This window comes from Kitasatospora sp. NPDC029367 (assembly GCF_055569135.1).
In genome coordinates this window covers 1-57,671 of record NZ_JBVHYH010000043.1, presented here as the reverse complement: position 1 = coordinate 57,671, position 57,671 = coordinate 1, and the positions used below count along the sequence as shown (strand labels likewise).

The window sequence follows — 57,671 nt, the reverse complement described above, 5'->3', positions numbered from 1 at the left end:
GCACCCGTGCTCGGCGCACGGGCCCACGCGCAGCCGGAGCAGCTCGGCCCCCCGGACCAACGGCCTGACGGCGGTGGCGACCCCGCAGGGGCTCGCGGCGCCCGCGCGGAGGAGGCGTGAGGTGACGGCGCGGCTGACGGTGGCCGAGCTGCGCACGGCGACGAACCGGTCAGAGCTGGCGGCACAGGAGGCTTACGTGCCGGACCCGGGCGGTTCGGGGGCAGTGCAGAGCAGCGGCATCGCGCCACCGGCCGTGCTCCCGGTCGCAGGGTGCGTCACTGCTTGAAGGGAGGCCGACCTTCCTTCGCGGTCACGGTTCCACCTCCCACAGCCGGCGCAGCATCCAGGCCAGAAGGTCTCGGGGGGTCGGGTCTCCGGGGTCGCTCCGGGCGAGCGGGGATTCGGACGGTGCGAACCGCACCGGCCCGACCCGGACCGCCGGGCCGGACGGCCGACCCGGTCGGCTCCCGCCTCGCGGGAACGGGGCGGCGGCTGCTGTTGCGCTGCCGGCCGCCGGGACGACGCGCACTTCCACCCGCCTGCTCCCGGCCGCACGACCTGCACGGTTGCCGCCGTGCTCGGCGTCATAGGCGGCGCGCCGCTCGGGATCATGCAGGACCTGGTAGGCGGCGACCACCTCGCGCAGCCGCTCGGCCGATCCGGGCCGGTCGGCGCCGGCATCGGGGTGCAGCAGGCGTACCAGGCCGCGGTAGGCCGAGGTGACCTGCCGCGCGGACGCCGAGGGCTCGACGCCGAGGACCGCGTAGTGATCAAGCACCCCGTAGTGATCCCGCTGGGGTCGCCCGCTGGTCATCGCAACCGCCCTCCTCCCGTGTGCCGGTGAGTCCGCGCCCCACCTGGGAGTGCGGACCCGATCCGCGGGGCAAATCCCTCCTCATTGACCTGGATAAAATCTTGGCGGGCGCTTGTCAAGGCGCTGCCCGAGAGGGGCTTGTTCGCTGGTGGGCGATCGCCTCCGCAGCGGACGGGATTCGCCCGTTCGGCTGCGGATCGCGCGGTGTTCGTCGCAGATGGACGGATCGTGGAGGGGTACCCGCCCGACCACGAGGGATGAGCACCATGAAGCTTCGCAAGGTGACCGTCGGGGCCTCCGCAGCGCTCGTGCTGTCCCTGACGGCCGCCGGCTGCAGCTCCGGCGGCGGCACGAGCGGTAAGAAGATCACCGTCGGTATCAAGTTCGACCAGCCGGGCATCGGCCTGAAGACCCCGGACGGCAAGTACACGGGCTTCGACGTCGACGTGGCCACCTATGTCGCCAAGCAGCTCGGCCACCAACCCGGCGACATCGTGTGGAAGGAAGCCAAGAGCGCCGACCGCGAGGCGCTGCTCCAGCGCGGCGACGTCGACTTCATCGCGGCGTCGTACTCGATCACCCCGGCGCGCTCGGAGAAGGTCGACTTCGCCGGCCCCTACCTGCTGGCGCACCAGGACGTACTGATCCGGGCGGACGACGACTCCATCAGGAAGCCGGAGGACCTGAACAGCAAGAAGCTCTGCTCGGTCACCGGCTCCACCTCGGCGCAGAACGTCAAGACGAGGATCGCGCCGAACGCCCAGCTGCAGGAGTACGGCGGCTACTCGGAGTGCCTGACCGGTCTGGAGAACAAGGTCATCGACGCCCTCACCACCGATGACTCGATCCTCGCCGGCTACGCCGCGCAGGCCGACTTCAAGGGCAAGTTCAAGCTCGGCGGCTTCAAGATGAGCAACGAGAACTACGGCATCGGCGTCAAGAAGGGCAGCGATCTCAAGGCGAAGATCAACACCGCCCTGGAGAAGATGGTCCAGGACGGCTCCTGGGACGCGTTCGTCAAGAAGAACTTCGGTCCGGCCGACTACCACAACGAGCCCGCGCCGAAGATCGGCGTCATCGTCAGCTGAGGCCGCCACCCTCGGCGCGCCGCCCTCGAAGCGGCGCGCCTCGCCCTTCCCGCACCCAGCAGGCCGGGAGTCACAGAACGTGTTCGACTTTCTCAACCGCTATGACCTGTTGGGGGCCTTCTGGGTGACGGTGCAGCTCACCTTCTACTCCGCCATCGGGGCCCTGGTCTGGGGAACCGTGCTCGCGGCCATGCGGGTGAGCCCGGTCCCGCTGATGCGTGGCTTCGGCACTGCCTACGTCAACACGGTCCGGAACATCCCCCTCACCGTGATCATCGTCTTCACCTCACTCGGCCTGTTCCAGACGCTCGGCGTCACGCTCGGCGCCGGCAGCTTCAAGACGATCGACTTCCGGCTCGCCGTGCTCGGCCTGATCACCTACACCTCGGCGTTCGTCTGCGAGGCCCTGCGCTCGGGCATCAACACGGTGCCGATCGGTCAGACCGAGGCGGCGCGCGCCCTCGGCCTGACCTTCCCCCAGGTGCTGACGCTCATCGTCCTTCCGCAGGCCTTCCGTTCCGTGGTGGGCCCCCTGGCGAACGTCCTGATCGCCCTGACCAAGAACACGACGGTGGCCGCCGCCATCGGCGTCGCCGAGGCCGCGGCGCTGATGCGGGAGATGATCGAGAACGAGGCCCAACTCCTTCTCATCTCCGCCATCTTCGCGTTCGGGTTCATCTGCCTCACCCTCCCGACCGGGCTGATCCTCGGCTGGGTGAGCAAGAAGGTGTCGGTCCGGCGATGAGTCCGTCGTCCGTCCTGTACGACGCGCCGGGGCCGCGCGCCAGACGGCGCAACGCGGTGTCGACGGTGCTGTTCCTGGTCGCCCTGGCCGCGCTGGCCTGGTGGGTGGTCCAGAGCCTCGCTGACAAGAACCAGCTCGAGTGGGTCAAGTGGAGGCCCTTCTTCACGGACTCCCGCGCCTGGGGTACCTACCTTCTGCCGGGGCTCCAGAACACCGTCATCGCCGCATCGCTCGCCATGGTCATCGCGCTGCCGCTCGGAGCTCTGTTCGGTATCGCCCGGCTCTCCGACCACCGGTGGGTGCGGGGTGCGGCCGGGACCGTCGTGGAGTTCTTCCGCGCCATCCCGGTGCTGATCCTGATGCTCTTCGCGAACGCGGCGTACGCCCAGTACACCAACGTCGGCTCGGACAGCCGACCGCTGTACGCCGTGGTCACCGGTCTCGTCCTCTACAACGCCTCGGTGCTCGCGGAGATCGTCCGGGCCGGAATCCTGGCCCTCCCCCAGGGCCAGAGCGACGCGGCCATGGCGCTCGGCATGCGCAAGAACCAGGTCATGCGCCACGTGCTGCTGCCGCAGGCGGTCACGGCGATGCTGCCGGCGATCGTCAGTCAGCTGGTCGTCATCGTGAAGGACACCGCGCTGGGCGGCGCACTGCTCGGCTTCTCCGAGCTGCTGGCGTCGGTCCGCCCGCTGAGCGCGAACTACGGCGCGAACACCATCGCCGCCTTCACCGTCGTCGCGGTGGTCTTCGTCGTCGTGAACCTCACCCTCACGACCTTCGCCGCCTGGCTGGAGGGCAGGCTCCGACACGGCAAGAGGTCCACCGGCGCGGTGGTCGGCGCGCACGCGGTCGAGGATCTGGCGACACCGGGCGAGCACCTGGGCCCCGACGAACTCGGCGGAGCGGGCGGCGCCTCCGGCAGATGAGTACGCGCGGATCCGAAGCCGAAGCCGAGGCCGTAGGCGCCGGCACACCGGCGGTTTCGCCATCCACCCGTTCAGCGGTGGACCGGGGTGGTCGCGTGGTGTCGGTGGCGCACCCGGGGCCACCGGGGTGGTAATCCCTGGATCCCCTGACAATGCGGCGGAGGTACGAGCATGGCGGAGATCGTGACCGAGGCGGGCCGACTGGTGGTGCGCCTGACGGCGTGGGAGCGGATCGAGGCGATGCACAGCGACATCGCCGTGCCGCTGGCCGCCATCCGCTCGGTGTCGGTGGAGGATCAGCCGCTGACGGCGGCACACGGCCTGCGCGCGCCGGGAACCAGCGTTCCGGGCGTCGTCAAGGCCGGGACCTGGCGAAGTTCGACCGAGGGACGGCAGTTCGTCCTGGCGAGTCGGGGCCGACGGGCCGTACGCATCGAACTGGCGGAGGACGGGGGCGACTTCGACGTGCTCCTGGTGGCCGTCGCGGACCCGGAGGCCGTGGTCGCGCAGGTCCGGGCGGCTGCGGGCCTCTGAGGACGCGGCTGTCCGGCTGTCAACCGCTGGATCTCAATCCCAGGAGTGAACCCATGTACAGGAGTGAACCGGTGTCTCCGTCCGCGCCCTCGAACCGTCCGACCGTCCGACTGGCCTCGGCGATCGCTCTGCTCACCGCGCTGGGCCTGACCACTGCCTGCGGCTCCGGCACCAAGCCCGAGCCCACACCGGCCGGCGGCCGGGCCGCCGCCAGCGCCGCCGTCAGCGCCGCCGCCCAGGTCGAGGCGACCCCGGCGGCCGCCTCGGCCTCCCCGTCCGCACCCGGGTCGCCCACGGCCCCGGGCGACCAACAGGTGTCCTTCGTCGTCAACGGCACCACCACCTACGGCACCCTGCACATCCCGCCGAACGCGACCGGTGCGAAGATGCCGGCCGCGCTGTTGCTGCCCGGCAGTGGGCCCACGGACCGCAACGGCAACCAGCCCCCGCAGTTGATGCCCGACACCCTCGACGACATCGCCCAGCAGATGGGCGACGACGGCATCATGACCCTGCGATACGACAAGTACGGCACCGGCCAGACCGGCCTCGGCACCTACGCGGGCAACCCGGGCGGCCTCGACCTGAACTCCTTCGTCCAACAGGCCACCGCCGCCTACCAGTTCCTCGCCGGTCAGCCCGGCGCCGACCCACAGCGGCTGCTCATCGCCGGCCACAGCGAGGGCGCGATGATCGCCCTGGAGGTCCAGCAGGCCGCGAAACCGGCCGTGGCCGGGCTGGCACTGCTGGAGCCCCAGGACGAGCGACTGCTCGACCTCGTCACTCTCCAGGTGGATCAGCAGGTGGACGCCGCCGTCTCGGCCGGTCAGCTCGGCTCCGCCGAGGCCACCGCCGTCAAGACCGCCGTGACCAACGGGGTGTCGAGCATCCGGGCCGGCAACCCCGCCGACACCACGGGCATGCCCGGGCCGATCGCGACGGTGTTCCAGAGCCTCAACGCCAACCTCGCCTTCGCTCGCACCGACGACGCCGTGTACCCGCCGGACCTGGCGGCCAAGCTGCCCTCCAGCATCAAGGTGATGGTGACCTGCGGCACCGCCGACTCCCAGATTCCGTGCTCGACCACCGGCCCGCTGGTCAGCGCCCTCAAGGCGGCCGGCACCGGCGGGCCCGGCCTGGTCACCCTCCCCGACGTCACCCACCTCCTCCAGCCGGCCGGGTCGCCCCCCACCACCAACACCCTCGCCCCGGCGGCCCAGCAGGCCATCCACACCTTCGACCAGCTCTGGCAGTGAGACCGGACCGACACCTCTGGCGTGCCAGGGGCTTCAACCGTTTCGTCCTCCGCGTTCGTCCTCTCGTGCGCTCCCGCCTCCGCCCGGGTGCCCGCCGCCGGGCACCCGGGTCGGCCGAACGAGAAGCGTCAGCAGGACGCCGGTGGCGAGGGCCAGCCCGAGCAGCAGCCAGGAGCAACCGGAGAGCGCGGAAGTGAAGTCGCCCGGCGTGCGCCCGGCCGAGGAGTCCTGCGGGTCCGCGCCCAGCAGGAAGACGAACACCGCTCCGACCACGGCGACCCCGAGCGAGCTCGCCAGCTGGTTCACCGTCAGCACGATCCCGGAGCCGGCACCGGCCTGTCCGGGGCGGACGGTGGCCAGGACCGCGCCGAGCAGCGGAGCCGAGACGAGCCCCTGGCCGACGCCGCCGACCAGCAGGGACGGCGCCATCGCCAGCGCCTCGACGGGGCGGACCGGGTCGGACCGGGCAGCAGCGTCAGCACCAGCAGCAGGTACCCGGCCGCCATCACCCCGGCACCGACGGGCAGCACCACCGGCCCGTACCGGCGCACCATTCGGCGCCCGGACAACGAGGCGACGGCGAACCCGACCCCGAGCGGCAGGAAGGCGACCCCGGAGGCGAACGGGGACAGCCGCAGGCCCTCCTGAAAGACGTAGGCGAGCAGCAGGAACAGCCCGTAGTTCCCCGCGTAGAACGCCAGCGCCGCGCCCAGACCGGTCCGGAAGCCCGGGTCGCGGAACAGCGCGGGCGGCATCAGTGTCACCCGACCGGCCGACTCCCGGCGCCGTTCGACCTGCCACAGGGCGGCCAGCGACAGGGCCGAGCCGGCGAAGGCCGGCCACACCCACACCGGCCAGCCGTCGTCGGAGCCCTGGATGAGCGGGTAGACGAGCAGCGCCATCGCGGCGCCGGTGAGGAGCAGCCCGGGCAGGTCGAACCGCCGGCGAACCGGCCGGGTGGCCGGGACGAGGGCCGGGACACAGGCCGCGGCGAGCAGGCCGACCGGCACGTTGACCAGGAATACGGACCGCCAGCCGAGCGCGAACAGGTCCGCCCGGATGAGCGCACCGCCAACCAGCTGCCCGGCCACCGCCCCCAGCCCCAGCGTGGCCGCGTACAGCGCCAGCGCCCGTCCCCGCTCGCCGACCGGCACGATCACCTGGATCAGGGACAGCACCTGCGGCAGCATCAGCGAGGCCGCGAGCCCCTGGCCGATCCGCAGCCCGATCAGCACACCGACGCTCGGCGCCGCCGCGCAGCCGGCGGACAGTGCGGTGAACGCGAGCAGGCCGGCGAGGAGGAGCGGCTTCTGGCCGTACGAGTCGCCCAGCCGCCCGCCGGTGGCCAGGGTGGCGGCGTAGGCGAGGCCGTATCCGCTGATCACCAGTTGGATGTCGGCGAAGTCGGCGCCCAGATCCCGCTGGATGGACGGGGCGGCGACGTTCACGATCAGGACGTCCAGGATCCCCATGAAGGACGCCGAGAGCAGTACCGCGAGCGTCAGGTGCCGCCGACGACCGCTGCCGCTCGGTGCACCGGCCGCCGGGGCGTCGTAAACCTGGGGCATGGGCACCATCGTCGAGGGCACGCAGGTCGTCGGCCACTCGGCACCCGGCGGGCAGAGGACCGGATGTGCCAGCACCGGGAGGCCCGGAACGGGCACCCCGCCCAGGATGGGCCCATGGGCAGTGCGCGGGCGGCGAGGCGCCGGTGGGTGCTGACGGCCATGAGCGGAGCGCTCGCGATGACGGGCCGGCGCTGACCGCGTTGGTCTTGGGCGAGCCGTGGCGGCGGACGGCCGCTCATCGGGCGGCCGCCTCGGGTTGCCGGGCCGCCGCGCGCAGCCACCGCTGGTACACCGGGCTGCGCTCGGCCGCGACCCGGTGGGCCGCGCGGACGTGCTCGACCAGTGCCGTCTCCAGGGCGGCCAGCGGACCGGCCTGGTGCCAGGCGATCAGGTGCCGGTACCAGAGCGGGTCGCCCGTGATGGGCCGCACGGCGATGCCGGGCAGTTCCTCGTAGGTGGCCTGGCACAGGCTCACCGCGCTGCCGCTGCGGACCAACTCCATCAGCAGCCGCCCCTCCGCCTCGTGCACGGTGCGCATCCGGTGGCCGGTCGCGTGGAAGGTGGTGGACCAGTACTCGCGGACCCGGTCGTCGTCCGGCCGGGGCGACACCCAGTCCTCGTCGGCGAGTTCATCCAGTCCGACCTCCGGCCGGGCGGCGAGGCGGTGGCCCGCCGGCAGGGCGACGAAGACGGGCTCGGTGACCACCGGCCGCAGGACGACGCCGGGCCGCGCGGCCAGCTCGTAGCCGGGGCAGTCGCCGACCACGACGGCTTCGAGGCGACCGGCCGAGACGTCCTCGATCAGGGGGACGGACGAGCCCTGGGCGCGGGAGACGATCCGGGCCTCGGGGAGGTGGGCGCGCAGGGCGTCGATCAGCCCGCCGATCAGCGGGGCGTTGACCGAGCCGAGCCGCAGGCGCGGGACCGGGCTGCTGGAACGGGCGGCCAGGGCGGAGGCGCTCAGCAGTTCGTCGACGGTGGGCAGGACGGCGCGGGCGCGGGTGAGCACGGCCTCGCCGAAGGCGGTCGGCACGGCGCCGGTGCGCCCACGGTCGAACAACGGCCCGCCCAACATCGCCTCGATCCGGCGCAGTTGGGCGCTGAGCCCGGGCTGGCTGAGCCGTAGTGAGGCGGCGGCGCGGGTGAGGCTGCCGGTTTCGGCGATCGTGCAGATCATCCGGAGATGCCGTATCTCGAGCTCCATAACCGGATGTTATGAACAGCTGGGAGCTCCCGGAAGGGACCGCGGAGGCCCAATCTTGTCCCACATGTGAAATGTCATATCACACCAGAGGGGGACGAATGAGGCCACGAAGAGCCGCATGCGCCCTGGCGGCGGCCCTCGGGCTGCTGTCCGCGGCGGCCTGCACCGGATCGACCGGGGCCGGATCGACCGGGGCTCCCGGGAACGCCGTCCCCGTGAAGGGCGGCACCCTGCACGTCCTGTCCACCATCGATCTGGAACACCTGGACCCGGCCCGCGCGTACGTCACCTCCACCCAGGACGTAGGCCGACTGATCTACCGGACGCTCACCACCTTCGCCCCGGCGCCCGGCCAGGCCGGCGGAAAGATCGTGCCGGACCTCGCCACCGACACCGGCCGTCCCACCGACGGCGCCCGGACCTGGACCTTCACCCTCCGGGACGGCGCGCGCTTCGAGGACGGCCGGACCGTCACCAGCAAGGACGTCAAGTACGGCGTCGAGCGCACCTTCGCCGCCGAACTACCCGAGGGCCCGCCGTACGCCCGGCTCTGGCTGACGGGCGGCGACACGTACAAGGGCCCGTACCAGGACAAGGCCGGCCTCGCCTCGATCGAGACCCCGGACGAGCGGACCGTCGTCTTCCACCTCAACCGGCCGGTCGCCGACTTCGGCTCGGCCGTGTCGCTGCCGATGTTCGCGCCCGTGCCGCAGGACAAGGACACCGGCGTGGGCTACGACAACCGCCCGTTCTCGTCCGGCCCCTACCGGATCGACGTGTTCGAGCCCAAGAAGCAGCTCACCCTGGTGCGCAACCCCTCGTGGGACCCGGCCACCGACACCGTCCGCAAGGGCCTGCCCGACAAGGTCGTGATCGACCTCAACCTCGACCCGGCCGTGGTCGACCAGCGGCTGATCTCCGGCCAGGGCGAGGACGCGAACGCCGTGGCGATGGAGCCCATCGGCCCGGCCTCGGTCGGGCGGGCGCTGGGCGACCCCCGGCTGAGGCAACGCCTGGTCACCGGCGACTCCATCAACACCCGCTTCCTCGGCATCAACACCGGGCACAAGCCGCTGGACGACGTCCGGGTGCGCCAGGCGATCGCGTACGCACTCGACAAGGACGCGCTGCGCACCACCCGTGGCGGCCCGATCGCGGGCGACCTCGCCACCACCCTGCTGCCGCCCACCCTGCCCGGGGCGGCCCCCGAGGACCCGTACCCGAGCCAGGACGGCAAGGGCGACCCGGCCAAGGCCAAAGCCCTGCTCGCCGAGGCCGGACACGCGTCCGGCCTGGAACTCACCCTCGACACCCCGGCCACCGCCGGCGGCAAGGCGCAGGGCGAGGCCGTGCAGGCCTCACTCGCCCGGGCCGGCATCGCCGTGCGGATCAACGAGATCAGCTCCTCGGCGTTCTACAGCACCATCGGCAGCCCCGCCCGCGAGCACGACCTGCTGATCGACGGCTGGACACCGGACTGGCCGGGCGCCTCCACCTACCTGCCGATCCTGTTCGACGGCAGGCTGATCACCGCCGAGGGCAACAACAACCGCTCCCAGTACGACTCCCCCGAGGTCGACGCCCGGCTCGACGAGATCGCCGCCGCCGGCGACCCGACCACCGCGCAGGCGGCGTACGGCGAGCTCGCCAAGCGGATCATGCGGGACGCACCCGTCGTCCCGTTCCTCTGGGACCGGGCCGCCGTCCTGGTCGGGCCGAACGTGGCCGGCGCGTACGGGCACACCGCCTTCGTCGGCCGACTCGACCTCGTCTCGCTGGGACTGCGCAGGTGAGCGCCCGCGCCGCCGCGACCACGGACACGGGTTCCCGCACGGCCGGGACCGCGCAGGTGACCGTCCTGCGCAGGCTCCTGTCCCAGCGCGGGACAGCGCTCGCACTGGCCGCGGTCGCCCTGCTGGTCCTGGTCGCGCTGGCCGCCCCGCTGATCACCTGGCTGACCGGCGGTTCCCCGACCGCCTTCCACGGCGAAGCCGTCGACCCGGCGCTCGGCGGACTGCCCCGCGGTACGGCCGGCGGCGTCAGCGCCGAGCACTGGCTGGGCGTCGAGCCGGTCAACGGCCGGGACGTGCTCGCCCGGGTCGTGTACGGCGCGCGCGTCTCACTGCTGATCGCCGTACTGGCCACCGCCGTCTCCACGCTCCTCGGCACCGCGCTCGGCCTGCTCGCCGGATTCCTCGGCGGCTGGGCCGACACCCTGATCGGCCGGCTGATGGACCTGCTGATGTCCTTCCCCAGCCTGATCTTCATGATCGCCCTGATCTCGGCAGCGCCCGGGGCGGACCGTCGGCTCTTGCTGATCATGGTCCTCGGCCTCTTCGGCTGGCCGTACATCGGACGGATCGTCCGCGGGCAGGCGATGGTGCTCGCCCGCGGCGAGTTCGTGGCGGCGGCCCGGGTGCTCGGCGCGTCCCGACGGACACTGCTGCTGCGTGAGGTGCTGCCCAACCTGACCGGGCCGGTGCTGGTGGTGGCGACGATGTCGATCCCGGCCTGCATCGCCACCGAGGCCGGGCTGTCCTTCCTCGGCGTGGGCGTGCAACCGCCCACGCCCTCCTGGGGGCAGATGATCGCGTCCGCCGTGCCCTGGTACGCCTCCGACCCCGCCTACTTCCTCATCCCCGGCGTCCTCCTGTTCGTCACGGTGCTCGCCTTCAACGTGCTCGGCGACGCCGTGCGCGACGCGCTCGACCCCCGGAGCAAGCCTCGATGATCCTCTATCTGCTGCGAAGACTGGCCGTCACCGCGGCCATCCTGGTGGTGATCTGCGCCGCCACCTTCGCCATCTTCTACCTGATGCCCGCCGACCCGGCTCAGGGCGCCTGCGGCAAGGCCTGCAGTCCCGAACGGCTCGCCACGATCCGCGCCACCCTCGGGCTGGACCGCTCCCCGTTCGGACAGTTCGGGGACTACCTCGGCGGCATCCTCTCCGGACGCACCTACGGCAGCGGGGCGACGGCCGTCCAGTGCCCCTTCCCCTGCCTGGGTTTCAGCTTCCAGACGAACCAGCCGGTCTGGGAGATGCTCACCGGCAGGCTGCCCGTCAGCATCTCCATCGCCGTCGGTGCGGCGGCACTGTGGCTGTTCGTCGGCGTGACGGCGGGCGTGGTGTCGGCACTGCGGCGCGGCAGTCTGTGGGACCGCGCCGCCATGACGGCCGCCCTCGGCGGGGTCTCGCTGCCGATCTACTTCACCGCTCTGGTGCTCCAGTACCTCCTGGTGGTCCAGCTGAACGTGCTGCCCTACCCGACCGCCGTCCGCCTCACCGAGGACCCGGTCGGCTGGGCGCAGTCGATGGTCATGCCCTGGATCACCCTGGCCATGCTCTACGCCGGGGTGTACGCCCGGGTCACCCGCAGCGAGATGCTGGAGAGCCTCGGCCGCAACTACGTCCGCACGGCGCGCGCCAAGGGACTGTCCGAGGTCACCGTGGTCCGCAGACACGCGCTGCGACCCGCACTGATGCCGATCGTGACCATCTTCGGCATGGACCTCGGCGCGCTGCTGGGCGGCGCGCTGATCACCGAGTCGGTCTTCGGCCTGCCCGGCGTCGGCAAGCTGGCCGCCGACGCGATCGCGAGCGCGGACCAGCCGGTGATCCTCGGCGTGACGCTGTTCGCCGCCTCCTTCGTCGTGCTCGCCAACCTGGCGGTGGACCTCGGTTACGCCGCACTGGACCCGAGGGTGAGGGCCGTCGGATGACCTTGCTGACCGTACGGGACCTCACGGTCGACTTCGCGTCAGGCGTCCGGGCGGTGGCCGGGCTCGACCTCGACCTCGCGGCCGGACAGGTCCTGGGCGTGGTCGGGGAGTCCGGCAGCGGCAAGTCCGTCACCAGCCTCGCCGTCCTCGGGCTGCTGCCCCGCGATGCCCGCGTCGGCGGCGAAGTCCGCTTCGACGGACGCGAGTTGACCTGCCTCGACCAGCGCGCCCTGCGCCGCCTGCGCGGCAACCGGATCGCCATGGTCTTCCAGGACCCGCTCTCCTGCCTCAACCCGTACTACCCGGTGGCCTTCCAGATCGCCGAGGCCTACCGCGCTCACCACCGGGCCGGCCGGAAGGCGGCCCACCGGGTCGCCGTCCGGATGCTGGAACGGGTCGGCATCCCCGAGGCCGAACGACGCGCCCGCTCCTACCCGCACGAGTTCTCCGGCGGGATGCGGCAGCGCGTGATGATCGCCATGGCGCTGTGCCTGGAGCCGGACCTGCTCATCGCGGACGAGCCGACCACCGCACTCGACGTCACCGTCCAGGCCCAGATCCTCGACCTGCTGCGCGAGCTGCGGCGGGAGACCGGTACCGCGATCATGCTGATCACCCACGACATGGGCGTGGTGGCGGGGCTCGCCGACCAGGTCGTCGTGATGCGCGACGGCCGCGCGGTCGAGCGCGGCGCCGTCCACGACGTCTTCCACCGCCCGCGGCAGCCGTACACCCGCGGCCTGCTCGCCTGCGTCCCCCGCATCGACGGGCCGCTGCCGCGCCGGCTGCCGACCCTTGCGGAGCAGACATGACCGCGTTGTTGGAGACCAGGGACCTGGTCAAGCGATTCCCGGTCCGCCACGGCCTCACCCGGCGCCTCGCCGGCCACGTCACCGCCGTCGACGGCGTCTCGTTGCACGTGGCGGCGGGCGAGACCCTCGGCCTGGTCGGCGAATCCGGCTGCGGCAAGTCCACCCTGGCCCGCCTGCTCACCAGGCTGGAACCACCGAGCTCCGGCAGCATCCGGTTCGCCGGCCAGGACCTCGCCGAACTGGACGAACACGGCCTGCGCCCCGTCCGCCGCGAGCTCCAGATGGTCTTCCAGGATCCCTTCTCCTCACTCAACCCCCGCCAGACCGTGCGCCGGATCCTCACCTCGCCCTTCGCCTACCAGGGGTTGGAGCCCGACGAGCCGGTGGAGCGGCTCCTGGAGCGGGTCGGCCTCGGACCCGAGCACGCCGACCGCCACCCGCACGAGTTCTCCGGCGGCCAGGCCCAACGCATCGGCATCGCCCGGGCGTTGGCCCTGCGGCCGAAGCTGGTGGTGTGCGACGAGCCGGTCTCCGCCCTCGACGTCTCGGTGCAGGCCCAGATCCTCAACCTGCTCAAGGACCTCCAGGACGAACACGGCCTCGCCTACCTGTTCATCGCCCACGACCTCGGCGCCGTCCGGCAGATCAGCACCCGGATCGCCGTAATGTACCTCGGTGCCGTCGTCGAGACCGCCGACCGCGACACCCTCTTCGGCGCCCCCGCCCACCCGTACACCCGCGCCCTGCTCTCCGCCGTACCCCTGCCCGACCCCGACGCCGAGCGCGCCCGCGAGCGGATCGTGCTCCACGGGGACCCGCCAAGCCCCCTCGACCCGCCCAGCGGCTGCCGCTTCCGCACCCGCTGCCCCAGGGCGGCCGACCGATGCGCCGACGAGCGCCCCACCCTGCGGGTGATCGCGCCCGGCCACCAAGTCGCCTGCCATCACCCGGAGTTGCCACAGTGATCCTGACCACCCACCGCCTCCCCGGACTCGCGGTGACCGACCACGTCTTCACCGTCCCGCTCGACCACACCGAAGCCGGCGGCGCGACCATCGACATCTTCGCCCGGGAGGTCGCCGACCCGGCCCGCGGCGACGAACAACTGCCGTGGCTGCTCTACCTCCAGGGCGGCCCGGGCGGCAAGTCACCCCGCCCGCTGAACGCCGGCGGCTGGCTCGACCACGCCCTCAGGACCCACCGGGTCCTGCTGCTCGACCAGCGCGGCACCGGCCGTTCCACCCCCGTCACCGCCCGCTCCGCGGCCGGGTTCGGCTCACCCCGGCAGCTGGCCGATCACCTCGCGCTGCACGGGGCCGACTCGATCGTCGCCGACGCCGAGCTGATCCGTCGTCGCCTCTGCGGCGATGAGCCCTGGGAGACGCTCGGACAGAGCTACGGCGGATTCGTCACCCTCAGCTACCTGTCCTTCGCGCCCGAGGGCCTGCGTGCCTGCTACATCACCGGTGGCCTGCCCGGACTCGACGCCACCGCCGACGACGTGTACGCCGCCACCTACCCCCGAGTGCGCGACAAGGTGCTCGCCCACTACCTCCGCCACCCCGGTGACCGGCTCACGCTCCGACGGCTCGCCGACCACCTCCACCGCCGCGCGGTCCGCCTTCCCGACGGCGACCGGCTCACCGTACGGCGGCTTCGCACCCTCGGTCTGATGCTCGGCATGGGCGACGGCTCCGCCCGCCTGCACTGGCTGCTCGACGAGTCCCTCGACCCCGCCGGCGAGCCCACCACCGCCTTCCTCCAGCAGGTCATGCAGCTGACCGCCTTCACCGACAACCCGCTCTTCGCCGTCCTCCAGGAGTCCATCTACGGCCGCCCGGGCGCCTGCACGGGCTGGGCCGCCGAGCGCGCCCTGGCCGCCCACCCCGCCTTCGCCGAGGACGCCGACCCGCTGCTGCTCACCGGCGAGATGATCTACCCCTGGATGTTCCGGGAGATCAGCGGCCTGCGCCCGTTCGCCGACGCCGCCGACCTGCTCGCCGCACGGACCGACTGGGCCACGCGGTACGACCCGGCCCGACTCGCCGCCAACCGGGTACCGGTGGCCGCCGCCGTCTACCACGACGACATGTACGTGGACGCCGACCTCTCCCTGCGCACCGCGCGCTCGATCGGCGGACTGCGGGCCTGGGTCACCAACGAGTGGGAGCACGACGGCGTGACCGCCTCGAACGGACGCGTCCTCGCCCGCCTCATGGCCCTGGCCTCCGGCCGGGCGTAACCACCCACCCGAAGGAAAGAGTTGAGTTCTCGCCTGCTCGCCGGCGCCCTCGCGCTGGCCCTGCCGCTGATCGCCGCCACCCCGGCCGCCGCGTCCCCTTCCCCCGCCGCCGCGGCGTGCGCCCTGCCCGGCCGCACCGGATGGACGGACGAGGGCCACGACACCGACCGTACGCAGTTCCTCCGACCACTGGGCACCAAGCACGTGCTGATGCTGTTCGTCGACTTCCCCGACGCGCCCGCGGTCGGCGACCGCGACGACTACTACAACCGACTCGCCCCGGCCGCGGACTGGATGAGGCAGGACTCCTACGGCCGGACCCGCCTCGACATCACCCCGCTCGACCGCTGGGTCCACATGCCCCAGGCTTCCACCAGCTACGGCTTCCAGCGCGGCCTCTCGTTCGAGCAGCACGAGGCGTACGTCCGCCAGGCCGTCGAGGCCGCCGGGCCGGACGTGAACTTCTCCCGGTACGACCTGCTGTACATCGTCCCCACGAAGTCCGCCTCCGCCATCTCCTTCTCGCCCACCTACCTCTACGACCCCGCCGCCACCGGCATCGTGGCAGGCGGCACGCGGATCAAGTGGGCGGTCACCTTCGGCCAGGACATGTACCGCTGGGGCCCGAAGGTCGCCGACCACGAGACCTCGCACACCTTCGGCCTGCCCGACCTGTACGCCTTTCAAGGCGCCGACACCCACCGCTACGTCGGCGGCTGGGACCTGATGGGCCTCATCTCCGGCCCGTCGCCGCAGCATCTGGGCTGGGAGCGCTGGAAGTTCGGCTGGATCGACGACCGCCAGGTCGCCTGCCTCCCCGCCGCCGGCCGCCGCACAGTCCGCCTGCACGCGATCGAACGCCCCGGCGGCACCAAGATCGCGGTGATCCGCACCGGCGAGACCACCGCGTACGTCGCCGAGTCCCGCCGCGCGATCGGCGGCGACGAGTCCGCGTGCTCCACCGGCGTCCTGGTCTACCGGATCGACACCGCCACCCAGACCGGCCAGGGCCCGGTCCAGGTCGTCAACGGCAACCCCACCGCCGTACCACCGACCGGCTGCACCCCGCTCGACATGGCCGCCCACCGGCCCGGCCAGAGCTTCACCGACCCCGCAACCGGGGTCCGGATCGACGTCCTCCACGGCACGCCGACGACCGACACCATCACCGTCACCGTCACCAAGTCGAGCTGACGGTCCACCCACCCGCGCCGTGAACAACCCCGGCGGCCCGCCCCCGGGCCAACGGCGCGCCCCAGCCCGGCCAGGGATGCCCGGCCCTGGCCGGGCTTCCTCCCCCACCCCCACACAGGCCGGCGTGTACGGCGCGGCCCGCTCTCGCGCTATGTCAACGGAACGCTCACCGGCACCGTCGCTCACACCACCCCCTGGTCGGCGAACGGCCAGTTCGTTATCCGTGACGGTGGTCCGTCAGGTCGTCCAGGAGGAGGTCGGCGACCACCTCCTCGACCACGGCGATGCGCAATTCGGCCATGGAGTCGACGAGTGCCGAGTCCCACGGTGCAGGCGTGAGGCGCCCCAGGTCGGGGCCCGAGGGCACCCGGTGCGTGGCGGCCCGGTAGTCGTCGGCCGACATCCGCCAGGGGGTCGCTCCGGTCTTGGCGAGGACGTGGGCCGCGATGCGGATGCCCTCGCCGTCGAAATCGCCGTGGTAGTGCAGAGCGGCACCGTCGTCTGCGAGTCGGCGCAGCAGGTGGATCACGGCTGTGTTGGGCCAGCCGGCGGTGCAGACCAGGGGCGGACAGCGGGGGCCGAAGCGCCGTAGGGCCAGCGCGAGCATGCTGGGGTTCTCGGTGATGTGCACCGGCCCTGCGGGAGCGGTGAAGCGGCCGGGTGTGCGGAGTTGGGCGAGGGTGAGGCTGACGGGGTGGCCGGCGTCGGCGCAAGTGCGGGAGATCGCGGCGACCGGGCCTTCGCCTTCGGGGCGCAGGCCGACGGCGAGCACGCTGGTTGACAGGTCGTCGTCGGCCACGCCGGCTCGGCTCCAGAGTGCGCGTCGCCCTTCGGCGGCGTCGGGCATGGCGGTGCCGTAGAGCAGCGCCAGGGCGCGCAGAACCACGCCGGACAGCCGGGTTCCGTCGTCGAGGGCGTGGGAGTCGCCGTTGAGGAGGCGGGCGGCGAGGACCGGCAGTGGTTCGCCGTCGGCCGGAAGTGCGGCGAGGACGGTGAGCGCGGCGGTCAGCAGGCCCCGGGTCCGGTCCGGTGAGCGGTCGACGAGGCCGTTGGCGCGCAGGTGGCCGACCCATTCCAGGAGAGCGGGTTGGGCGGTGACGACCTCGTGGCCGGCCAGCCACTCCCACAGGGCTTCGCGCTGGCCGGCCTTCTGCTCGCGCTGGGCGGCGCGGTCCTGGATCGGGCCGAGGACGGCGGTCACCACGTCGCGGACGGGCCGGCCGCAGGCGTCCAGTACGGCACAGTCGAGGACGGTTAGCGGGATGGTCGGTTCGGCGGCGGGGAGCCGGTCGAGTCCGAGGAGGTCGGCCAGCGCCTCCCGGCCGGCGTCGTCGAGCGGTCCGGACCGTATCCGGCTGACGGAGCGGCCGGTCGAGAGGCGGTCGTGCACGGCAGCCCAGAGGGGGCGGAGTTCGGGCAGGTCCAGGGGGTGGCGGTCCGTCATGCCGGTTCCTCCGTGTCGGCTTCGTCCGGCAGCAGCGCGGTACCCGTCCAGGTGAAGCGGGCGCTGGTGACGGCGTCGTCACCGTCGCCGCCGGTGATCAGCTGGTGGACGGCGATGCCGGAGATCTCCCGGTAGGTGCACCACTCGTGGTCGGAGGTGAGCACCAGGTCGAGGTCGAGCGCTGCGAGGAGGCCGAAGACCTGCCCACGGTTGATGGTGTCGACGCCGACGAAGACCTCGTCGAGCAGGATCAGCCGCGGGGACTCCGGCACCGCCTCGTAGTGCGCCGCCACGGCGGCGAACAGCGGCAGGTGGAGGGCGATCGCCTTCTCACCGCCCGAGAGGGCACCGTGGAGCTTCTTGGTGAGCAACTGCCACCCGGCGCCGTTGGCGCGGTCCAGCTTGACGACGAACTGGTGCCAGGCCGTGTAGTCGAGGACCTCGGCGAGCTGGTCCTCCCACGTCGCCGCCGTGTTACGGGCCTTGGCCTCCTCGATGCGGTCCCGGAAGAAGGCGTGCAGGGCCTCGCGGTCGGCTTCGGTGATCCGGGCCGGGTCCTTGAGCAGCAGCTCCCGGGCCGTTCGGGTGCCCGCGGGCAGGTCGGGGTGGACCTGCCACACCAGGCGGACGGCCACCCGGGAGGCGGTCCTGACCCGTTCGAGGTGGCCGTTCATCCGCTCGACGAGCTCACCGGCCTGGCGGATCCGGGAGGCGAGGTGGCGGCGGGTGTCGCCGGTGAGGGTCCGGTCGAAGAGGCCGCGTTCGGCGGCAGTGATGTCGTCCCGGCTGCGGTCGCGGTCGCCGGTGAGGATCGTGAGGAGACCGGCCGCGCCGACCCGGATGCCGTCGACGGTGGCGGTGAGGACGTGGATGTCCTCCTCGGCTTCGAGTTCGAGGTCGGCCCGGCTGCCGAGGCTCTGGCGAGCCCGGTGCACGGCTTCGGACAGACGGTTCAGGGAGTCGCCGAGGTTCCTGGTGCCGTGCGACAGGCCTGGCCACGCGACGGCGGTCTCGCGCGCCGCTTCGAGTGTGGCGCGGGTCCCGTCCGCGGACGTCAGGACGAGGCCGAGGCCCGCGTCCTCGGGGAATCCGAGGACGCACAGGCGCCGGAAGCGGTGGGCCGCCTCGTTGCGGGCCGCCACGGCGCCGTCGTACAGGGCTGCGTCATTGGCAGTGGTGGCGCCGAGTGCGCCGATCCTGCCTTCGAGGGCGAGGAGCGCCTGGGTTCCGGTGTCAATCTCGCGGCGGGTCCGGTCCAGCACCTTCCTGAACTCGCCGATCCGGGAAGCCACTTGGCGGTAATCCTCGCCGACGGTGCTCTCGGCGGCCTGGAACGTGGCGCGGAGCGCCCGGGCGGCGGCCTCGGCGTCCTCGGCCTCGGCCCTGCTCTCGGCTGCCGCGTCACGGGAGGCCTCGGCATGACCGAGGGCGGTGTCCCAGGCCTGTTGGGCGGCCGTCCAGGCGAGGTGCGCGTCGAACCAGGCGTCGGCCTGTTCGCGCAGGGCGTCGACCGCTGCGGCGGCCGCGTCCAGGGCCGCGCGTTCGGTCGGCAGGGCGTGCTCGGCCGAGACGACAGCGAGGGCGCGCAGCGCTGCCGCGACGGCCTCCTCATGCCGCGCGAGTCGTTCGACGGCCTCGCGCACGGTGTCCTCGCGGGCGCCCACCTCGGACTCGGACCGTTCCCAGGCACGTTTGGCCTGCTCCACGTCCCGGTGGTGCGGCCGGGAGCGGAGGTCGGCACCGAGGCGCGTCCGGCGGTCGGCGAGGGCGCGCAGGCGCAGCTCGAAACCGGTGACGGTGGCGTCGGCCTCGGCCAGTGAGGCGGTGAGGCCCGCGATCCGCCGCTGCCGGGCGCGTTCGCGGGCCGCGGTACCGATGTGGCTGGACTCCTCCTTGGACCACGAGCCGACCGCCGTCGCCAGCCGCCAGCTTCCGTCCGCCGCGACGGCGGCTGGGTGACCGGCCGGGAGCGTGGGGCCGTAGGCGATGCCGGCCAGCAGCCGCTCCACCAGGCCGAGCGGCACCGGGCCGTCGGGTTCGGGAGCGAGGACCCCGAGCAGCGAGGCGCCCGGTGCGGGCACGGCCGATGCCGGATCGGTCAGGGTGTCGTGGCCTGCGACGGCGAGGCCGCCGTCGGGGGTCAGCCAGGCGTCGAGCAGACCGGACGCTTCCAGGGCCGCCTCGATGCCTGCCTGGTCCGCGGCCGGCACATCAGGGCGGAATGCCAGCAGGCGCCACAGTGGCGCCCCGGGCAGGGCCGAACGGTCGGCCGTGCGGGTGCGCGGTGGGATGGGCGGGAGGTCGGCCGCAGCTGCCGTGCGTTCCAGTTCCTCGACGATCCGCTCCCGCCGGGCGCGGGCGTCGTCCCGGCCGGCCTGGGCCGTCGTCTCGTCGGCGGTGATGGAGCTCTCGGCCGACCGGGCGGCGGCCTCGACCAGCGCGAGCACGTCGGTCTCGACGGCGGCGCGGGAGGCGAGTTCCTCGGCGTCGTCGATGGACAGCTCGGTGCAGTCGGCCGTCGCCCACCGGCGCAGCCGGTCGGCGTGGGCGTCGACGGCGTCCTCGTAGCCCTGGGCATTCCGCTCGCGCCGCGCGGTCGCGTCGGTCAGCCGTTCACGCGCCGTGTCGAGGTGTTGCTCCGCCGTCGTCCGGTCTGCGACGCGCCGCTCGTGACGCTCGACGGCGGCGCGGACGTCGGCGATCCGGCCGTGCCGCGAGACCGCCGCACCGCGCAGCAGGCGGCGTGCCGTGCGGCCGTGTTCCTCCCGGTCCCGGGACGACGTCGGTGCGCTGCCGAGCAGGGTCTGCACCTCGCTGAAGACGGACTCCATGGCGGCTCGCCGCGCCGCGCCCCGGGTCTCCTCCCGGGCGGCTCGGGTGTGTTCGGCACGCTGCTCGGCGCGCAGCCGCGCGGCGTCGGCACGCCCGGCGTCCTCGGTGGCCGCGTGGACCTTGCGGCCGGCGGTGGCGCGGATCCGCTCGGCGGTCCGGGTGGCCTGGTCGGCCCGGCTGCGAAGTTGGTCGAGTTCCTGCCCCTGCCGGTAGACCTCGGATCCGAGCAGTCCCTCGATGGCGCCGTCTATCTCCTGCCGCCGGTGTTCGAGCTCCTCCTGCGCTTCCCTGCGCTCCGCGCGCAGGTGCAGGGCCTCGGCGTGCTTCTCCTCACTGTCCTTGGCGATGCGGGCGACGTTGTCCATCTCGGTCGTCGCAGAGATGAGCGCCGCCGCCCCGGCACGCAGGACACGCTGGGCGTAGCCGCGTTGCTGGTTCGCCACGGCGGTGGCCGCGGCCACCTCGTCGTCCAGGGTCTTCAGGTGTTCGCGCTGGCGGTCGAGGCGTTCGAAACCCTCGGCGAGTTCGGTGATCTCGCCCTGGCCGAGCGGGGGCAGGGCCCGGGAGAGCAGGGAGGAGAGCAGCGACGGGTCCAGGCGCTCGGAGAGTTTGGGGGTGCGAAGCTGAAGCAGGGCGGTTATCAGGGCGTCGTAGCGCTGCTCGCTCAGGCCGGGGAAGAGCGTGCTGCGGACAGTGTTGCGGTAGTCGACCGGTGATCCGTGCAGCTCGCCCCGGCCATGCAGGGCGTCGGCGAGGGCGGCGCGGGTGAGCGGCTGGCCGGTGTCGTTGACCAGGGAGAGACCGCCGGGGCGGTCAATTCGCGCGCTGGTGGTGAAGTAGTCGACGGTGACGCCGGTGGTGTGCACGCTGGCCTGGAGCCTGGCGCCGCCGGTGAAGTGGACGGGGTCGTCGTCTCCGTCGCTGCGGACGAACTCCAGCCACACGTACCCGACCCGCGTCTTGCCCGAGGCGCCCTCGCCCATCAGGTTCCAATGCATCGTGCGCTCGGAGCCGCCGAAGGTGGACAGCCGGTTGGGGCGCAGGCTGGCGTCGAGCAGGAACGGCAGGAGCACCTCCAGCGCCTTGGACTTGCCGGTGCCGTTCTGCCCCCGCAGGAGCAGCCGGCCCTCGTGGAAGGTGAAGGTCTCGTCGTAGTAGCGCCAGACGTTGAGGATGCCGGCCCTGGACGGCTGCCATCGTGCCGTGGCGGCTGGTGCCGGGGACGGGGAGCGCTGCGGAAGCTGGGTCACGGTCATCGGAGGTGTCCCCTGGTCAGTCAGGTTGCAGGACCGTCGGTCGCGGCGGTCTCAGCGGTTGAGGCCGCCGCGGCGTTCCGGTACCGGAACGCTGCGGGCCGGGGTACGGTGCGGTCGCCGATCCGGCGGGCCAGGCCGAAGTCGCCGAGGACGCGGACGGCGTCGGCCGTGAGGCGCTGGGCGCCGTCTTCCGACTGGTAGCCCTTCGCCCACTGCGGGAAGCGCCGCAGGAGTTCGGCCGCCTCGCCGGTGAGCTGTTCCGGTGTCAGCCCGTCCGGAGCGGCCGTCAGCGGTTCCAGCAGGAGCAGGGCGGCGACGCGGGCCGTCGCGGAGTCGTCCGGGAAGCGACTGTCGGTGGCGATCCCGTCCGGGTCAACGAGCAGCAGGCCGTCGGCCCGTTCCTCCAACACGAAGCCGCCCTGCTCGGCGGCGCGCCGGATGATCTGGCGCCCGGTCGGCGAGGTGAGGTAGGCGAGTTCGTCGGCGCCGAGCTCGTCGTGGTGGAGGACGGGATCGTCGAGGAGCCGGCGTAGCACCGAGTGCCGCAGCCGGAGGTTGCGCTGCGCGTCAGAGGCTTCGGCACCGCCGTACCGGCTCTCGCGCACCGTGCCGCGCAGGAGTTCCTCGAAGCGCAGCGGTACGTCCTGCGCCGGCACGGCCAGCCGGGACGGCCCGACGGGCGCGGTGATCAGGCGCATCAGGACGGTGGCGTCCACCCGGAAGAGGACCTTGGCCTTCGCCGAGTCCACGAAGCTCTCGGTGACGCCGTCCACGGTGAGCAGTGCACCGCAGGCCTCCAGCAGTTTGAGGACGTCCACGAAGGCCATGCGCTCGGACTTGCTCGCCGTGTCGAAGGGCGGCAGCGCCTCGTCGGCGGCGCAGGCTTGGACGGCCCGGTCGGCGAGCAGGCCGACCGTCGTCATCGGCACCGAGAGCAACTCGGCCGCGACGACGCACAGCAGTGTGTAGCGGCGGCGGTCGAACGGGCCCTTGCCGACGCGCGGCCGACGGGCTGGGCGTGAGGCATCGGGGACCGTCCGGATCTTGAGCAGGCGCGCGTAGCCCAGGCGCGGTTCCACCACCAGCTGCCAGCCGCAGTGGTAGTCGAACCACTTCGTCAGCGGGTCCTGCCGGCGACGGATCAGCTCGAAGGCGGTCGGGTCGCCGCGCTCGGTGATCAGCGGCCGGCCGAGGAGGAGCCTGATGCCCCGGGCGACGTCCTGCCGCTCGGCCAGGACCAGCTGATTGGCGAGGGTGCTCATCCCGCCGCCTCCCCAAGCGTCGCGGAGTTGCGGATCTCCACCAGGTAGTCGGGCCCGTCCAGCGTGCCCCGCGGCGTTCGCAGCACGGCCCGCCCGCCGTCGGGCAGTGCCCGCAGCACGATCTCGACGCGGCCGTCGGAGGTGACCGCCCGGCGCGCCCCATCGACGTCCGGTCGTACGGCCAGTGCCCGGCCGAGGAGGTCGAGCAGTCGCTCGAAGACAGTGTGGTCCAGCATTCCGAAGCCGGAGAGCCGCACCGGCCCTCCGGTGCCCAGGACGTCCCATGCCGCTTCGAGTTCGGCGCGCTCCTTGCGGGCCCGCTCGGTCCGGGCTGCCTTGATGCCGCCGGTGTCGCGGACCTTCCCGGTGCGCGTGAACCGCTCGGTGCGGCCGCTGGCGCGCAGCAAGGCCGACACCTCCACCGGCGGGGCCTCGGCCCAGGTGGCCGACGAGGGCACCAACTCCGGGTCGGGGTGGGCGAGATGGGCGTGCCGGGCCGGCCCGAGACCGAAGGCGGCCGACCACAGCCGGTGCAGGTCGTCCTCGCCGGGCGCTGCGGCGAACCAGCGGGCCAGCTCCCGGAAGTCCTGGACAGCGCTGGACGAGCGGCGCCTCGATTCGGTGATCCGGTCGAGGACCTGGAGGAGCGTCACGATCGCCCTCCGCGCCACATCGTGCAGCTGCTCCACGCGCGGCCGCGCCTCGTCCACCGGCCGGAACCAGGCCCGCAGCCCCTCCCACCGCGCCCGCCGCCGCTCCAGCCACGCGGCCGCCGGATCGCCGTCGGCTCCCGGCGGAAGCTCGGCCCCCTGCAGCGCCCGTTCGTGCAGCAGCCCGACCCCGCGTTCCTCGACACGCTCTACGGCGGCGGTCACCGCCTGCCCCCGCTGGTCGAGGTTGACGAGGAACTCCTGGAGGTACGCTACCGTCGAGGCCTTCACCTCGCGAAAGGTCGCCAGGTCCGCACCCTCGGCGCGCAGCAGGCGCTGCAACTCCCCGTTGAACGCCTTGGTGTTGGCCAGCAGCGCTTCCAAATGGCCCTCCAGCTCCTGCAGCGTGGTAAAGACCCGACGGTCCGAGGAGGCGGTATCCTCCAGTAGGACGTAGAGCTCGTCGAGCCGGTCCGTGATCGCCTCCAGCACCGCCGTCTGCAACGCTCCCGTCGACACGAGCACGGACAGCGCGTGCTCGACCCCGGCGAACGCGGCCTCGCCACGCCTGGTCAGCGAGTACTGGAGGTTCCGACGCTCGTACTCCTCAGCGCTGCGGTAGTTCTCCGCGTGGTTCTGGACGACGTCCAGCAGTTGCCACTCCCTGAGCTTGAGCAGCGCGTCCTGCAGATCGTCGTCGTGGACGGCGTCGAGCCAGCCGACCGGCCGCAGCCGGGCCCGGACGTCATCCAGCCCGAGCGCCGTCTCCAACCGCTCGTTGGCCGCGCCGAAGGCCTGGAGGATCGCACCGTAGAGCCCGGCCTTCTCCCCCGTCGTGAACCGGAACATCTCCGGCGGCACCCTGCGCAACGGCTCCCCTCTCCTTCGTCGGGCACCACACTACGTGGACGCACCCGCAGCACCGACCGGGACCTCGATGACGAGCATCGGGAACCGGGCGCGCGGAGCCCGGAGCTAGGTGCAGTTCCGGGCTCCGATGCGCCCAGTTCCCGATGCGTCCGGTACAGGTCGCGGGTCACTTCACCGCTCGCGTTGAGTAACCCGCGACCTGGTCAACCGGTATGAGTGCGTTTCCAGGCATCCCGAAGAACAGCCTCGAGGTGGTGCTTGCCGTCGGCGGTGACATCGAAGACCTGGAGGGCCCGCAGCAGACGGAGTGCGTAGGCCGCGTCCATCGAGTCGCCGTCGGTGTCCGCCTCGATCGCCGTGTGCAGGTCGTCAAGGGTCATGCCGTCCGGCGTCATGAACTCCAGAACGGCCCGGTAGGCGGCCCACTGCGTGGTGTGCGGGATCAGGCCTGCCTCCGCCAGAAACTGGCGCGCCCCGTTTTCGTCTTCGAGACCCGCCGAGGCCTGACGCAGGGCCCTGTCCCCGTGCAGCCCCTCGTCCAACGCGGCGGACAGTTTGTGGACCAGTATCGGCCAACCGCCTGTGTGGCCCCGGAGCTGTTCCAGCTGTGTCTCAGAGGTGAACGCCTCCTTGTCCTGGGCCCACGACCGCAGGCCGTCCGAGGTGAACCGGCGCAGGGGAATCGACTCGACCTCAATGCCGTAGGCGCTGCTCTCGCCGAGGGCGATCTCCCAGAGCAGCGGCTGCTCGGGCCCGGCGATGATGACAGCTGAGCGCGTGACGCCGGCCGCGGTCGGGGTGCGCCTGACTGCGCTCTCCAATGTGCCCCGGCATGCGTCCTCGGACGGCGCCTTCACCGTGAGGTCCGACACCACCACCCGCTGCTGGCCCGCTCGGCCCACGACGAGTTCACGATCGAAGTCGGATCGTTTCGACACGTGCGGCATCTCCCAGCCGGTGGTCTCCGCCACGTCCCGCAGAGCGAGGCCGACCCGGTCGATACCGGTGGCGACAGTACCGATGATCAGGCGTGCCTGGTTTCCGTGCCCGGGGAGCACATCGGCGATCTGGTCCGCGGTGAGCGGGGAGTGGGACTGGCCGTCCCGTGACCGATGCCGTGCCTCGAACTGACTGAAGTGCTCAGCCACCTTTCGGCTTGAGGCCTCCTCCAACTCAGCCTCGACCCTGCCCAGGTTGCCGATCATGCTCAGTGCGTTGGCGCTGCGCAGGTGCCAGCCACGGTGGTCGGGATCTGGCGCGAGCACGCCGAGCCCCTCCATCTCGGAGAGGTAGGCGCGGAACTGGTCCGTGTCCAGGTTCTCAAACCCTTCCGGCCACCAGTACGTGCACTCCTCCCGCAGTCGGAGCTGACTCAGCTTGGCATCCACCCCGTAGTGATGTGCATGGTGGGCCACCACGTTCGCAATCACGTTGTAGCGGGAGTCGAGTCGCAGCGTGTCGTGGAACGCCTCGGTGATGCTCGCCCTGAGCTCCCGGTCCGACTGGACCTCCTCCACATCTGCTCGAGTGATGGTGTAGGGCGGACCTGAAGCCACACCGGTTCGCTTGGCGTGCATGGTCTGCACCAACCGATGGCCGAACATCTGGAGCAGGAACGGCTGGTACGAGCAGTGCCCCAGAATTCGGTGCACCAACGCGGGCTCCTCGAACTCGTACCCCAGCACGGCCAGCGGCTCGATGAGCAGCTTTGCCGCGTCCTGCGGCCCAAGCGGGCCGATCACGGTGGGTCGCTGCGCGAGGTGGCTGAACGGGCTGTTGACCGCGATCTTCGCGTATCGCTGCACCGAGTGGAGGCCCGCGAACACCACCTTGACCCTGTCCTCCGTCTCCGCACCGAGGTCACGCAGCCTGCGGGTCTCGGTGAACTGCGGGGAGTCGGACTCGAAGAAGCCGTCGGCCTCGTCGAGCATGATCAGCAGTCCTCGTTTGGTGTCCTCGCGAAGCCACGCCTTCATGCCGTCCAGCACGTGCTGGTAGGTCAGTGCCGCGTCGGCCTTGACCTTTCGCGGCAGGACGAGTGCGTCCCGCTCGATCAGCCGGCGGCCGATCCGGTCCCAGACCGTGGCGGAGGGAGCGTTGGTGCCGGTGAACGTCGAGTCCAATGAGAGCAGCAGGCTGAACCGCGAGTCCGGGACCTGGGCCTCGTACTTCCGCCCGGCCTGCTTCAGCAGCGCCGACTTACCCAAACCCCGCCCGCCGAAAACCACCTGGTCGCCCGTGGCCCGCTGAACGGAGGCCAGCTCTTTGTCACGACCGAAGAACATCTCCTCGGACACCGGAGCACGTTTACCCATGACGTACGGATTGACCGCGGAGAACGGCAACAGGACGCGCATCGCGGAGTCCAGGCGCTGGTTGCCGCAGGCCGCCAGATGAGCGAGTGCGGCATCGTCGAGAACAACTGTTGCCCGCCGCCCGCGAGCGCTCTGCGCCGCGAGGACGCTGCGATCGCGTACCGAGAGGGTGCCGAAGTAGGCAACGACAAGGCTGTCGTCGTTGGGGTCCTGCTGGATCCAGGACGTCAGCGTCTCGGCCGAGGGCCGGTCCCACACCAGCATCAGCCGGAGACTCCCGCGCAGACCCGACCCGAACGCGGGCACCAAGGCCGAACCGGTGTATTCCACCGACGGGATGTCAAGGAAGCGGTAGCTGCCGGAGCGCGGCTGGTCGACTCGCTGCGGACCCTTCTTGCTGCTGTAGCCGATCAGCCGCAGAGCGGGCATCAGCAGTTCGCTCTCACGGACGCCCTGTGTGCGCGCGCTGCCTTTCCGGCTCGCCAGGTCCGCCCAGCCGGTCAAGGCCTGCGCGCTCTGTTCCGCGATCTCCGGCGACAAGGCGGAGTAGTCGAGAGCCTCCAACCCAAGATAGCGCTCCTGACGGCGCACAGCGTCGATCAGCTCCCGGGAGATACCCGTCCCGGCCAGCTCGGTCGGTACCTGCGGCAGGAAGGTCGCCAGGCTCTGGTCCTTCGAGCGAGTGTCGGGGATGCTCTCCCCGTTCACCAGATTGGAGATGAGTTCATCGGCTGTGAGCAGATCACCGGTGTCGATCAGCTGTTCCACGCGCTCCTGATCGTCGGCCTGAAGTCCGTCAATCTCCAGGAGCCGCGTGCGCAGCGCAGCCGAATGACTCGCGTGCGCCCGGTTGAGCTCCCCCGAGAGGGTGTCGAGTTCACTCCGGACAGCGGCGAGGTCACCGTCCGGTTCGGGCACGGCGTCCTGAATGCGGCGCTCGAACGCGCGCTCCCGCTCCTCGGTGAGGGCACCGTCCACGCGGGCCCGCCGCAGGCTCTCCTCCAGACGCTGGCGGGTTTCGCGCAGTTCCTGCGCGACCTGCTTGCCTGCCTCCAGTACGTCTGTGCGCAACCGGTCCGACGGCGCGTCCTGCTCTCCGAGGCTGGGAAGCTGCCGCTTCGTCCAGAGGTCGAGGAGCTGATGTGACGTGGCAAAATGCTCGTGCGCCGCCTGAGACCGAACCGCTTCCTCCCAGGAGCGCTGTGCTGCCCGAGCCAGTTCCTCGGCCGGCACCTCGGGGTACCGCACGCTTCCCGTGGCCGCATCCACAACCGCTCCGGGAACCTTGAGAAGTTCAGCGTGCAGAGCGAGCTCCGCCGAGAGCTCGATGTCATCGAGCCGTGCCGCGCCCGACAGCAGGTCAAAGGTCCGGGCGAGCGACGTCACGGCCGCTTCCAGGGTGGCAGCGGCAACGACGTCCGCGGCGGCCATCTGCTGGCGTACCTCGCGAAGGACGTCTTCACGCAGACCGAGCACGACGGAGCGCATCTCCTGGACCTGGTCGGCGCTCCAGTCCGAGTCTCGCGCGGCAAGCTCCTGAGCGAGTCGGCACCATCTGTCGACCAGTGCGAGCCGGTCCGCCGTATGCCGCAGCAGGTCCTGGCGGGCCGGTCCCTCCAAGCGGGTCCGGGCACCCGGGGACATGAACTCGCGGTCCAACCTGTCCAGCCTGGACTGGATGGCCGCCGGGTCGCGGAGCTCGCGCACCATCCGCGAAAGGGCTTCGAGACCGGTTCTGTCGTCGTCGACTGCGTGCCGCAGAAGCGAGCCGACCAGACCCTTCTCGGAATCCCACCAGTGACGGACGATCTTGTTTCCCGTGGGAACCGGATGCTCGGCACCTGGTCGAGCCCCTGCCTGCAGTCCTCCCTGGCGTCTTCCAGCGCACGTTCGAGCTCGGCCGAGTCTCGGGCCAGAGCAAGCGGTGGAGAATGCACCAGCAGTGACTTGAGCGCCCGTTGGGCTACCTCATCCGCCACCTGGACAAGGCCGGGTGGAAGCCCTGTCGCGACTCTGCCGAGCGATGCACCGGCTTCGGAGTCACCGGTGACGAGCACCGCACGCAGAAGCGCGGCGGTGGCGAGAGCGGCCTCCGCCCGACTCGCGGTCAGATCAGCGAGGTCCGGGCCCGCAAGCAGCGTGCGAATACGTGAGAGGCTCTCACTGCCCGCCGACCGCACTGCCTCCGCGCAGGCTGCCACCTGCAGCACCGCGGTCCGCTGCGACGGTTCGCCAAGGCCGGCGGCCAGTGACGCGGCCAGGCCGTAGCGCTGCGCCGAGACGAGTCCGGCAAGGCACGTACGGGATTCCGGGGTCGGGTTCTCGGTGGACCTCAACTGGTTGCCGAGGGCACCGGCGGTGGCAACGACGTCGATGGGTTCCACCACGGGCTCGGGCTCTACCGAGGGAAGGATCGGCGCCTCTTCCGGCGCCGGCGGGAGCTCGTCGGTCATTTCGGGGAGCTGTCTCGCCGACTGCGGCTCGAGGACGACGGCGCTCACCGCTGCTGCACCAGTCGCCGTCGAATCACCGCCGCTGTGAACGCCTTGACCGGCCGACGTCAGGAAGCCATGTTCAGGCCGCGCTTGCGCCGTGGCGTTCTCCAGGATGGGCACGGGAGCTTCGAGTTCGAGCTCCGACGGCACAGGCTCCAGCTGCTGCGTGGCCTCGTCTTCGGCCTCGCTGTCGGGCTGGAGCAACAGTTCCGTGTACCGGCCGGCGGGATAGGCAAGCCACCGACTCTTCGCCGCGGCAGGAAGCAGGGCGAGGATCTCGGCGGGTTGATGGTCAGCCGCGTGCAGCTCCACCATGGTCAGCAGCGCGTTGATGGCCTCGGCGTCCTCCTGGTCAGCGACACTCCAGTCGGTGGTTTCGGCGATCGTGCGGGCCCTCGCCCGCGCGGTCTCCAGGTCCTGGGCGAGCGCCGTATCACCCGACCGACACCTCAGCCACACCACCTGACCGAGTCGTTCGCGGAGGGGCGCCGCGGCCAGACGACGCACCGCAACGTCGGTCTCCCGCGCATAGCTAGCCAGGTCCGCCGTGATCGGGCCCACGCCATGGGCGGCAAGGCCAAGAGCTGCAGCGTCAAAGGCTGTGGCCACTTCGAGCAAGGCCGCCAGGTCTGTGTCGACCGGGCGGGACTGCCGGGCGATGGCCTCGGCCGTACGACGGGCGGGCTCGACGGCTGCCTGCAGCATGTCCGTCACCCGGCACAGAGAGGTGTTCAGCTGCTCGACGTCGGGCAGGGCGGCATCGCCGAGTCCTGGATCGGCCTCTTCGGCGGAGCCGGCCTCATCCGTCGGCTCTGGAGGGGACGGGTTCAGCGGCTCCTTCTTGTCCGCGTCCCGAAGCGCCTGCCTCGCGTCCGGAGCCAGCTCCACCACCCGCTGAGCGGCTGCCACGGCGGCCTTGACCGGGATCCCCATGTCGGCGATCCAGGGCTGCAGCATCGCCCACGACCACAAATGGGCATCGCCGACGCTCACCTCAAGCCGGGTCCAGGCGGTCAACCGCAGCAGTGCGGGACTCCAGCGGTGTGTGATGGGCCGAGAACTGTCCTCCGGAACACCCTTGGTGAAACGGAAGCCGGCCAGCGCCAAATCGTGAACGACTGGATAGGTCAGGTGAAAGGCCGCCTGACGCGCTCGCGGCGTGTCGGGATTCCGCTGCAGGCGCGTCAGCACATCGTGGCACAGCGCCCGATTGACTCTGGCCCCGTCGACGGGAATCCGGAGTGCACTCAACAGATTGCGACGCCACTGCACCGGCGTGGAGTTGAGGGCGTGCTCGATGTCCGCCTCGGTGAGCCTCGAGAGAGCGACCGCCAAGGGCTTGGGCTCCCCCACCCATGCGTCCGTCAATGCGGTCGACAGTGCCTCAAGGGCTTCGAGCAGTTCCCCTGACACAGTCCCTGACTCCGGAGATCCGAGGTCTACGGGAAAGGGCGGATCGTCCTCCACGCCAGTGGCAGCGCGGAGTTGACGGGGCAAGGTCATGCAGGATCCTCCTGGGGCAGGTGGTGATGCGGAGGCACGGGACCGCGACGCTCCCTGGTCAGCGGCCTCGCTTGTGCGGGCGCACATAGGTGAATCCGGGCGGCAGTTCAGCCGGGCCGGTCAGCCGGAACCGTCGATGGTCCGCGTGGTAGAGCGCGCGCTGTTCGTCGGTGGCCTGGTGACCGAGATGCCCGATGCGGCGGAGGAAGCCAGCCACGTCGTGCTCATGGACCTGCTGATCTACTTCGACGGATGTGTCCTGGTCACGACCGTCGACTGATGCTCCGCCCCGAATCTTCAGGCACTGCGGTGTGTAGCAGACGAGTTGTTCGAGGGGCTGACCCGATCGAGGCGGGTGGTACGTCCTCCCGTCGCGACCGCGGCTGCCCCGCGTGACGGTCAGACGCTCGGCGGCGAGCAGACCGGCCAGGACAGCCTCAACGCGGTGGGCAGCCAGTCCGCTACCCCCCATGACCTCGTCCACGGCCTCGGGAACATCGACCCGGGCCAGCATGGCCCGCCCGAACTGGTCAAGCAGACCGAGCCGTCGGACTGCGGTCATCAGCAGACGCTCTGCGAACAGGCCATCCGGAGGTTGACCTGAGAGTGGCAGGCCATCGGCCCAGTCCCGGGTGAGGACCCTCGGGTCATAACGGTGCCTGACAGGGTCGCCGTCTACGGTCACCGGATCCAGCAGCAGAGTCGTTCGTGCGTGGACCACCCTGCTGCCTCGTTGCCAGGTGAAGGAGAGCCAGATCCCAGGAAAGAGCTCCGAAGGCCAGGCGAGGCCGTCAAGCCGAACGCCTCGCTCACCCTCCGTAATGCTCGTGTCGTGACAGGCCCGATCCGCTGAAAGCTCCAGTCCGGCGTGATGGATAAACACACGGACCAAGCCGGTAGCTGCTCCGGCCGCGCGGAACTCCTCCGCGATCTGCCGGGGAAGCGGCAGACACTCCTCCGACACATGACTCAGCCGAAGCGGTTGAGCCCATTCAACCCGACTGTCACCGACCGAGAGGAGAATCGAAGCGCCCAGATCGCTGTCGTCAGGCCACGGCCTTGGGATGGGACCATCGACCTCTGCCTGCGGCGGCGCGTCCACGCCCACCAAGTGGTGATCCCGTGGCGACGAGGGTTCCGGAACGTGTACTCGCGACGGGAACGACTCGGTCCAGCCTCGACCGACAGGGTCGTCCGCAGAACCTTCCGTCGACACCGCGTGCACGACGTCCTCCACGTAGGCCGCGCGCCAGACACCGCCTCCCTGCCAGCGGTCGTCCAGGCTCAGCCGCACTCCCGACGGCAACAGACCGGTCGTCTCGTCGCGCTCGCGCCGCGCGTAGTCGGACAGGACCGAGTTGGCATGGCAGACGACCAACGGGTAGTCGGTGCCCCGAATCCGGTCCTGCCACGACGCACGACTGCGCAGCGCGGGCCCCACCGCCGTATACACCGGCTTAGGCGGCCACCCCACACCGACACGGCGCGCTACTCGGGGGACGGCCTGGTTCGCGGCCGACTCAGCCAGCCGAAGGAGATCATCACGACCTGGTGGACGAGAGTCCAGGAGCCGCCCTGCCATCGATTCGCGGGTGAACGCGTACTCCCCCCACATGCGCGCTGTATCCAGCGATGCCAGACCCTGCCGCACGGTGGCCATCAGCCCCCTGACCGCTTCCAAAAGCTCGCCATCACCGCTGTCCGGCGCAATCAGCGAAGGGAGCGGTGACGGCGCCAGCGCGCTCGTGAGCTGATCCCGGCCGCAGGTGACGAGATAGTGCGCGTAGTACTCGGCATCGCCCAGGTCGGCGTCCACCAGCGCGTACCGGGACTCGACCACCAGATGCTCGAACTCATCCGTTTTCCCTTGGCGGCGCAGCCGCTGAAGCCGGTTCACGGTCGGCGCCAGGTCCTGGCCGAACGCTGTGGTGTCGAACACCAGCCGCTCAGTCAGGATCGGAGTTTCGTCAGGGGCAAGTACTCCGGGCCCTTGTGCCCCCGCCGGGGCTCCGGAGAGCCACGCAGGCGTCTCACCGTAGGGCCCGAGCTCGGGGTGCTCCCCTTCCTTGTAGACGACCTCCGCCGGCAACAGATCCCCACCGGTCCGGATGTTGATCATCGCACCAACAGGCAGCGCGTCCACCTGTTCACCGAGCGCGACCGAGGGGAAGTCGCCGATGTCCAACGGGCCGCCGACGTAGCCGCCCGCAGCCAAGTCGTACCCGAAGTACACCGCGTTGAAGGCGACGGCAGTGTGAACGGGCGCGGCACGATGCATGACGACCGCTTCGAGGTAGGCCAGAAGCCGGTTCCGTGCCACGGGATCACAGGAATCCAACCCGGAGATCATCTCCCGGGTGACCAGCGGCGCATCGTCATAGGGCCGCCACACTCGATGGACAATGCCGTTCGGCGCGGTCACCCAACACCGTCCCTCGCCGCCTCAACGGGCGGCGGGACCGGTGCGTCTACGCGGCCGCCGGGAAGCGGGGATGCTCGGCGGCCCGGGTGCACTGCTCCAGCGGCCTTGCGCGCGACTCTGGCGGCTCCGATGGCAACGGCCCGGGCACCATGGTTCAGGACCATTCGCTTGCAACGATCGCGAACTGCCGCCATCGAGTCCGCCGCGGCGGTTCTCCCAAACCACGCGACGATGAGTCGGAGGAGAGGCGCCACGCCGGTCGACAGAGCACCACTGTTCGACATGCCCATTACAGTCCGTTCTTGGTGGTACCTATACGCCTGATGCGCGCCAAACGCTCAAAACAGGCGGCTAGTTCGGAACTGACTCATTGTGCAACCGAAACCTCTGGCATGGCGGCGTTTTGCACAGAAAGGCATGCCTACTATCGAACTTCACTATGCGTCACTCTCCTCCAGCGCCTCCCCGGCCGTAGCAGCGACCTCCCCTCGGTCGGCGTGCCGTTCCGATCCAGGCCGCCGGTGAGGTAGCGCAACGTCCACTCCACCGGCTCCGGTGCGGGATGACAGAGCCAGGTCCCCTCAGGTCCAGAGCAGCGTTCGCAGTGTCTGGCGCGCAGCTGCTGCCGCGCGCCGCCCGAATGACCCCGCGGCCATCGCCAGGAGACCACCCAACCCACGACCGCTGAAGCAACTGACCTCAACGGTAAGTCCGGTGAGTGGCGATCAGGTCGCGGTACCAGGCGCACGAGGCCCTCGGGGTGCGCTTCTGCGTGGCGAAGTCGACGTGGACGAGGCCGAGAAGCGCTGATGGTAGCCCTCAACCCGTCGAACAGGCTGTCATTGTATCGGTCAGCCCCGAAGAGCTCCCCAGTCTCCAATCACGCTCTCAGATCTCCGCGCGGCGCACGGTCTTCCAGGTGACCACCGCGCTCGCGGCGACCGCAAGGGCCAGTGATCCGAGGGTCACCGCGCCCAGCGTGGAGAGGTCCAGATTCAGCCCGACGTCCGCCTTGGTGGCCTGGGAGAGCCCAGAGGCCATCCCGGCCAGCGGCGGCAGTGTCACCAGGACGCCGAGCACCGCACCGACGCCGACCACCAGAGAGGTCTCCCCGACGGCGAACGCCAGCAGCTGTGTGGTCGTGCCGCCGGCGGACTTCATGACCGCGAAGTCGCGGCGCCGACCGTGGGCGGCCATCGCCATGCTGTTGGCGACGGCGATCCCGCTGTAGCCGACCGCGATGACCATCAGCATCGCGGCCAGGCTGTTGGTCAGCCTGGCGTCGGTGTCGTAATCGTCCAGGGCGTACTGCGCGGCGTCGTGCACGGCGGTCCCGGGGATCGCGACCGGCTTCACCTGCTCGGGGACGAAGACGTCGTCGTTGAGTGCGGCCGGGTCGTGGTCGCGGACCAGACCGCGGGCCATCACGAAGTCACCGCGCGCGGGGTCGTCCGGCAGGACCTGGGCGATGCGCAGTCGCACGGTGGCGCCGTCGGCGAAGCGCACCGGGTACTGGTCCCCGGCTTTGACGCCCAGCCAGGCCGCGATGGACTCCCCGAGCACCGCTTCACCCGCTTTGTCCAAGTATGGGTCGCGCGAGCCCAGCCCGTCGATCACGACCGTGGAGCCGTCGGCCTTGTGCACGAAGGCACGAGTCGGCAGGGCCGCCTTGCCGACCGAGTTGGCGGCGACCACCTCGTCGGTGTTGCCCGGGGTGCCGTCGTTGGTGACGATCACCTGGCCCGTGAGCTTCAGGGCGTAGCCGGCCGGGTAGGCCACCCGCATCGTCTCGACCATGCCGCTGAGCAGGACGGCGAACCCGACGGCCGCGATCACCGGCGCCGCCATGGACGCGGCACGGCGCGAACTTGCCGTCAGCTCGGCACGGATGAGCATCGGTCCGGCCGAGCACGCCCCGTTGAACGGACTGGTCACCACCCGGCCCACCGGCCCGACTAAGACCGGGGCGAGCAACGTGGCCGCCACGATCAGCACCATGGTCGCGGCGATCGCCATGTTGACCCGGCTGTCCGCGGCCGCGGTGGCGGTCATCACCGCGAGCACCACCCCGAGGCCGAGCACCACCAGGCCGGAGAGCAACCGGGCACGACCCATCGACCGGCGGCCGGAACGGCTCTCCAGCAGCGCCTCCAACGGGGGCACCTCGGCCGCCAGTCGGCTCGCCGCCCACGCCCCGATCACGCTGACGCCGACACCGATCGCGGCGGCCGTGAGCAGCGGCCACGCCGCCACCCGTACCGCCATGTCCGGCGGAGCGACGTCCAAGCGAAGCAGGAGGCCGCGCAGCAACGGTGCGGCCGCGACGCCGCCCAGGCAACCAGCCGCCGATCCGAGCAGGCCCACGGCGGCCGCCTCGCCCAGGACCATCCGGCGCACCTGTCCGGGGCTCGCGCCGATCGTCCGCAGCAGGCCGATCTCGCGGCGCCGCAGACCGGTCACCAGGACCAGCATGGAGGCGACCACGAACGCGGTGGTGAACAGGCCCAAGGTGGCCATCGCGGCGATCAGCTGGCTGCCGAGGAAGCGCTTGTGGTCGAGGTACTGAGGCTGGATCGCGGAGCGCCCGTCGCCGGAGACCACGCTGCCCTGGTCCCCGACGGCGACGCGAGCCGCCGCGGTCAGCTCGCCGGTCGACACGCCGGGGGCGGCCAGTAGGGCGATCACTCCCACCCCGGGCTCGCGCCGGGCGGCGGCCTCGTCGCTGAAGTAGAAGCCGGGGCCGTCGACCGTACCGACGACCGTGAAGTCACTGCGCCCGGCGGTGAGGTTCACGGTCAGCTTCCGGCCGGCCGCGACGCCCAGCGCCTGGTCGACCACCACCTCGTCGGCGGCATTCGGAGCCCGGCCGGAGACCAGCTCGTACGGAGCCAGCCTGGTGCTGGCGAAGCCGTGGCCGGCGTCCGCGGCTCCGTCGTCGCGGACCGGTGCGCTGTCCCGGAAGGCTTGGGCGTAGAAGGTGCGGTCGACCACGACGGAGTCCACACCGGGCACCACGCGCAGCTTGCCGATGAGCGCGTCCGCTTCAGCCTTGCCCCACGGGATCCGGTCCTTGGGGCTGCCGTTGCGGTCGGTGGCCTGCGGCGGAAGCACCAGCGCGGCGGCCGCCTCCAGCCGGGGCAGGACGGTCGGTTTGGCCGAGTCGTAGATGACCAGGGTGGTCGAGATCAGCGCCACGCCGACCAGGACGGCCACGAACGAGGCGAGGAAACTCGTCCAGCGTTCGCGTACGTTGGCGATGACCAGCATCAGGACTCCAGCCGGGTCATGCGGGCCGAGATAACGGCGGCGTTGCGGGCGGTGGACTCGGGGCTGAGGGTCACGCGGTCAGCGATCCGGCCGTCCTTGAGGAAGACGACGGTGTCGGCGATCGCGGCGGCGACCGGGTCGTGCGTGACCATGATCGTTGTCTGCGCCTCCTCGTCTACCAACTGGCGCAGCAGACGGAGCACTTCGCGCGAGGTCTTGGTGTCCAGCGCGCCGGTGGGCTCGTCCGCGAAGAGCACGTCGGGGCGTGTGACCAGCGCCCGGGCGAGGGCGACACGCTGCTGCTGGCCGCCGGACAGCCGGCTCGGACGGTGCCCGGCCCGGTCGGCCAGCCCGACCGCACGCAGTGCCGCGGCGACCTGGTCTCGGCTGACCGTGAGGCCCGCGAAGCGGGACGGCAGCTCGACGTTCTGCGCGGCGGTCAGCGACTCGACCAGGTTGAAGGCCTGGAAGACGAATCCGATGTGGTCGCGCCTCAACTTGGTGCGCTCGCGCTCGGTCTGCGCGCCGATGTCCACTCCCGCCACCATGACCCGGCCGTCCGTCGGCTGGTCCAAGCCGGCGGCACAGTGGAGCAGGGTGGACTTTCCGGAACCGGACGGCCCCATGATCGCAGTGAGGGTTCCGTGCTGGAAGCCGAGCGATACACCGTCCAGTGCGGTCACGGCCCGCTCACCCGAGTCGTAGACCTTACGAACGGTATGGAGCCGGACCGCGTCCGCCGTGGGTGTCTGCTTCGTAGTCGTCACGCGGAGCATTCCATCGGGTCGGCGGGGCCATCAGCACGGGTCCGGGCCCTACTCCAAGGGTATTGCCAGCACTACCCTCCTGCGCGCGCCCTCGAGTTATGGTGCTTGGCATGCGTCCCAGAACGGCCTGGCAGGCGATGGCCCAACGTCCGTTGAGCTTCCTCACCTCCAGTTGGCCGTGGCGCTCGGCGGCCTACCTGGCGAGCGGGGTGCTGGTCGGTGCTGCCGCGGGGGCGGTGCTGGTGGCCGGCCTGGTGGTCGGTCTGGTGCTGCTGGTGGTCCTGGTCGGGGTGGCCCCGCTGGTCGGCGTCGTCCTCTCCTCGGCGACCGTGGCAACCGTCGAGCGGCACCGACTGCGGCTGGTCGACCTCGACGACACCCCGAACCCGCACCGGAAACCGAGCGGCCCGGGACTGCGCGCCTGGGTCGCCACCCGGCTGAAGGAGCAGGTGACCTGGCGCGAACTGGGCTTCACGCTGGTGTCGGCGGCCGCGTTGTGGTGGCTGGACCTGCTCGTGCTGTTCTTCTCCTTCGGGGTGCCGGCGCTCTGCTTCGAGGCCGTCGACGGCGACACCTGGCCGTGGGCCGTCTTCGGGTCCTTCGTGCTGCTGGCCTCGCCGTACACGGTGACCTCCTGGGCCGGTGCCCGCGCCGCGCTCGCGCGTACCCTGCTCGCCCCGCGCGACGAGGAACTCGGCAGCGCGCTGCGGGAGGTGCACGCGTCCCGGGTGCGGCTGATGGACGCGTTCGACGCCGAACGGGTACGGATCGAGCGGGACCTGCACGACGGCGCGCAGCAGCGGCTCATCTGCCTGGGGATGACGCTCGGACTGATGCACCTGGACGTCCCGCCGGGATCGCCGCTGAGTGCGCAGCTGACCGAAGCACAGAAGCAACTGTCCTCCGCACACGAGGAGTTGCGCATCCTGGTCCGCGGCCTGAACCCCCCCGTGCTGGCGGACCACGGGCTGGCCGCCGCGATACGGGAGCAGGCAAGCCGGTTCCCTCTCCCGGTCGAGGTGGACCTGGACCTGCCCGGGCGGCTGCCCCGGCAGGTGGAGACCAACGTCTACTACCTGATCAGCGAGGCCATGACCAACATCGCACGCCACAGTGGCGCCGAGACCGCCAAGGTGTCCGGCCGATTCCACGCGGACCTCCTCGTCCTGGAGATCACGGATGACGGACGCGGCGGCGCGGACCCAACTCTCGGCAGCGGTCTGACCGGGCTCGCCGACCGCCTCACCGCGGTCGACGGGCGTCTGCGCGTGTCGAGTCCGGTGGGCGGCCCGACTCTGCTTCACGTGGAGATCCCATGTCACTTCGGGTGATCGTCGCCGAGGACGCCGTGCTACTCCGGGAGGGTCTGGTCGGCCTGCTCCAGCGTTTCGGGCACCAGACAGTCGCGGCCGTGGGCGACGCGGACGCCCTGGTCGAAGCCGTCCGCGCGGAACTGCCGGACCTGATCGTCACGGACGTCCGGATGCCACCGTCGAACAGCGACGACGGACTGCGCGCAGCCGTCGCACTGCGCCAGGAATACCCGCGGCTGCCAGTGGTGGTACTGAGCCAGTACGTCGAGCAGTCGTACGCGGTACGCCTGCTGGATTCGAGCAACGGCGACGCCGTGGGCTACCTGCTGAAGGAGCGCATCGGAGCGGTCAGCGACTTCATGGCTACCCTGGATCGGGTGGCCGCCGGCCACACGGTGGTAGACCCGGAGGTGATCCACCAGTTGGTCCGTCTTCGCCAGGACCCACTGGAACGACTGAGCGCGCGAGAGAAGGAGGTACTGAGCCTGATGGCGCAGGGCAAGTCGAACGCGAACCTGGCAGCAGAACTCTTCATCAGTGACGCCGCCATCAACAAGCACATCGGCAACATCTTCACCAAGCTCGACCTGCCGGTCGACGTCGACGGACACCGCCGCGTCCTGGCCGTCCTGCACTTTCTACGGGCGTGATCGCGCAGACGGGCGTTGGGGGCGAGGAACACCTCGATCCCAAGCCTCGACGAGGGTCACGCCACGCAGTGCCGAGTGGCCACCGGACACGGCAAGACCCGCGAGTCCTACCCCTCAGGGAGGGGCTGCATCCCGGCTCTGGCAACCGCCGATGAGACATTCACAGAGCTGAAACGCACTCGGATCAGTTCTCTTCCGTCCCCGCCATCCCGCTCGCCTCCGCGATTCCCTCGACCGTCGCGCGGTCGCTCGCCCGCCGACCCTCAGCGGCGTCAAGCCGGTCGCGCATTTCCCGCAGGCGGGCCGGGTCGGAGGCGACCTCCAGCGGTACGAGCGACATGACCTCCTTGGCTCGCTCACCGTCGCCGAGGTCGGCCACCACACGATCGGCGCGGTCCTCGTGTCGGGGTGCCAGGGCACCGAGTAGGCCGAGGAGAACGAGCAGTTCACGCTGCACCGCAGGTGTGAACAGCTCCCGTTCCTCGTCGTCCAGCTTCACCTCGATCCGCCCACCGCCGAGCTCGGCATAGCCGCGCAGGACATCCATCAGTAGCCCGAACTGCCGCGCGGGCATCAGGAGTTGGAGTGACTCGACGTAGAGCTTCAGTCGCAGCGCCGGAAGTTCCGAGGGGTTCGCATCGCCGTCCTCGTGCTCGCTGTCCGTCATCCGGGCCCTCCCTGGTGTGTCAGTCGACTGGCATCCTCACCGTCCATAGTCACCCGATGGCACGGATGGTGAGAACAGGTGACGGCGCGCGGAGGCGGGCGGAGTTCCCATTGCCGTCAAGGATCGGACGATACTCGGACCCGGGACGGGCGCAACCGACGGGCCGAGGGCCGCCGCGCCGCCGGCCGTGCCCGAACTCAACCAGCTGACCGACCGCTTGGAGGCCGCCGGTCTCGGCCCGCTGCTCGACGAGCTGGCCCAGAGCCTCCCCACTCCCGAGGCGGCGGTCGCCCGGTTCCGGTACGCCTGGTGGTCATCCGTTCTTGACGAGATCAAGATGCATTCCCAGCACGTTCGCACCTTCGTCGGACGGGAACACGATCACGCCGTCACACAGTTTCGCCGCACTGACAGCGACCACATGGCCGCCAACGCCAGCCGCGTGCGTTACTCCGTGGCGGCCAGGCTGCGAAAGGCCCGCGATGGCCACCGCGACCAGAATGCCGTGGTCCGTGACCAGGCCGCGCGCAAGACTCGACACCTCCCCCTGCGTAAGCTGGTCGCCAAAGCCCCGGACGTGCTGCTGGCAGCCAAACCCTGCTGGGCCATGTCGCCGCTCGTGGTCAGCCGAGTGCTACCGGCCACCCGGCTGTTCGACGTGGTGGTCTTCGATGAAGCCAGCCAGATCCTGCCGCACGACGCCATGACATCGATCATGCGGGGTCGCCAGGTCGTCGTCGCGGGTGACCGGAACCAGCTGCCGCCCACATCATTCTTCAGCCGAGTCCTAAGCGGCACCGACAGCCAGGAGAACGCCGATGAGGAGGAGGGGAACGATCCCGGCGTCTTCGAATCGCTCCTGGACTTGCTCAGTAGTCGACTGCCCAACGTCCACACCCTCCGCTGGCACTACCGGAGCAGTGACGAGAGACTGATCGCCTTCTCCAACCGGGAGATCTACGGCGACCGGCTCGTCACCTTTCCAGGGACCGCCGTCGAGAGTCCGATCAGTCTGGAGGTGGTCGACGGCCATACGCTGCCTGGCCAAGATGGATCCGCACCTCAGGAGGTTGAACGCGTGGTGGAGCTGGCGCTCGACCACGCCACCCATACCCCTGACCTGAGCCTCGGCATCATCACCATGGGCCAACGGCACGCCGACCGCATCGATCTCGCCTTGCGCAGAGCCCTCGAGGAGAAGCCGGACCTACAGGACTACTTCAGCCCCGAGGCAGGCCCCGGCCGACGCTTCTTCATCAAGAACCTCGAGCGCGTGCAGGGTGACGAACGCGACGCGATCATCCTCAGCATCGGGTACGCCAAGGCCGCCAACGGCCGGCTTGCCCAACGTTTCGGGCCCCTCAACAACGAAGGGGGAGAGCGTCGACTCAACGTCGCCGTCACGCGCGCCCGCAAGCGCATGACGGTCGTCAGCTCGTTCTCCCATCACGACTTCGGCCCGCGTGCCGAAACGAAGAACCGCGGCCCCGAACTGCTGCGCCTGTTCCTCGAATACTGCGCTATGCAGGGTGACCTCTCCCGGTCGGGCGGCCGCCAGGAGACGTACGAGCTGAACCCGTTCGAGCGGGAGGTTCTGAAGGCCCTGCGGTCCTCGGGCGTCCCCGCCATCCCGCAATGGGGCGTCTCCGGCTACCGTATCGACTTCGCACTGGCCCATCCGGAGCGACCCGGTCAGATGCTGCTCGCTGTGGAGACGGATGGCGACCGCTACCACCGCACAGTGAGCGCACGAGACCGTGACCGGCTCCGCCAGGCACACCTGGAACGGCTCGGATGGCAGTTCCATCGAATCTGGGCCGCGGACTGGTTCGCTGACCCCCAGGCCGAGACGGACCGACTCGTCGGTGTCTGGCAGAAGGTCGTCCGCGCGGCCGACGATCCGCCGAGCGGCAGAGTGATTCAGGACCCGGTCCCCGCTCCGCGCCGGGCAGAGGAGCCGTCGACTCGGCGAGAACCTAAACCGTCGTTGAGGCCCGGTGGCAGCATCGGCACCTACTCCGACATGGACCTCCGCGCGCTCGCCGGCTGGATTCTCAGCGACGGCTATCAGCTCGACCGTGACACCCGGATCAGTCAGGCCATGACCGAACTCGGCTTCCGGAAACGAGGACGGGTCATCGTCGAACGCCTCAACCAGGCCTTCGATCACTCTCAGCAGTTCGCGGACAAGGAGCACATCTGATGCCCCAGCTCGATCCCATGACCATCCAGCGCATCGCGAGACTCGTCGTGGACACGGACGGCCCTTTCGAACGCCCTGGCTACCAGCTGGCCGAGCTGCTGAAACGAGCGGCCTGGCCGGTACCCGTTGAATACGACGGCACGGCGAGGGTGCCCTGGCTGGCCGAGACGATCACGGAGTCGGCCCATGACGAAGCCGCCGTCAGCCGCTTCCTCTGCCGCATCTGCGATCCGCTGGAGTACGAGGACGGCGTGGCGTCCGCCGACCTCCTCCGGCAGGGACTCAACCAGGTCCTCTCCGCAGAGCAGTTGTCGATCACTCACGTTGGCGGCCGCCCTATGCTGGGTGCGCTCGGCGAGGACGGCCGATCGACCACCTTCAATCCACCCGAAGACTTGGAGGCACGTGTCCGACGACTGGTCAGCAACGACGAGATCACTCGTCAGCTCATGCAGCGGGTGAACGAGACCCGTATCTGCGCGGACAACGGTGCGCACGTCTTCGCCCTCATCGGCATCGGAAGCTTCACCGAAGGTCTACTGCTCGACGTGCTGACCAAACGCGAACCGAGCCTGGCGCAGGGATTCCCGAATCCCAACGGAGGAAGGCCCGTGCCGGCGGCGAAGGCCAGCCTGGCACTGCTACTCGACACTGCACGGTCCCGGGGCTGGATTCAGGTCGACGCTCACGACTTCATGAAAATCGTCCGCGAGTACCGCAATTTCGTCCACCTTCGTCAGCAGCGGGAACGCGGGATCGACCCCGACCACGACACCGTCATGATGTGCTGGGGCCCGGTCCTCGCTGTCCTCAACGATCTCGAGTCGAGCCTGCAATGACTACTGCCTGGCATATCGCGCCCGGGGGGGTGGCAACCGGGTCGCAGTACCAGCCGCACGACGCCCCCCGCCCCGCAACACATGACGTCGTCCTGACCGCAGTCACCTGACCTTCGGCCAACTCTTGCCTTCTCTCCGGTGACTGGTATCGCTGCGAACCGCGGAGTGTCGCTCCGCTCCGTACAGTAGAGCCACGAGTACGTCGTGGAGTGTTTCCGCCGATTCGAAGGCGAGGCCATGTCCGACTCCTCCATCCCGCGCTCCCGTTCCCGCGGATCCTCCCGACGCCGGAGGTCCCGCTTCATCGACCAAGCTCGTTTCAATCAAGCGGAGTTGCTCGCAGAACGGCTGCTCATCCACGTGGACGCCGCGCGAGTGGGGTGGGTGCGGGACCAGCTCAACATCGGCCGGAGCGGGCTCGTGATCGGCGGGCCGAAGGCCCTCAGGAAGACACTGGACCTGCGGGAGGAGGGCTACGAGGACGTACTCCTCGCCGACCCGGCGTTCTACGAGGTCGGCATCGCGACGGCAGACCTGCCCTACCTGCAGCGGACCGGTGAGTTCCCCGCCACCGACCCGCTCGGTCAGGCAGTCCAGGAGCAGCTCGCCGTCGGCGCGACGGCGGCGCTCACACCAACCGGGTACCTCCGAGCTGGGGACACGGCCGCCGTGCGGGCTGCTGTGCACGAGGTGGCCGTGCGCGAGGATCCTCGAATCGTGCTCGCGCTACCGATCGACGTCGGCTGGCTGCAGATCGACCTGGTTAACCGTCTCATCGATGAACTGAGCACAGCACCGGGATCCAAGGCCATCATGCTCGGCGGCCAGTTGGACCCGCTGGCGAGCTTCCCAGACGCTCTCACCGGCCTGGCCCGGGTCCTGGCTCAGGTGCCGGGCACCGCCCTGCTGCGGGCCGATCTCGCGGCGTTCGGCGCGCTCGCCGGGGGCGCGGCATTCGCCGGCTACGGGCTTTCGGGGCGCCTCCGGCATGTCGTACCGCCCGGCGAGCCGACGAAGAACTCGGGGTTCGCCGATTCCCCGTCCGTTCTGTTCCCCGAGTTGATGGCCCTGTTCCTCGGAAAGACCCTCGCACGCCGCTTCGCCGCGACGCACGCACCCGTTTGTGAGTGCGCAGCCTGCGGACAACGGCCGCTGGACAGCTTCCCGAGCAATCGTGACGCCAAAGAAGCAGCCCAGCACAACACGTCCGTGTTGTTGTCCTGGCAGCAGACGTTGCAGACCCTGGCGCCCGGGCCCGACCGCCAACGGTGGTGGCAGGAACGCTGCCGTGCCGCCGTGAACCGCTATCCTCTTGTCAACGCCGCCATCAAGCAGCCGAACGGATTCAGGGTCCAGCCGCAACTGCTGCGGTGGTCCCTCCTCAATGCGACGGCACCTTCGACGTCGACAGGCGCAGGAGCGGACTGAGACGCGGGCGGTTCAACCAAGTCGTCCGTACAGCTCCTCGATGAAGTGCCAGGCCGCTGCGGTGTGCCGCAGCGGCCTGTACGCCTCGGGTTGCAGGGCCATCCGGATCCCGTCCTGCTCGTGGACGAACACGCCGATGCCGTAGAAGGCGGCCTGCGTCAAGATCTCGTCCAGCCCCGCGCACGGGGTCCGGCGGAGCAGGACCGCTCGGCGGCAGAACGGCGCAAATCGGCCCGCACGCTCAAGACCCCGCCGCCAGTCGGTGGCCGGCACAACCGCGAGGTCAATGGCGAGCGGCCGGACCGCTCGACGTGTCACCAGCTCCGTGTCCGACTCGACCGCTCCGTGAGGGAGATGACGAACCTCTACCCGCCGCGGGAGCGAGCCCACCGGAACAGGAAGGTCAACCGGAAGGCTGAGCAGGCACTCCAACACGGGGATGCTGTCCAACTGCTCAGCACCAACCGCTTCCCGCCTGCGATGCTCACCTTCATCAATCCGGTACAGCAGGAGGGCACGGGTACCCAGGACCGAGAGCGTGATCCCTTCACTCTCCAAGGACACCTGCGAGAAGGCCGCCTCGCGGACAGAGCGCCAAGCCGCAGGATTCGCCACACTTGCCATGGACCCCACCTTGCCGTACCGCGCGGCACCACGGCCAGGCGCCCCTCCGCGCCGGGCCTCCGGGAGTACACGAGTGGATCTCGCATCCTCAGGACAGCACGGGCCACGGGCCCGGGTGGCCACGTCGGGCTGCGGCAAGGAGCCTCCTGGCACCGAGACCCTTCCGGCTGGACACGCGAGGTGAGGGCCTGAAGTCGCAAGGCCGCCCTTCCCTACACAACCGACCCGCAGCTGAATCACTGGGGACGGGCTACGGACTTGTCGAACACGCTGTCTTCTGCCTTGATTCCGGGGCTCAGCTGCTGCGGGCCGCGCCGTCCAGAGGGCCTCTCGGCCAACGCCGAGGGGCCGCACATCCCGCAGCAACTGAGGACCAACTACATTGCGTGCCTGGCTAGATGAGCGGCGATCAGGTCGCGATACCAGGCGTACGAGGCCCTCGGGGTGCGCTTCTGCGTGGCGAAGTCGACGTGGACGAGGCCGAAGCGCTGGTGGTAGCCCTCGGCCCATTCGAAGTTGTCGAGGAGGGACCAAGTGTAGTAGCCGCGGATGTCGAGGCCCTCGGCGGTGGCCTGGGCGAGGGCGTCGAGGTGGGTGGCCAGGTAGTCGATGCGGGGCTGGTCGGGGACGGTCTCCTCGGTGACGGAGCAGCCGTTCTCGGTGATGGTGATGGGCGGGAGGGCCTTGCCGTAGGTGTCGCGGAGGTGGAGGAGGAGGCGGGTGAGGGCGTCGGGGACGACGGGCCAGCCGAAGGCGGTGTGAGGGGCTTCGGGGATGTCGACGAGGTCGAAGGGGAGGTCCGGGGTGGTGGGGGCGGCGACGCGGGTGGGGTTGTAGAAGTTGAGGCCGAGGGCGTCGAGGCCGGGGGTGTGGATGAGGTCGAGGTCGCCGTCGCACACGGCACCGTAGATGTCGTCGGGGACGCCGAGGGCGGAGAGGTCGGGGTAGCGGCCGAGGAGGAGGGGGTCGGTGAACAGCCGGTTGTGGAGGGCGTCGTAGGCCTCGGCGGCGGCCTGGTCGGCGGCGGAGTCGGAGGCCGGTTCGACGGGGGTGAGGTTGTTGGAGAGCATCACCTCCAGGCCGCGGTCGTGGAGGATCGAGGCGGCCAGGCCGTGGCCGAGCAGCTGGTGGTGGGCGGCCGGGAGGGCCTGGAACATCAGGGTGCGGCCGGGGGCGTGGGTGCCCAGGGCGTAGCCGAAGACGGTGTGGACGAAGGGCTCGTTGAGGGTGATCCAGGCGGGGATGCGGTCACCGAGGCGGTCGGTGACGAGGGCGGCGTAGTCGGCGAAGCGGTACGCGGTGTCGCGGTCGAGCCAGCCGCCGTGGTCCTCCAGGGCCTGCGGGAGGTCCCAGTGGAAGAGGGTGGGCAGCGGGGTGATGCCCGCCTCCAACAGTGCGTCCACGAGCCGGTCGTAGAAGGCGAGTCCGGCCGGATTGACGGCGCCCGCACCGGCGGGCAGGACTCGGGACCAGGCGACGGAGAAGCGGTAGCCGTCCAGCCCCAGGCCCTTCATCAGGGCGATGTCCTCGGGATACCGGTGGTAGTGGTCACAGGCCACCGCCCCCGTGTGCCCGTCGCGAATGACCCCGGGGCGGGCGGTGAACGTGTCCCAGACGGAGGGGCCTCGGCCGTCCTCGTCGACCGCCCCCTCGATCTGGTAGGCGGCGGTGGCGGCACCCCAGCGGAACCCCGCCGGTAGGTCGTAGCGGTCCGGCATGACAGCCTCCTGACGCAAACGTGAGGAGGACTCATGTTACCGGCGGGGCCTCAGAACGCCAGAGGACCGTCGCCCACGTGCCGGAGACTCCACAACCGGCCCCCGGAGCCCCCTTGACCCCCAGTCATTTGACTGACGACCCGCTCGCGGTCCGCGGGTCAGGGGGCACTGGCCGCCCCGGCCCGGGTATGGGCCAGGGTTCGACACGGGCTCGAAGGGCCCGCGTTCCCGGGATCATGGTCGGTGGTCGGCGTACGCGGGAAGGGGCCGGAGCATGACTGGGTCGCAGCGGTGGGGTGTCACCACGACGCTGGTGGGCCGCGAGGAGGAGCGGGCGCAGCTCGCGGAGTTCCTCGGGTCCGCCACGGGCCGGGCGCTCGTCCTGCGCGGGGAGGCGGGGGTCGGCAAGAGTTCGCTGCTGAGCCACGCCGTCGCGCTGGCGGAGCAGGAGGGCCACGTGGTGGTCCGGGCCGCCGGCGTCGAGGCGGAGGCCGAGCTGCCCTATGCCGGGCTGCACCAGTTCCTCCATCCGCTGCTGGCCGACGTCGAGCGGCTGGACGACGGGACCCGGGCGGTCTTCGACGCCGTGTTCGGCGGGGTGCAGGGCGATCCGCCCTCGGTCATGACGCTCGGCATCGCCGCTCTCAACCTGCTGTCGCTCGCGGCCGCACAACGGCCGCTGCTGCTGGTCCTCGACGACGGGCAGTGGCTGGACGACGCCAGCGCCGACGTCTGCGGCTTCGTGGGCCGGCGCCTGGCGGGCGGCCCGGTGAAGCTCCTGGTCGCGATCCGCACCGACCTCACCTCGCGCTTCGACATCGCCGCACTGCCCGAGCTGCCGGTGGACGCCCTCCCCGAGGAGGAGGCGGCACTTCTGCTGGACCACCGGTATCCGGATCTGGGCCGACAGGCCCGCCGGATCGTCCTGGACCAGGCCCAGGGCAACCCGCTGGCCCTGGTGGAGTTGCCCGCCCACTTCACGGGCCGGTCGAGCGACCTCCCGCTCGAAGACCTCATCGGTCAGCGCGGCGTGCCGCTGCCCCGGCGGCTGCAACGGCTGTTCGGCGCCCGCATCGCGGCCCTCGACGAGCGGGTCCGGGCCGAACTCCTGACGGGCGCGCTCGACGGAGCCGGAACCCCGCGCGGCACCGACGCCGTCCCCGGCACCCGCTACGCGATGCGCGACGCCGACGCGGCCGTGGCCATCGGGCTGCTGGACAGCGACGCGGTCACCGGTGATCTCGTCTTCCGCCACCCACTCGTACGTTCTGCCGTCGTGCGGATGGCCACTCCCAACCAGCGCCGCGCCGCGCACCTGGCGCTGGCGCAGCTTCACCGGGAGAACCTCGAACGCCGGGCGACGCACCTTGCGGCGGCGACGGTCGATCCGGACGAGGAGGTCGCCGACGTCCTGGAGGCGGCAGCCGAGTCGGCGACCCGGCGCGGCGGCGCGCTGGCGGCCGTGAGCTGGCTGACCCGGGCCGCCGAGCTCAGCGAGAACCACACCGACCGGTCCCGGCGCCTGACCGACGCGGCCTTCGTCGCCGGTCACGCCGCCCGCCTCGGCCAGGCGCACCGGCTGGTCCAGGCGGGCCTCGCGCCCGGCTCGACGGAGTCGCCGGCCTCGGTGCTGGCGGCCGCCTACCGGGCGCTCTACCAGGACGGGGACGTCCGCTCCACGCACCGCCAGGTCTCGGCCGAGATCGAGAAGCTCCGGGACCGCGGGACAGCCGCTGCGCCGGCTGTCGGCAGCACCACTGCGTCGACCGTCGGCAAAGCCGAACCTGACGAGGTCCTCACCCGGCTGGTGGTCCTCCTCCTGGCGATCAGTCAGTTCGGCGGGGATCGCGCGGTCTGGGAGAGCACGCGCGAACTCCTGGCCTCCATGAGCGACCTCGTCACCGAACGCCCGCGCCTCTTCAGCGACACCTGGAGCGATGTGACCAGGCACGGGGCAGGCTGGGCCGGGCCGGTGCGAGACGCCGCCGCCAACCTGTCGAATCTGGAGCCCTGGGACGTCACTCGGATCGGCGCGGCCGCGTACCACCTCGACCTCCTGAGCCACTACCGCCCCCACCTGCAGCGCGTCGTGGACCGCGAGCTGGAGACCGGAGCCGTGGCCACCGGCATGGTCATGCTGCACCAGATCATGCTCGACCAGATGGCGGCCGGCGAATGGGCCCAGGCCGAGGAAACCGGACAGCGCGGCCTGGACCTGGCGACCGAGCACGGCCACCAGCTGTTCGCCACCCAGAGCCGCGCGTACCTGGCCCAGTTGGCGGCGCTGCGCGGACAGGTCGGACGGGCGCGGGACCTCCAGGCCGAGGTGGACGCCTGGGCCCGCCCACGCGGACTGGGGTTCCTCACCCAGGTCGCCGACTCCGCCGGCGCGACCGCCGCGCTGGGCTCCGGCGACTACGAGGCCGCCTACCTCTACGCCATCGGGATCACGCAGCCGGGCACGTTCCGGCCCTACACGTATCAGGCCTCCCGTACCCTGCTCGATCTCGTCGAGGCCGCCCAGCACACCGGACGCGTCGAGCAGGCCCGGGCGCACGCCCTCGCCGCCCGCGACGCCGGTCTGCCGTCCGTGTCGCCCCGCCTGGCGCTGATCACCTACGGCGCGCTGGCGATGACCGCCGAGGACGAGCGGGAGGCCGCCGAGATGTTCGTCCGGGCCGAGTCCCACCCGGACGCCGCCCGCTTCCCGTTCGAGTTGGCCCGGATCCGGCTGGCGCACGGCGTCCGGGTGTGCCACGTCCAGGGCCGGGCGGCGGCGCGGCCGTACCTGGTCCCGGCGGCCGAGGCGTTCGAGCGGCTGGGCGCGGCCGGCTGGACCGAGCGGGCCCGGGCCGAACTGCGCGCCACTGGGATCCCGCCCCGCGTCTCGACGCTGAACCTGGCCTCGCTGACCTGGCAGGAACGCCGCATCGCCGACCTGGCCGCCAGCGGTCTGACGAACAAGGAGATCGGCGAGCGGATGCACCTGTCGCCGCGCACCGTCAGCTCACACCTGTACCGCATCTTCCCCAAGCTGGGCATCACGGCCCGGGCGGCGCTGCGCGACGCGCTGAGCCGGACCGACACCCTGAGCCGGACCGACGCGGCGCAGGTCTGACGCCCGCGCTCAGCCCTGTGCGTCCGCGGCCTCGATGCCGTTCGCGGCCAGCCAGGCGAGGACGTGGTCGGCGACCGGGCGCCAGCCGCTGTCGAACACCAGGGAGTGCCCCCGATCGGCGAACTGCTTCAGATCGGTCACGGCGGAGGAATCGCCGTAGAGCTTGTAGGCCGAGCGGGTCACGGCGTCCGGGACCATCCGGTCCTCCTGGCCGGACACGAGCAGGAGCGGTCCGCGCGCCGAATCGGCCGTGTCCACGACGGTGTCGGCCGACCCGGCGGCGGTGCGATCGAGCCCGAGGTCCGTGAGCAGCCGGAGCGGGGCCGGGACGGCGTACCGGTCGTAGAGCTTCGCGGCCTCCTCCTCACCGACCGCGTTGGAAACGACGTGCCGGAACCAGGTCCGGGACAGCGGCTCGAAGCACAGGTGCCGGGTCGAACCGGCCGACAGCGGCGCGAGGGCCACGGCGGCGCGGCCGAGGCCGGCGCCGAGAAGGCCCTGGGCGATCAGACCGCCGGCTGAATGCCCGATGAGCACCGGCGGGTTGTCGAAGGAACGCACGATCCTCTCGTAGTGGGCCGTGAGCGCGGCGAGCCCGAGGTCGCGCAGCGGCCCGGGATCGCGGCGGACCTGGTCGGCGGTGGGGGCCTCGCCGGGCCAGTCCGGGACGCACACCGCGTAGCCGTACGCGGTGAACCGTTCGGCCCAGCTCTCCCAGGAGGACCTGTGGAACCACGCACCGTGGATGAGGACGACGGGGGTTTGCTTCACGGCCAGACCTTCCGATTGCACACACGACGGCACACGACGATCCGCCGGCATCGCGGCGCTCCTTCGAGGATCACCGAGCGGAAGCACGGCGGAAACAGTCGAATGACTGAATGTGGCGGCCCGGCAGAGCCTTACGCCTCTTCGGGCGTCTCGACGTCATGTGACTGATGTGTCACGCCGGTTGCCGAAGAACAGTGGAGGCACCAGCGGGCCTCCAGGAAGGATCGGACATGATCAACAGGCGTACGTTCACCAAGGCAGTAGGCCTCGGCATGGGCGCCACGGCGGTGTCGGTCGGCGCGGCGTCGAACGCTCCGGCCGCCTTCGCGGCCGGTTCCGAGCAGCCCGGCCGCCCGGCCCCGGTCATCCCGACCATCGCCCCGGGCACCCACACCGCGTTCACCGAGCTCAAGCGGGTCCGGGCCGGCGTGCTCGACATCGGCTACGCCGAGGCCGGACCCAAGCACGGCCCGGTGGTCATCTGCCTGCACGGCTGGCCGTTCGACATCCACAGCTATGTCGACGTGGCGCCGCTGCTGGCCGACGCCGGCTACCGGGTGATCGTGCCGTACCTACGGGGCCACGGCACCACCACCTTCCTGTCCCCGACGACCGTCCGCAACGCGCAGCAGGCCGCGATCGCCGTCGACGTCATCGCTCTGATGGACGCCCTGAAGATCCACAAGGCGGTGCTGGCCGGCTTCGACTGGGGCTCGCGGGCCGCCGGCACCGTCGCGGCGCTGTGGCCGGAGCGGGTCAAGGCCCTGGTGGCGGTGAGCGGTTACCTCATCGTCAACCTCCCGTCGCAGCGGAACCCGCTGCCGCCGAAGGCCGAGCACACCTGGTGGTACCAGTACTACTTCGCCACCGACCGCGGCCGCATCGCCATGGAGACCAGGCAGAACCGGCACGACCTGTGTCGGCTGGTGTGGGAGGAGACCTCCCCGACCTGGAAGTTCGACGACGCCACCTTCGAGCGCACCGCCACGGCCTTCGAGAACCCCGACTACGCCGCCGTCGTGATCCACAACTACCGCTGGCGCCTGGGCCTGGCCGACGGCGAGCCCCGCTACGAGCGCTACGAGCAGCTGCTCGCGGCCCGGCCGGCCATCACCGTGCCGACCATCGCCGTGGACCCCGCCCTCGACCCGTTCCTCCCCACGACCGACGGCAGCGGGTACCGGAGGTTCTTCACCGGCCCGTACGAGCACCGCCTGCTCGACGGCATCGGCCACAACGCGCCGCAGGAGGCGCCGACGGCCTTCGCCCAGGCCGTGGTGGACGCCGACCACCTCTGAGCCACGCGCATGCCGACCACAGGAGGTACGGACGTGAGTGATCCTGGTCCCAGCACGAACGGACAGGCGGCGGCGGTCCGCAAGGCCCGGTTCGGCACGCTCCCGGAGCGTGTCGCCTTCGAGGACATGGTCGAGGAGAAGGCGGTGCCGTCGGCGTACCGGGCGGTGGACGCCCACGACCCCGACGCGCTGGCGGTCAGGTTCTCCTGTCTGGCGGCGGATCTGGCTCTCTGAGCGCAGCGGGTCACGTACGACAGAGTTCGGGTCCGTCCCCGCCCGGGGGACGGACCCGAACTCTGTCGTACCGCAGGTCTCAGCCACTCGAGGGGCGGACGCAGCGGAAGCTGCTCGCGGCGTTCGGGTCACCGTGGCCGGTGTAGCGGGAGACCATCGGGTAGCGGCACAGGTCACGGGCGACGGTCCCACCTGTGGCGGTGGCCAGGGTGGCGTGCAGGACCGCCGGTGCCTTGCCGTGCTCGACCCAGGCGGTCAGTGACGCCAGGTCGTCGACCTTCCCACCGTCCAGGCCGCAGTGCGAGACGCCCGGTGCCAGGAAGAGCCGGTAGAAGTCGTCGACCTTCCTCGTGCCGCTCATCTCCTCGTCCACGCGCTTGCGGTAGTCGACCGTGCCCGCGGTGGGGATCAGCTGGTCGGCGTCGCCGTGCCAGGTGATCAGCTTGCCGCCGGCGTCGCGGAACGCGGAGAGGTCCGCGTCCCGGGTGCCGATGACCGGGTCGTACTCGGCGCGGGCCTTGCGGAAGAGCTCCTCGAACGTCGCGGTGGTGAGGTTCGCGGTGTCGAACGAGGGCTGCTCCTGCACGAACGTGGCGGCCCACACCGACGGGACGAAGAACGGCGCGCCCGTGGTGACGCCGTTCGCGTCCTTCTTGGTGGCCGCCAGGGGGAGGAAGTCGGCGCCGATCGACAGCCCGTACCAGAGCCGCTTGCCGTTCACGTCGCGCGGGCCGTCCCAGATCTTGCGGACCACCTCGGCGTCCGCCTCGGTGACGGTGACCTGCTTGCCGTCGCACTCGATCCGCGTGCCGACCAGGCGCCGCGGGTCGAAGTCGCACCGCTGCGGGTCGCTGATCAGGCCGTCGGCGACGCCGTCGAGCTTGTCGCAGGCCTTGAGGGCGGCCTGCTTGAAGGCGTCGAACTCGCAGCCGGTCGGGTAGGTGTGCGCCTCGTTCATCACGACCTGCGGCCACAGGGTGGCGACCTCGAACTGGTTCCAGTTGATGCCCGGCGCCGCGGCGTTGATGCCGTTGAAGTCGTTCGGGTAGCGCTGGGCCTCCATGTAGCCCTGGCGGCCGCCGGTGGAGCAGCCGTTCCAGTAGGAATAGGACGCCGCCCGGCCGTAGACCTCGGCCACGACCTGCTTGCCGACCAGCGCCATCTCGTGCGCGGAGCGGGAGGCGAAGTTGTCCAGCAGCGCGGTGTCGACGTGCCCGGCGGGGTCCAGCGCCCAGTCGGTGTCCAGGGGCCCGCCGACGCCGGCGTCGGTGGTGGCGGCGGCGTAGCCCTGCTTGACGGCCGCCGCGAGACCGGCCCCGTTGTCCCCGGCGGCGTACGCCTTGCCGCCGACCGCCTGGAAGCGGCCGTTCCAACCGGCCTGCGGCAGCCAGACGTTCACCTTGGCGTGGTCGTTCGCGCCGGGGTGCGTCAGCGTGACCGTCACCTCGCAGTGCGCCGGGACGTCGGGCACCTGGCCCCCGCCGAGCGGCGGGACCCCGGGCACCTGGAAGGTGCCGGCCGGCACGGCGGCCGCGGTCACGGACTCCACCGCGGTGCCCTCCGGGGCCGGCAGCGTGGACGGAGCGCAGGTGTAGGACGAGGGGCCGGCGACGGCGAGGGACGCCGACGCGCTCACCGGTGTGGAGACGGCCGCGGCGGCGGCCAGGGGGACACAGGCCGCGACGATGGTCAGGAACCGTCGTTTCATGATCTCTCCTCGGAATCGGGGACGGCGCCCTCACTGTGGTGGCCCAGGCGGTGGCGGCACATCAGTCACCTGACGCAAGTCGGCGGGACGGCTCCGAGGACCGGAACGGCCGGAACGGCCGGAACGGCCGGAAGCATGGAGTCACATGACCGATGCGCCGGGAACGGCCCGAGGGCGACAGTGAGGACCGCCAGATCCACTGCGCTGCTCAAACCCCTTGGAGCGTTTCCATGTTCAGCATCGAGAGCAACCGCCTGCGCCGCTTCGTCGCCGGGGCCGTCGCCGCGGCCGGTGCGATCGCCACCGTCAGCGCGTTCGCCGTCGCCGGCACCGCGAACGCCGCGACCGAGGACTCGGCCGCCGACCGGGGCCCGAAGCCGACCGTCGTCCTGGAGCACGGCGCGTTCGCCGACGGCTCCAGCGTCCACGCCCTCCGCGCTCCCGTCTCATCCCCTGCGTCCGGCGTCGCAAGTCCATGACCGCAAGGTGCTGCACCGGTTGCTGTCGGGGTGCCACCACCGCGCCAATCTGCGCCGCCTCACTGGAGCTTGCCGTCCCGATCGACTCCCTCGACTGAATCGGCCCCGGAATCATCCGCGGCGCACTCTCCCTCCCGGTCCGCTACCGCCTCGGCTGACCCGGAAGATCCGGACCTGCGCCGGCGGACGTGACCGCGAGGATGCGGTCCCGGCGAGCACAGGCGCGGTGAAACGGCTTTCGGCGAAGAGCAGTTGTCGATCGGCGCCAGGCCGGGGCGCGTCTTCTCGACCCGCGGCGACACGCCACGTCTGTTACATTCGATGTGACCTGTATTCGCGTGATCGAGGAGTGGCAGACGTGGCGGGTGACGACGACATCTCCGGGTGAGATCCGGATCTGACGGCCACCGGCCGGTGCTTCACGAGCGCCGCAGCCGAAGTGGTCCGCATCGTCGTGCCCCTTTCCCCACACCTGCCCAGGGCAGAGGTCCACCCTCTCGCCCTCGCTCTCCTTCGAGGTCACCTCCATGTCCGACGCCGCCGTCGTCTGCTCCAACCTCTCCTTCGCCTGGCCCGACGACACCCCGGTCTTCCACGACCTGTCCTTCACCGTGCCCGCCGGCCGGATCGGCCTGGTCGCCCCCAACGGCTCCGGCAAGAGCACCCTGCTCAAGCTGATCTCCGGCGAACTCAAGCCCGCCACCGGCTCGGTGTCGGTCACCGGACGGCTCGGCCACCTCCGTCAGACCCTCCCCCTCACCTCCGATCTCACCGTCGCCGAGGTGCTCGACATCGCCGGGATCATCCGGGCCATCGACGCCGTCGAGTCCGGCGACGTCGACGAGCGACACTTCACCACCATCGGCGACGACTGGGACATCGAGGAACGCACCCGCGCCCAGCTCGACCGTCTCGGCCTGGCCGACCTCACCCTGGACCGCAGCCTGAGCACGCTCAGCGGCGGCCAGATCGTCTCTCTCGGCCTCGCCGCCCAACTCCTCAAGCGCCCGGACGTGCTGCTGCTCGACGAGCCGACCAACAACCTCGACGCTCAGGCCCGGCACAAGCTCTACGACGTGCTGGCGGACTTCAACGGCTGCCTGCTGCTGGTCAGCCACGACCGCGCGCTGCTCGACCGGATGCAGCACATCGCCGAACTCGGCAGCGGCGAACTGCGTTTCTACGGCGGCGACTTCACCACGTACGAGGAGGCCGTCCGGGCCGAGCAGGAAGTCGCCGAGAAGAACGTCCGCAACGCCGAACAGGAGCTCAAGCGGGAGAAGCGGGAGATGCAGCAGGCCCGCGAGCGCGCCGAACGCCGCGCGAGCAACGCCGCCCGCAACCTCAAGAACGCCGGCCTGCCCCGCATCTTCGCCGGCAACATGAAGCGCGGCGCACAGGAGTCCGCAGGCCGGGCGGGCCAGATGCACACGGCCCGGGTCAGCGAGGCCAAGTCCCGGCTCGACGAGGCCGGACGCGCCCTGCGCGAGGAGCAGCGCCTCTCCCTGGACCTGCCCGACACCCAGGTACCCGCCGGGCGCAACCTCTTCATCGGCGAGGCACTGCAGGTGCGCCACGCCGGCCGGCCGGTGTTCGCCGACGGCGGCGTCGACCTGAGCATCCGCGGCCCCGAGCGGATCGCGCTTACCGGGCCCAACGGCGCCGGGAAGAGCACCCTGCTGCGCTTGGTCACCGGCGAACTGACCTCGGACGGCGGGGAGATCACGCGCAACGACGGGCGGATCGCCTACCTCTCGCAGCGCCTGGACCTGCTGGACCTCGACCGCACCGTGGCGGAGAACTTCGCCGTGTTCGCCCCCGAGCGGCCCGAGGCGGAGCGGATGAACCTGCTGGCCCGCTTCCTGTTCCGCGGGGCCCGGGCCCACCTGCCGGTCGGGGTGCTCTCCGGCGGCGAGCGGCTGCGCGCCACCCTGGCCTGCGTGCTCTGCGCGGAGCCGGCCCCGCACCTGCTGCTGCTCGACGAGCCGACCAACAACCTCGACCTGGTCAGTGCGGGGCAGCTGGAGGGCGCCCTGAACTCCTACCGGGGCGCCTTCCTGGTCGTCAGTCACGACGAGCGCTTCCTCGCCGAGATCGGAGTGAACCGCTGGCTCCGGCTGGCCGACGGCACGCTGAAGGAGGCTGCGGCCCCCGCGGTGTGAGCCGCCGACATATGACCGGCCCGCGCCCGAGGCTCCGTGCCCGGCGGGCCCACCACCCCTCACCTCGGAAGGCACCCCGTGCCCCAGCACGCCCTGCTCGCCCATGACGTCGTCCGCAGCCTCGGCGGCCGACGCGTCCTCGACGGCGTCTGCCTGACCGCCTCCCCCGGCCACCGGATCGGTCTGATCGGGGAGAACGGCGCCGGCAAGTCCACCCTGTTGCGGGTTCTCGCCGGCACTCCACCGTGCTCGACCATGGCGACGGCCTGCAGTGCCGCCTTCGGCACCTACGGCCCGGCATCAATGCCACTGGTAGAAGGAACCCTCGGCCCGCCGGAACAGAACGTGGCGCCGGCGCAGCCCTGTCGGCCGGCGGCGCCCGCCGCACAGACCCGCCGAGGCCCTGGGTGTGTCCTGCAGTCAGATGACTGATGTGTGCCGGGGACGGGTCGGCGACAGTGGTGCGAGCCGGGGGTGCCCGGCGGCGGGCGCGTCCGGCGTGCCGCGCGCTCGTTGATGGATGAGAACGAGGAGTAACAGAATGACCATCAGTCAGCGGCCCGGCGGGAAGTGGAAGACGGCCGCGGTCGCCGCGGTCGCGGCACTGGCCGTCACCGGCGCCATCGCCGCGCCGGCCAGCGCCGCACCCCAGGTGGTTTCGGCGGCGGACCGCCTGAGCATGGGGACCCAGGACCTGTACGAGGCCGCGCAGTCGGGAGAGCCTGCGAAGCCCCGCGACCACCCGGCCGGGCGCCCGCTGCTCCCGCACCGCTGGGTATCCGTGCTCGGTTACGGCGCCGTGCAGGCCCTGAATCAGAAGACCCACTTCGGCTGGCAGCGCAACTACAAGGACTGGTCGGTCGCCATCGTCGGCAACAACATCCAGGGCAAGGAGGTGACCATCTACACCAAGATCACCAACCTGATCTACGGTGAGGGCGGCGTCATCGGCGCCCGGACGGCTCCGACGGGACAGGTGGCGGTCGCGCACAACACCATCGTGGCTCAGGGGAACGTCAACATCGTGACCGAGATCGTGAACGTCCACCTCATCAGCCCCCAGTTCCAGGACGTCTACAGCGGCCAGTGCTATGCCCAGGAGGACCTCCGAAACAGGATCAAGGCAGAGCTCGCCTGCACGCTGGGCTGAGCCGTAGCCGGGGGGGGGGGGGGGGGGGGGGGGGGGGGGGGGGGGGGGGGGGGGGGGCGAGGGGGGGGGGGGGGGGGGGGGGGGGGGGGGGGGGGGGGGGGGGGGGGGGGGGCGTGCTGG

General features: G+C 71.0%; 42 protein-coding genes and 2 pseudogenes (1 of these 44 running past the window's edge). 25 read left to right on the top strand and 19 right to left on the bottom strand.

What is annotated here, in order from left to right; translation table 11 throughout:
• Positions 1-120: the final stretch of a hypothetical protein gene (locus ACZ4W5_RS22780; protein ID WP_465656517.1), read on the top strand. 309 nt of this gene lie to the left of the window's left edge; 120 of the gene's 429 nt are visible here — the last part of the coding sequence; its start codon lies beyond the left edge, outside the window; its stop codon occupies positions 118-120.
• Positions 121-310: 190 nt separating this feature from the next.
• On the opposite strand, the gene ACZ4W5_RS22775 is transcribed toward ACZ4W5_RS22780, so the two are convergent.
• A complete protein-coding gene (locus tag ACZ4W5_RS22775) occupies positions 311-814 on the bottom strand; it encodes a J domain-containing protein (RefSeq protein WP_465656515.1) in 504 nt (167 codons plus the stop codon).
• A gap of 266 nt (positions 815-1,080) precedes the next feature.
• Between ACZ4W5_RS22775 and ACZ4W5_RS22770 the strand changes: the two genes are divergently transcribed.
• From ACZ4W5_RS22770 to ACZ4W5_RS22750, 5 genes are all read left to right on the top strand, one after another.
• Positions 1,081-1,902 carry a glutamate ABC transporter substrate-binding protein gene (locus tag ACZ4W5_RS22770; protein WP_465656514.1) on the top strand — a complete coding sequence of 274 codons (822 nt, stop codon included), beginning with the start codon at positions 1,081-1,083 and terminating at the stop codon, positions 1,900-1,902.
• Between the two features lie 79 nt (positions 1,903-1,981).
• On the top strand, positions 1,982-2,647 hold the full coding sequence (locus tag ACZ4W5_RS22765; protein ID WP_360240087.1) for an amino acid ABC transporter permease: 666 nt from the start codon (positions 1,982-1,984) through the stop codon (positions 2,645-2,647).
• Positions 2,644-3,576, top strand: a complete 933-nt coding sequence (locus ACZ4W5_RS22760; RefSeq protein ID WP_465656513.1) for an amino acid ABC transporter permease — start codon at positions 2,644-2,646, stop codon at positions 3,574-3,576. Before ACZ4W5_RS22765 ends, ACZ4W5_RS22760 begins: the two co-directional genes overlap by 4 nt.
• 171 nt (positions 3,577-3,747) lie before the next feature.
• Positions 3,748-4,110, top strand: a complete 363-nt coding sequence (locus ACZ4W5_RS22755; RefSeq protein ID WP_465656512.1) for a hypothetical protein — start codon at positions 3,748-3,750, stop codon at positions 4,108-4,110.
• 53 nt (positions 4,111-4,163) lie between these two features.
• Positions 4,164-5,366 carry an alpha/beta hydrolase family protein gene (locus ACZ4W5_RS22750; protein ID WP_465656510.1) on the top strand — a complete coding sequence of 401 codons (1,203 nt, stop codon included), beginning with the start codon at positions 4,164-4,166 and terminating at the stop codon, positions 5,364-5,366.
• Positions 5,367-5,399: 33 nt separating this feature from the next.
• On the opposite strand, the gene ACZ4W5_RS22745 is transcribed toward ACZ4W5_RS22750, so the two are convergent.
• From ACZ4W5_RS22745 to ACZ4W5_RS22735, 3 genes are all read right to left on the bottom strand, one after another.
• Positions 5,400-5,672: a hypothetical protein gene (locus ACZ4W5_RS22745; protein WP_465656508.1), complete on the bottom strand. Its 273-nt coding sequence runs from the start codon at positions 5,670-5,672 to the stop codon at positions 5,400-5,402.
• Positions 5,673-5,674: 2 nt separating this feature from the next.
• Positions 5,675-6,934, bottom strand: a complete 1,260-nt coding sequence (locus ACZ4W5_RS22740; RefSeq protein ID WP_465656506.1) for an MFS transporter — start codon at positions 6,932-6,934, stop codon at positions 5,675-5,677.
• Between the two features lie 235 nt (positions 6,935-7,169).
• Positions 7,170-8,138 carry a LysR family transcriptional regulator gene (locus ACZ4W5_RS22735; RefSeq protein ID WP_360240071.1) on the bottom strand — a complete coding sequence of 323 codons (969 nt, stop codon included), beginning with the start codon at positions 8,136-8,138 and terminating at the stop codon, positions 7,170-7,172.
• A gap of 98 nt (positions 8,139-8,236) precedes the next feature.
• Here ACZ4W5_RS22735 and ACZ4W5_RS22730 point away from each other — a divergent pair, with 98 nt between their 5' ends.
• The 7 genes from ACZ4W5_RS22730 to ACZ4W5_RS22700 are packed head-to-tail and all read left to right on the top strand — an operon-like array spanning position 8,237 to position 16,106.
• Positions 8,237-9,931 (top strand): ABC transporter substrate-binding protein, encoded by a 1,695-nt coding sequence (locus ACZ4W5_RS22730; RefSeq protein ID WP_465656504.1) that lies wholly within the window; start codon positions 8,237-8,239, stop codon positions 9,929-9,931.
• Positions 9,928-10,869 carry an ABC transporter permease gene (locus ACZ4W5_RS22725; protein WP_360240065.1) on the top strand — a complete coding sequence of 314 codons (942 nt, stop codon included), beginning with the start codon at positions 9,928-9,930 and terminating at the stop codon, positions 10,867-10,869. Before ACZ4W5_RS22730 ends, ACZ4W5_RS22725 begins: the two co-directional genes overlap by 4 nt.
• On the top strand, positions 10,866-11,858 hold the full coding sequence (locus ACZ4W5_RS22720) for an ABC transporter permease (protein WP_465656502.1): 993 nt from the start codon (positions 10,866-10,868) through the stop codon (positions 11,856-11,858). Before ACZ4W5_RS22725 ends, ACZ4W5_RS22720 begins: the two co-directional genes overlap by 4 nt.
• Positions 11,855-12,670, top strand: a complete 816-nt coding sequence (locus ACZ4W5_RS22715) for an ABC transporter ATP-binding protein (RefSeq protein ID WP_465656500.1) — start codon at positions 11,855-11,857, stop codon at positions 12,668-12,670. The genes ACZ4W5_RS22720 and ACZ4W5_RS22715 overlap by 4 nt, the downstream gene beginning before the upstream one ends.
• A complete protein-coding gene (locus ACZ4W5_RS22710; protein ID WP_360240059.1) occupies positions 12,667-13,635 on the top strand; it encodes an ABC transporter ATP-binding protein in 969 nt (322 codons plus the stop codon). The genes ACZ4W5_RS22715 and ACZ4W5_RS22710 overlap by 4 nt, the downstream gene beginning before the upstream one ends.
• Positions 13,635-14,912, top strand: a complete 1,278-nt coding sequence (locus ACZ4W5_RS22705) for an alpha/beta fold hydrolase (protein WP_465656525.1) — start codon at positions 13,635-13,637, stop codon at positions 14,910-14,912. Before ACZ4W5_RS22710 ends, ACZ4W5_RS22705 begins: the two co-directional genes overlap by 1 nt.
• A gap of 21 nt (positions 14,913-14,933) precedes the next feature.
• Positions 14,934-16,106, top strand: coding sequence for a M6 family metalloprotease domain-containing protein (locus ACZ4W5_RS22700; protein ID WP_465656498.1), 1,173 nt, complete (start codon positions 14,934-14,936; stop codon positions 16,104-16,106).
• Between the two features lie 217 nt (positions 16,107-16,323).
• On the opposite strand, the gene ACZ4W5_RS22695 is transcribed toward ACZ4W5_RS22700, so the two are convergent.
• The 10 genes and pseudogenes from ACZ4W5_RS22695 to ACZ4W5_RS22650 form a co-directional block, all read right to left on the bottom strand.
• The gene (locus ACZ4W5_RS22695; RefSeq protein ID WP_465656497.1) at positions 16,324-17,550 is read right to left on the bottom strand and encodes a TIGR02679 family protein; all 1,227 of its coding nucleotides are present in this window, start codon (positions 17,548-17,550) and stop codon (positions 16,324-16,326) included.
• Complete coding sequence (locus ACZ4W5_RS22690; RefSeq protein WP_465656496.1) at positions 17,547-21,638, bottom strand: TIGR02680 family protein; 4,092 nt, start codon at positions 21,636-21,638, stop codon at positions 17,547-17,549. The genes ACZ4W5_RS22695 and ACZ4W5_RS22690 overlap by 4 nt, the downstream gene beginning before the upstream one ends.
• 20 nt (positions 21,639-21,658) lie before the next feature.
• Complete coding sequence (locus ACZ4W5_RS22685; RefSeq protein WP_465656494.1) at positions 21,659-22,900, bottom strand: TIGR02678 family protein; 1,242 nt, start codon at positions 22,898-22,900, stop codon at positions 21,659-21,661.
• Complete coding sequence (locus ACZ4W5_RS22680) at positions 22,897-24,399, bottom strand: TIGR02677 family protein (protein ID WP_465656524.1); 1,503 nt, start codon at positions 24,397-24,399, stop codon at positions 22,897-22,899. Before ACZ4W5_RS22680 ends, ACZ4W5_RS22685 begins: the two co-directional genes overlap by 4 nt.
• A 224-nt stretch (positions 24,400-24,623) precedes the next feature.
• Positions 24,624-28,223, bottom strand: coding sequence for an AAA family ATPase (locus ACZ4W5_RS22675; protein WP_465656492.1), 3,600 nt, complete (start codon positions 28,221-28,223; stop codon positions 24,624-24,626).
• Positions 28,118-30,643, bottom strand: a complete 2,526-nt coding sequence (locus ACZ4W5_RS22670; RefSeq protein ID WP_465656490.1) for a hypothetical protein — start codon at positions 30,641-30,643, stop codon at positions 28,118-28,120. Before ACZ4W5_RS22670 ends, ACZ4W5_RS22675 begins: the two co-directional genes overlap by 106 nt.
• A gap of 148 nt (positions 30,644-30,791) precedes the next feature.
• The gene (locus ACZ4W5_RS22665) at positions 30,792-33,155 is read right to left on the bottom strand and encodes a hypothetical protein (RefSeq protein WP_465656488.1); all 2,364 of its coding nucleotides are present in this window, start codon (positions 33,153-33,155) and stop codon (positions 30,792-30,794) included.
• Between the two features lie 699 nt (positions 33,156-33,854).
• Positions 33,855-33,976: pseudogene (locus ACZ4W5_RS22660) on the bottom strand (family 1 glycosylhydrolase); the annotation flags it as partial.
• A gap of 67 nt (positions 33,977-34,043) precedes the next feature.
• On the bottom strand, positions 34,044-36,422 hold the full coding sequence (locus tag ACZ4W5_RS22655) for an ABC transporter permease (RefSeq protein WP_465656486.1): 2,379 nt from the start codon (positions 36,420-36,422) through the stop codon (positions 34,044-34,046).
• Positions 36,422-37,189 (bottom strand): ABC transporter ATP-binding protein, encoded by a 768-nt coding sequence (locus tag ACZ4W5_RS22650; RefSeq protein WP_465656485.1) that lies wholly within the window; start codon positions 37,187-37,189, stop codon positions 36,422-36,424. The genes ACZ4W5_RS22655 and ACZ4W5_RS22650 overlap by 1 nt, the downstream gene beginning before the upstream one ends.
• A gap of 110 nt (positions 37,190-37,299) precedes the next feature.
• Here ACZ4W5_RS22650 and ACZ4W5_RS22645 point away from each other — a divergent pair, with 110 nt between their 5' ends.
• Positions 37,300-38,520 carry a sensor histidine kinase gene (locus ACZ4W5_RS22645; RefSeq protein ID WP_465656484.1) on the top strand — a complete coding sequence of 407 codons (1,221 nt, stop codon included), beginning with the start codon at positions 37,300-37,302 and terminating at the stop codon, positions 38,518-38,520.
• Positions 38,505-39,152 carry a response regulator gene (locus ACZ4W5_RS22640; RefSeq protein ID WP_465656482.1) on the top strand — a complete coding sequence of 216 codons (648 nt, stop codon included), beginning with the start codon at positions 38,505-38,507 and terminating at the stop codon, positions 39,150-39,152. The genes ACZ4W5_RS22645 and ACZ4W5_RS22640 overlap by 16 nt, the downstream gene beginning before the upstream one ends.
• Before the next feature lie 184 nt (positions 39,153-39,336).
• Here the strand turns inward: ACZ4W5_RS22640 and ACZ4W5_RS22635 are convergent, their stop codons facing one another.
• Positions 39,337-39,819: a hypothetical protein gene (locus tag ACZ4W5_RS22635; RefSeq protein ID WP_465656480.1), complete on the bottom strand. Its 483-nt coding sequence runs from the start codon at positions 39,817-39,819 to the stop codon at positions 39,337-39,339.
• 187 nt (positions 39,820-40,006) lie between these two features.
• Here ACZ4W5_RS22635 and ACZ4W5_RS22630 point away from each other — a divergent pair, with 187 nt between their 5' ends.
• The 3 genes from ACZ4W5_RS22630 to ACZ4W5_RS22620 all read left to right on the top strand — a co-directional run bounded on the left by ACZ4W5_RS22630 (position 40,007) and on the right by ACZ4W5_RS22620 (position 44,289).
• The gene (locus ACZ4W5_RS22630) at positions 40,007-42,022 is read left to right on the top strand and encodes an AAA domain-containing protein (RefSeq protein ID WP_465656478.1); all 2,016 of its coding nucleotides are present in this window, start codon (positions 40,007-40,009) and stop codon (positions 42,020-42,022) included.
• The gene (locus ACZ4W5_RS22625; RefSeq protein WP_465656476.1) at positions 42,022-42,861 is read left to right on the top strand and encodes a hypothetical protein; all 840 of its coding nucleotides are present in this window, start codon (positions 42,022-42,024) and stop codon (positions 42,859-42,861) included. Before ACZ4W5_RS22630 ends, ACZ4W5_RS22625 begins: the two co-directional genes overlap by 1 nt.
• Before the next feature lie 237 nt (positions 42,862-43,098).
• Complete coding sequence (locus tag ACZ4W5_RS22620; protein ID WP_465656474.1) at positions 43,099-44,289, top strand: hypothetical protein; 1,191 nt, start codon at positions 43,099-43,101, stop codon at positions 44,287-44,289.
• A gap of 12 nt (positions 44,290-44,301) precedes the next feature.
• Here ACZ4W5_RS22620 and ACZ4W5_RS22615 read toward each other — a convergent pair whose 3' ends face one another.
• Both ACZ4W5_RS22615 and ACZ4W5_RS22610 read right to left on the bottom strand, forming a co-directional pair.
• Positions 44,302-44,451, bottom strand: a complete 150-nt coding sequence (locus ACZ4W5_RS22615) for a hypothetical protein (RefSeq protein WP_465656472.1) — start codon at positions 44,449-44,451, stop codon at positions 44,302-44,304.
• A gap of 839 nt (positions 44,452-45,290) precedes the next feature.
• The gene (locus ACZ4W5_RS22610) at positions 45,291-46,631 is read right to left on the bottom strand and encodes a GH1 family beta-glucosidase (RefSeq protein WP_465656470.1); all 1,341 of its coding nucleotides are present in this window, start codon (positions 46,629-46,631) and stop codon (positions 45,291-45,293) included.
• A gap of 274 nt (positions 46,632-46,905) precedes the next feature.
• Between ACZ4W5_RS22610 and ACZ4W5_RS22605 the strand changes: the two genes are divergently transcribed.
• The gene (locus ACZ4W5_RS22605) at positions 46,906-49,749 is read left to right on the top strand and encodes a helix-turn-helix transcriptional regulator (RefSeq protein WP_465656468.1); all 2,844 of its coding nucleotides are present in this window, start codon (positions 46,906-46,908) and stop codon (positions 49,747-49,749) included.
• Positions 49,750-49,758: 9 nt separating this feature from the next.
• Here the strand turns inward: ACZ4W5_RS22605 and ACZ4W5_RS22600 are convergent, their stop codons facing one another.
• Positions 49,759-50,520 carry an alpha/beta hydrolase gene (locus ACZ4W5_RS22600; RefSeq protein ID WP_465656467.1) on the bottom strand — a complete coding sequence of 254 codons (762 nt, stop codon included), beginning with the start codon at positions 50,518-50,520 and terminating at the stop codon, positions 49,759-49,761.
• Positions 50,521-50,750: 230 nt separating this feature from the next.
• Between ACZ4W5_RS22600 and ACZ4W5_RS22595 the strand changes: the two genes are divergently transcribed.
• Both ACZ4W5_RS22595 and ACZ4W5_RS22590 read left to right on the top strand, forming a co-directional pair.
• Positions 50,751-51,818 (top strand): alpha/beta fold hydrolase, encoded by a 1,068-nt coding sequence (locus tag ACZ4W5_RS22595; RefSeq protein ID WP_465656466.1) that lies wholly within the window; start codon positions 50,751-50,753, stop codon positions 51,816-51,818.
• Between the two features lie 33 nt (positions 51,819-51,851).
• Positions 51,852-52,052, top strand: a complete 201-nt coding sequence (locus tag ACZ4W5_RS22590; RefSeq protein ID WP_360240041.1) for a hypothetical protein — start codon at positions 51,852-51,854, stop codon at positions 52,050-52,052.
• 79 nt (positions 52,053-52,131) lie between these two features.
• Here ACZ4W5_RS22590 and ACZ4W5_RS22585 read toward each other — a convergent pair whose 3' ends face one another.
• A complete protein-coding gene (locus ACZ4W5_RS22585) occupies positions 52,132-53,760 on the bottom strand; it encodes a tannase/feruloyl esterase family alpha/beta hydrolase (RefSeq protein ID WP_465656465.1) in 1,629 nt (542 codons plus the stop codon).
• Between the two features lie 230 nt (positions 53,761-53,990).
• Here ACZ4W5_RS22585 and ACZ4W5_RS22580 point away from each other — a divergent pair, with 230 nt between their 5' ends.
• From ACZ4W5_RS22580 to ACZ4W5_RS22565, 4 genes and pseudogenes are all read left to right on the top strand, one after another.
• Positions 53,991-54,239: a hypothetical protein gene (locus tag ACZ4W5_RS22580; protein WP_465656463.1), complete on the top strand. Its 249-nt coding sequence runs from the start codon at positions 53,991-53,993 to the stop codon at positions 54,237-54,239.
• Between the two features lie 527 nt (positions 54,240-54,766).
• Entirely contained in the window at positions 54,767-56,401 is a 1,635-nt protein-coding gene (gene abc-f, locus ACZ4W5_RS22575; protein ID WP_465656462.1) for a ribosomal protection-like ABC-F family protein, read from the top strand.
• 78 nt (positions 56,402-56,479) lie between these two features.
• Positions 56,480-56,641, top strand: a pseudogene (locus ACZ4W5_RS22570) (ATP-binding cassette domain-containing protein); the annotation flags it as partial.
• Between the two features lie 301 nt (positions 56,642-56,942).
• Positions 56,943-57,551: a hypothetical protein gene (locus tag ACZ4W5_RS22565; protein WP_097238847.1), complete on the top strand. Its 609-nt coding sequence runs from the start codon at positions 56,943-56,945 to the stop codon at positions 57,549-57,551.
• Positions 57,552-57,671: the final 120 nt, after the last annotated feature.

Coding starts and splice junctions, on each gene's coding strand:
- ACZ4W5_RS22775 (WP_465656515.1), bottom strand. CDS start 814: ATGACCAGCGGGCGACCCCAGCGGGATCACTACGGGGTGCTTGATCAC.
- ACZ4W5_RS22770 (WP_465656514.1), top strand. CDS start 1,081: ATGAAGCTTCGCAAGGTGACCGTCGGGGCCTCCGCAGCGCTCGTGCTG.
- ACZ4W5_RS22760 (WP_465656513.1), top strand. CDS start 2,644: ATGAGTCCGTCGTCCGTCCTGTACGACGCGCCGGGGCCGCGCGCCAGA.
- ACZ4W5_RS22755 (WP_465656512.1), top strand. CDS start 3,748: ATGGCGGAGATCGTGACCGAGGCGGGCCGACTGGTGGTGCGCCTGACG.
- ACZ4W5_RS22750 (WP_465656510.1), top strand. CDS start 4,164: ATGTACAGGAGTGAACCGGTGTCTCCGTCCGCGCCCTCGAACCGTCCG.
- ACZ4W5_RS22740 (WP_465656506.1), bottom strand. CDS start 6,934: ATGCCCCAGGTTTACGACGCCCCGGCGGCCGGTGCACCGAGCGGCAGC.
- ACZ4W5_RS22735 (WP_360240071.1), bottom strand. CDS start 8,138: ATGGAGCTCGAGATACGGCATCTCCGGATGATCTGCACGATCGCCGAA.
- ACZ4W5_RS22730 (WP_465656504.1), top strand. CDS start 8,237: ATGAGGCCACGAAGAGCCGCATGCGCCCTGGCGGCGGCCCTCGGGCTG.
- ACZ4W5_RS22720 (WP_465656502.1), top strand. CDS start 10,866: ATGATCCTCTATCTGCTGCGAAGACTGGCCGTCACCGCGGCCATCCTG.
- ACZ4W5_RS22715 (WP_465656500.1), top strand. CDS start 11,855: ATGACCTTGCTGACCGTACGGGACCTCACGGTCGACTTCGCGTCAGGC.
- ACZ4W5_RS22710 (WP_360240059.1), top strand. CDS start 12,667: ATGACCGCGTTGTTGGAGACCAGGGACCTGGTCAAGCGATTCCCGGTC.
- ACZ4W5_RS22695 (WP_465656497.1), bottom strand. CDS start 17,550: ATGACGGACCGCCACCCCCTGGACCTGCCCGAACTCCGCCCCCTCTGG.
- ACZ4W5_RS22690 (WP_465656496.1), bottom strand. CDS start 21,638: ATGACCGTGACCCAGCTTCCGCAGCGCTCCCCGTCCCCGGCACCAGCC.
- ACZ4W5_RS22685 (WP_465656494.1), bottom strand. CDS start 22,900: ATGAGCACCCTCGCCAATCAGCTGGTCCTGGCCGAGCGGCAGGACGTC.
- ACZ4W5_RS22680 (WP_465656524.1), bottom strand. CDS start 24,399: ATGTTCCGGTTCACGACGGGGGAGAAGGCCGGGCTCTACGGTGCGATC.
- ACZ4W5_RS22675 (WP_465656492.1), bottom strand. CDS start 28,223: ATGCGCTCCGTCGTGCTCGGTCTGCGTGAAGACGTCCTTCGCGAGGTA.
- ACZ4W5_RS22655 (WP_465656486.1), bottom strand. CDS start 36,422: ATGCTGGTCATCGCCAACGTACGCGAACGCTGGACGAGTTTCCTCGCC.
- ACZ4W5_RS22645 (WP_465656484.1), top strand. CDS start 37,300: ATGCGTCCCAGAACGGCCTGGCAGGCGATGGCCCAACGTCCGTTGAGC.
- ACZ4W5_RS22640 (WP_465656482.1), top strand. CDS start 38,505: ATGTCACTTCGGGTGATCGTCGCCGAGGACGCCGTGCTACTCCGGGAG.
- ACZ4W5_RS22635 (WP_465656480.1), bottom strand. CDS start 39,819: ATGACGGACAGCGAGCACGAGGACGGCGATGCGAACCCCTCGGAACTT.
- ACZ4W5_RS22625 (WP_465656476.1), top strand. CDS start 42,022: ATGCCCCAGCTCGATCCCATGACCATCCAGCGCATCGCGAGACTCGTC.
- ACZ4W5_RS22620 (WP_465656474.1), top strand. CDS start 43,099: ATGTCCGACTCCTCCATCCCGCGCTCCCGTTCCCGCGGATCCTCCCGA.
- ACZ4W5_RS22610 (WP_465656470.1), bottom strand. CDS start 46,631: ATGCCGGACCGCTACGACCTACCGGCGGGGTTCCGCTGGGGTGCCGCC.
- ACZ4W5_RS22605 (WP_465656468.1), top strand. CDS start 46,906: ATGACTGGGTCGCAGCGGTGGGGTGTCACCACGACGCTGGTGGGCCGC.
- ACZ4W5_RS22595 (WP_465656466.1), top strand. CDS start 50,751: ATGATCAACAGGCGTACGTTCACCAAGGCAGTAGGCCTCGGCATGGGC.
- ACZ4W5_RS22585 (WP_465656465.1), bottom strand. CDS start 53,760: ATGAAACGACGGTTCCTGACCATCGTCGCGGCCTGTGTCCCCCTGGCC.
- ACZ4W5_RS22580 (WP_465656463.1), top strand. CDS start 53,991: ATGTTCAGCATCGAGAGCAACCGCCTGCGCCGCTTCGTCGCCGGGGCC.
- abc-f (WP_465656462.1), top strand. CDS start 54,767: ATGTCCGACGCCGCCGTCGTCTGCTCCAACCTCTCCTTCGCCTGGCCC.
- ACZ4W5_RS22565 (WP_097238847.1), top strand. CDS start 56,943: ATGACCATCAGTCAGCGGCCCGGCGGGAAGTGGAAGACGGCCGCGGTC.